Source organism: Microbacterium sp. W1-4-2, from assembly GCF_058349885.2.
In genome coordinates this window covers 58,689-115,589 of the sequence record NZ_JBYRJC020000001.1, presented here as the reverse complement: position 1 = coordinate 115,589, position 56,901 = coordinate 58,689, and the positions used below count along the sequence as shown (strand labels likewise).

The window sequence follows — 56,901 nt, the reverse complement described above, 5'->3', positions numbered from 1 at the left end:
TTCGGCACGCCGCGGGGGACGAGCATGCGGTACGGCAGCTGGTTGAAGCCGCGCGAGCCGGCCGCCGCGAAGCGGAACTCGACGTCGCCGCGCACGTGCGCCTCGACCGGCCACCCGTTGACGCCGATCGTGTCGGGCATGTCGTGGCACTCCAGCACGTCCTGCTCGGTGAGCTGGTACTCCCCCACGATCCGACGCGTCTCGCGGATGCCGATCTGCGGCGCGAGGTCGACGATGTACGCGTCCTCGAACCCGGGCGTGTGCTCCTTGATGAAGGTGAACGCGTCGACGACCTGGCGGCGCCCCTGGATCTCGCCGTGCGTGAGCTGACGCACGTCGGTGCCGTCGACGGCCGATCCGTCGTCGTTGCTCAGCTGCGTGAGGTTCGAGCGCCATTCCAGCGGATTCCGCTGCGGCCGCACGATCGGCTTCTTGCGCGGGAAGCTGTGCGTACCCGCCGCCTCGGCCTTCTCCATCAGTCGCCGCACCGTGCGCCACGCGGGACCGGCGGCCTCGGCGTCCACGCCGTTGATCCGGAACATGAGCGACGGGTAGAGCAGGTGCTCGGACTTCTCGTACTGCGCGCCCGACCACACCGCGACGTCCGCATCGCCCGAGGCATCGATGAAGAAGCGGCCGCGCACGACGCCGGGACCGGATTTCGACTCGATCACGACGCCGTCGATCGTGCCGTCGTCGCCGGTCACCACGCCCGAGGCCACGGCGTGGAAGAGCAGCTCCGCCCCACCCGACAGCACGAGCTCGTCGGCGACGATCTTGTACGCCGAGATGTCGAACGCCTGTGCCATGATCCGGTCGTCGATCGACAGGTGCGGGGCGCTGAGCCCGTCGATGGCCTCGAGCCGGTCCAGCAGCTCGTCCGTGTACCCGCGCACCACCCGCACGTCCTCGCCGTGCACCCGTGCGTGCAGGCCGCAGAAGGTCGACAGCCCGCCCATCGTGCCCGCCCCGCCGAGAAAGCCGTACCGCTCGACCAGCAGGGTCGAGCGTCCGGATCGGGATGCCGCGGCCGCGGCCATGATGCCTGCCGGGCCGCCGCCGATCACGACCACCTCGTACTCGCCGATGACGGGCACATCGCGTGCCGGCAGATGAACCGTGCTCATGCCGAGGTCTCCGTTCCGGCGAGTTCCGCCAGGTCGTCGTGCGTGTCGTGGATGTCGCGGCCGTCGTGGCGATCGCACGCTCCGCAGGCGCGACAGCCGAGCACGGCACCGCACGACAGCGGCTGCACGAGCTCGCGGTACTGGTCGAGATATCCGCCGGCGGCGTCGGGCTCGGCGCTGCGGACGTAACGGGTCCGAGCGGCCAGCTCGTCCTCCGGTACGAGCAGGTCGAGACTGCCGGTGGCCAGATCGATGTCGATCACGTCGCCGTCGTGCACCCGCCCGAGCGGCCCGTCGTCGACCCCCTCGGGCGAGACCTCGCCGACCGTGATGCCCTGGTTGACCAGTCCGCTGAACTGGCCGTCGGTCACGAAGGCGACCTTGTCGGCCAGGCCGCGGGCGTTCAGCGCGAAGATGAACGCAGAGGTGAACCCGAGAGCGGGCCCGCCGACGGCGCCGATGCCGCGGATCACCGCCACGTCGCCCGGCCGCAGGGTGCCGTCCGAGATGCCGGCGATCGCCTGCTCCCGGTTGTCGAACACGCGCGCGGGGCCGGTGAACCGCTTCGGTCCGGGGTCCGGCACGGGGCGCTTCGCCACGCCGCCGCCCGGGGCCAGCGTCCCGCGCAGCACGACGATCGCGGGGTCGGTGCTGTACGGATCGTCGAGCGATCGGATGACATCCCCGTCCGCGGGGATCGCGGCATCCGCGTTCTCTCGGACCGTCCTGCCGGTCACCGTGAGCTCCTCGCCGTCCAGCAGCGGCAGCAGTTCGCGCAGGATCGTCGCCGCGCCGCCGGCGTCTTCGAACTGCTCGGTGAGCGTCGTTCCGTTCGGGCGCACCGAGCACAGCACGGGCGTCTCGCGCCCGAGCGTGCGGTAGGCCTCCCAGACGTCGATGTCGACCCCGGCCTCGACCGCGACCGCCTGCAGGTGCTTGATCGTGGTGGTCGAGCCGCCCACGGCGAGCATCGCGCGCACGGCGTTGCGGATCGCACCCGCGGTGATGATGTCGCGGGGGCGGATGTCGTCGTGGATCATCGCGACCAGCGCGGCGGCCGATCTGCGGACGTTGTCCCACATGCGGGCGCTGTTCGCGCGGACCGGTGCCGCCCCCGGGACGGCCATGCCGATGGCCTCGGCGGCGATGTGCATCGAGTTCGCGGTCGCGAGCCCCGCGCACACGCCGGGGCCGAGGATGGCGTCGTCGGCCATCTGCTGCAGGTGATCGGTGGGCTCCTTCGTCACGGCCGCCATCGCCGCGTGCAAGAAGATCTCCTCGACGTCGGCCTCGCGGCCCTCGGCCAGCCCGCTGTGCTGATACCCGCACGGGATGATCACCGTCGGCACGTTGAGCCGGCCGGCGGCCATCAGGTGCGCCGGGGTGGTCTTGTCGCACGAGCTGAGCGCGATGATCGCGTCGAGCTGAGCGCCCTCGACGGCGACCTCGACGTCGTTGACCATCAGGTCGCGCGCCGAGAGGATGTAACTGCCCCCGCGCCCGGCGCTCGTGATGAAGTCGGACGGCGCCGCCGTGCGGATCTCGAACGGCAGCACCCCGAGCGCTCGCAGTTCGGCCCTCAGCACCGGCACGATGTCGTCCAGGTGCGCGTAGCACGCCGCGAGATCCGACGAGCTGTTCACGATGGCCACTTTGGGCTTGGCCAGCTCGTCGGCCGAGATCCCCAGGGGGCGCCATTCTGCGCGCCGCGCGATGCCCAGCGCCGATGCCGGCGAGAAGTTGCTGCGCAAGTCGACCATGTGTTCTTCCTCACTGCGGTGGGATGCCGCGGCACTGTGCTTCGGTTCAGGCTGTGTGCCGGCACCCGCCGGCGCGTTCGATGATCGTCACGGTGCCGGTGTCGCCGTCGACGCGGACGATGTCGCCCGTGCGGATCGTCGTCACCGGGTCCGGGTCGGCGGCGATCACGGTGGGCACCCGGGTCACGATCGCGCCCAGCGCGGCCTTGGTGGTCATGACGCTGATCACCATCGCGGCAGGCGCTGTGTCCATCAACCGGGTGGCCTGAAAGTGGCCCGACCACCCCGACGAGCCCTTCGCGCTCGGAAACACGAGCACCTTGCCGGTGAAGCACTGACCGACCAGCTCGTGCCGGCGCTCGACGATCGTGCCGTTGGACGAGTCGATGCCGCCCCACCCCGAGATGCCCTCGCCGGTCACGAGCGCCTCGGCTTCGACGACGCCGGGAACGATGCCGCGCCCGTGCATCACGACATCCACGCCGCCCACGACATCCACGCCGCCCGCCCGCTCCGCCGCGCTCATGCCGCCGCCAGCTCTCCGCGCCAGCGTCCCGTCAGGGCCGCCGCGATGCACTCGTCGAGCGTGCCGAACCACGCCTCGATGCCGAGGATCGCCGGCAGGTAGTGCGCCTGTTTGGCCGAGTCGGTGGCGAACACGCGCGTGCCGGCCGGCGCGGTGCGCGACATCGCCGGGCACGAGTCGGTGAGCAGGTGCCCGCCGGCGGCCTCGATCACCGCGGTGTAGCCGTTGCGGTCGGCGACCGAGCGCAGGGCGCGCGGGGTCATGATCCACAGTTCCGTGCCCGTGTTCAGACGCTTGCCGTCGAGCATCCGGGCGATGTCGGCGAGCTGGGTCAGCGATGCGTGCGGGCAGCCGAGCAGGATGAAGTCGACGTCTTCGCCGGAGCCCTGCGAGTTCAGCGCGTCATACGCCGCACGTCGCTCGGCGGGGCCGTACGAGATCGCCTCGGGGACGCGCCGGCCGCCGAACGCGGCCTCGAGCGTGGGCGCCTCGGGCGTGATGCCGGGGATGTGGTACAGCTCGACGCCGCCCGAGGTGGCGGTGGCCGCGCCGAAGTGCTTGAGCTCGTCGAGGATCGGCTGCCCCAGCATGCCGCTGACCGCCGGCCGCTCCTCCTGCACCTGCTCGCCGACGAAATAGCCGAACAGTCCCCAGTCCTGCATGGACTCGACCGGCGTCTCGGCCCGCACGTGCCGGGTGGCGTACCGGTTCTCGGGCAGGTGGTTGCCCCAGTAGGGGATCTTGCCGGTGAGGCCTGCGGCGCCGGTGGATGCCGCGCCCTCGCAGTTCGTGCGGGCACCGAGCACAGAGTTGCAATAGACCACGGCCGAGGACTCCATCCAGGCGCAGTGCTCGCCGCGCACGGGCAGGTTGCCCACCTGGTACGGCGTGCAGGTGGCCAGGACGTTCACCCCGCGCTCGCTGAAGAAGGACTCCGCGTCGTCCTGCAGCTCGATGTTGCGCTGGGGGTATGACGAGAGGCCTGAGATCTCGCCGCCGAACCCGTGCTGCAGCTGGCACATCGGCACCTTCATGCGCGGGATCTCGATGTCGTCGTCGCAGTCGAGATTGATCACGGCGTAGGACTTCGCCCAGCCGCCCTCGGCGAACAGCTTCGCCTTGGCCGGCGACGGTTGCGTCATCGTGCCGGCGACATTGCGCGTCTCGCACAACCGATCGGCCCCGAGCGCGTCGCCGTAGCGGATCAGCAGATCCATGGCCGCGGCGACCGCGTCGCCCTCGGCCCCGTCGCGCATGCGCTTCTCTTCGTCGGTGAGCTGCATCGTCCCTTCCCCTCTCCGTGCGGATCAGTGCGACGCGGGCAGGATCACGCGGTCCACGCTCACCGCCGTGGGCTCCAGCGCCGAGGACATGAGCGCCTCCATCACCGGCACCGGCACCAGGCACTCCGCGCACGCGCCGTCGGTCGCCTCGATCGTGACGACGATCTCGGCCGGGCCCGACGGCTCCCAGCCGAGCAGGTATCCGTCGGCGCGCATCATGTCGCGAAAGCCCTGCAGGGCCGCATCGACGGCGGCCGCGTCGACGGCGCCGGTCTCGCTCGCACCCATGTCAGGCACCCACCTTCGACATCGAGTACGGCGTTGCGCGCGGCGGGTTGAGCGTGAACACCTCGACCACCGACGAGACGCCCGCGTTGTTCGCGCCTGCGACCATCACCTGGATGGACGTGGGGTGGCTGACCAGCCGCACCGTGTCGGGGGTGTCGGTGGCGCTCGCCGTGTCGGGCATCGAGTCAGGATGCCCCGACGGCAGCCGCCAGCGGGTCTTGTGCGACAGCGCATCCTTGCCCGCGGCGACCAGGTCGTCGCGCGAGCGCACGACGCGCTGGTAGACGGCCTGGCGCACGTCGTCCTTGCTCCACCCCGCGGCGGCGAAGAGCTCGGCGTGCTCGGGCACGAGCACCAGCAGCGCGCTGGTGTACTCGTGGATCAGGGCGCCGGTGCGCCGGACGCTGTCGGCGAAGTCCTCGACGAGCTGCTCCGGCCGCATCGAGTGGCGGGCCTCGATGTGCATCACCGACCGGATGACGAACGCCGTCACGACGCTGTCCGACGCGGCGTATCCGTTCTCGACGTGGAATGGATCCCATGGGCTCTGCTCTTCGTTCTCGCCGATGCAGGCGGAGTACTTCGCGGGTGTGCCCTGCGTGGCCTGGTCGAGCCGGTGCGGCTGCAGACCGAACACGTTGATGCAGCCGAGGCGGATGGCACGGCCGATCGTCGCGTTGGCCCGGAAGCCCGACCCGTAGATGTTGCCCTCGTAGTTCAGGCCGATCTCGTTGCGGACGGGTCCGTTCACCACGAGGAACGGGGCGGTGCCGGTGGTGCTCTGCCAGATGCCGCGGCGCGGGTGGGGCTCCTGCGCGATCGCCTCCCACGCCGCGATGACGACGGGCAGGTACTCCGGCCGGCAGCCGGCGAGCGCGGCGTTGATCGCCGCGAGTCGCACGGTCATCGACCGGTTCAGGTGCGGGATGTGGAACAGCACCTCGTCCGGGTCGCGGTCCGTTGCCGCCAGAAAGGGCACGAGCGAGCCGGCGGTGACCGGCACGACCGGCAGGCCGTCGGTCCACCCCTTGCTCTCGTAGTACTCCATCGCGTCCTGCAGCTGGTCGGCGTCGACCACGGGCTCGTGGGTCAGGGTCGTGGCATCCATCTCAGTCCTCCACTCCGAGCACGCGCAGCACCGACGGCAGCACCGTCATCGCCCGTTCGTGGATCTGTGCTGAATCGAGGCTCGCCAGCGGATGCTGCACGGCGCAGAACTCGTAGCCGGGAAAGCCCTGCACCCGGGCCATGGCCCGGCCCGACGGGTAGAAGGAGTCGGAGGTGATGGCGGCGGTGGGCACGCCGGCGCGTTCGAGAAGGATGCCGTCGGCCACGGTGGCCGCGCTGCATGAGCCGCAGTCGCCCACACCGGTGATGACGACGTCGACCTCGTCGGCGATCCGGTCGATCAACTCCTGGGCGGCAGGCGTTCCGAAGTAGTCCTTCGTGTATACGCGCGTGCCGGCGATCCCGTGTGCCCGTGCGAGCTCGTCGCCGAGCTCGCCGAGGACGGCGGTCGCATTGGCCTTCGTGTTGTCGAGCAGTCCCACGGTGAGCCCGCGCAGCGACGCGGGGCGGGGGGCGAGCGTGCTCTCTGTGTCGCGCTCGTCCATCCCGGTGGGGTCGAGCAAGAGTTCTACTGTCATGGTGTTCCACTCCTCGAACAGGGCGTGACGACCTTGTCTGGAATCGAGGCTGTCATCGCCCGGGAGCGGATTCACCCGGGTTTTCAGAGAACGGAACACAATGTTCCGCAGGTTCGGACCGGGCCGGGCGGCGGGTGCGCTCAGACGGTGTGGCCCTCGTGCACGACGGCACGCAGGGCCTTCGACAGCCGGGCGGCGGTCATCCGCACGAGCCCGATCTGTGCCATCTCGTCGACGCGCGGGTCCGAGTACGCCAGCGAGAGCGCGGCGATGGTGTCGCCGCCGGGGCCTGCGACGGGGGCGGCGACGGTGCAGTACACCTCGCTGATCTGCCGGTCGCTGACCGCGTAGCCCACGCGCGTCACGTGGTCGAGGATCGCCTCGAGCTCGGTGCGCTCGGTGGGCGTGCGGCTCGTGAAGCGCTCGAGCGGACCGCTGAGCACCTGTTCGCGCACGTCGGTCGGCCCGTAGGCGAGCAGCACCTGACCGACGGCGGTCGCGTGCAGCGGGGAGCGCCCGCCGACGACGGGTTTGCGCACTGGGCGCAGTCCCGGCTGGAACCGTTCGACCGTCACGATCTCCAGTCCCTGCCGGATGGCGAGGTGCGTGGCGAACCCGGTGGTCTCGAACAGGTCCTGCATGTACGGGCGGGCGATGCGCTGCAGGCTCGTGGGGTACGGCGCGACGCTCGCGACCTCCCACAGCCGCAGGCCGATGGAGTACCGGCCGTCGGCCGACTTCTCCAGCGCACCCCACTTGGTGAACTGCTGGACGATGCGAAAGCAGGTGGCCACCGGCAGGCCGGTGCGTCGGCTGATGTCCGAGAGAGTCTGGCGCTCGCGCCGATTCTGGAATGTGCTCAGCACCAGCAGGGCGCGATCGATGACCGACTTGGGCAGTCCATGCTGGTCGACGGCATCCGTGTGCCGCTCGTCGCACTCAGCTTCATCGCTCACCCGTCCATTATCGGCGACCGTCTGCAGCACGATTACGCCAGCGCTTCCTCACGGAGGGCATACACAGACTCGTGCCACGGGATGATGAATCGCTTGGCCTCACTCACGATGAGATACAGCAGCAGTCCCAGCACCGACAGCAGCAGGATCAGGGCGAACGTGCGCGCGGCCTCGAGCGAGTTCATCGCACTGACGACCATGGCGCCCAGGCCCGTGCTGCCGCCGAGGAATTCGCCGACGATCGCTCCGGTGGTGGCCAGGGTGATGGCCACCTCCATGCCCGCGAACAGGTACGGCAGCAGGCTGCGCATCTCGAGCTGCGTGAACGTCTGCGCCCGGGTGGCACTGAGGCTGTGCATCACCTCGCGCTGACCGCGTTCGACCGAGCGCACGCCCAGCAGCACGTTGAGCATGACGGGGAAGAACGCGAGGATCGCGGCGAGCACGATCTTCGAGGTCATGCCGAACCCGAACCAGATCACGAACAGCGGCACGAAGGCGACCTTCGGCGCCACCTGGGCGATGACGATGAGCGGCCGGGTGCTGACTTCGAGCCAGGGGATCTTGCCGAGCACGACGCCCATCACGACGCCGACCAGCACGCCGACCACGAAGCCGATCAGCACCTCGACGACCGTCACTCCGGCCTGCACCCACGTGGCGCTCTCGCCGAGCAGCTCGAGCAGCGACGCACCGACCTCCAGCGGGGACGGCATGATGAGCGGGTTGACCTTGAAGGCGGTCACGCCGATCTGCCACGACGCGATGATCAGGATCACGAGGCCAGGCGTCACGATCCACGGCAGCAGCTTCATTGTGCGCGAGCGAGGCATCTCATTCCTCCTGGTCGAGGTCGCGACGCAGCGACCGGACGATGTCGTTGAATTCGGGGGCGGTCTGCAGTTCGACGTCGCGCGGTTTGGCGAAGTCGATCGGGATGATCTGTCGGATCCGTCCGGGTCGCGGCGTCATATGCACGACACGGTCGGCCAGGAACACCGCCTCGGGGATGTCGTGGGTGACGAAGACCACGGTCGAGTGCGTCTCGATCACGATGCGCTGCAGCTCGAGGTTCATGCGCTCGCGCGTCAGCGCGTCCAGCGCGCCGAACGGCTCGTCCATGAGCAGGACGTCGGGCTCGGTGCTGAGGGCACGGGCGATGGCCGCGCGCTGGCGCATGCCGCCCGACAGCTCCCGAGGGTATGAGCGTTCGAAGCCCTGCAGCCCGACGAGCGAGGCCAGCTCCGCGGCACGGGCCCGCCGCTCCGCCTTGCGCACGCCGCGCAGCTTGAGGGGCAGGGCGATGTTGTCGACCACCGAGAACCAGGGGAACAGGTTGCTCTCCTGAAAGACGAACCCGAGGTTGGCCAGCGCCGAGCCGTCCACGCGACCGTCGTGCCACAGCTGCCGGCCGTCGACGACGATGGATCCCTGCGTCGGTGCGAGCAGACCGCCCATCATCCGCAGCAGAGTGGTCTTGCCGCAGCCGGACCGACCGACCAGCGTGAGGAACTCCCCGCGCTTGATCTCCAGGTCGACACCCGACACGGCGTGCGTGACGCCGGAGCGCGTCGTGAAGTCGCGACCTACTCCGCGGATCTGCAGGCGGACATCGACATCGACGGCCGCGGCATCCTCTCTCTTCTGTGCAAGTGCTTGGTCGTTCATCGTGGACCCCTCCTGGAGTCGTGGCAGGCGCTCGCCCGGTCATCGTCGCCGACAGAGCGAGCGCCGCACCACATCGTCAGTTGGCGGGAAGGTACTTGTCGGTCATCCAGGCGCTCGGGTCCTGGCCGCCCTTGACCAGACCTGCCTGAGCATAGGCGTCGTACGCCTTCTTCCACAGGGCGTCATCGTTCTGGAGCGGCTTGAGCGCGCCGTTCTGGTCGACCCAGATGCCGGTCGAGTACTCCTTGAGCGCGGTCTGGGCCACCTCGGCGTCGTCGAGGGCGGGGAACGACCAGTTCGACTTGAGCGTCTTGATGATGTTCGCGAAGTTGTTCGGCGCGTCGGCCACAATGGCGTTCACCGAGTCCTGGATCGCCGCGAGCACCGCCTTGACCTCGTCGGCCTTCGCCGGGTCGTCGAGCGTCGACTTCGTGGCGATCCACACCTGGTTGGCAGGGGCGTCGGTCAGGCCTGCGGGCGAGACCGTCATGTCCTTGTTCTGCGCGCCGATGCCGATGGCGGTGTCGAGGCTGGCGATGTACCCGTCGAGCGTGCCGCGGCGCACGAGCTCGATGGTGGCTGCGCTCACGGGCGTGGCCTGGCGGGTGACCTTGTCTTTGGGGACCCCGGCCGACTGCAGCGCGAGGTTCAGCGTCTTCTCGCTGGTGCCGCCGATCGAGCCCATGCCGATCGTCGTGCCGGCGAGGTCCTTCGCCGTCTGCAGCGGCTTCTTGTCGCTCGAGACCATGCGCAGGCTCGAGGCATACGTCATGGTGCCCGTGGCCATGAGCGGCTGCCCCTTCTCCATGTTCGGCATCACGTCCGTGGAGTCGACGCGGGTCATGAGGGCGGCACCGCCGACGACCGCCTGCATCGCGGCGGGCGCTCCCTGCACGGGCTGCAGCGTGACGTTCAGTCCGTGCTTCTCGAAGAGCCCGGCCGCCTTCGCGTACATCTCGGGCGTGAAGGTGAGCGACTCCAGCGGCAGGAACGTCGTGATCGTGACATCCTTGGGCGCCGAGCTGCCGCCTTCGCTCCCGGACGATGGACTGGCCGCACATCCGCTGAGGGCGAGTGCTCCGGCGGCGAGCAGGGCCGCTCCGGGCCGGGCCATGCGCTTCCACCAGCGGGTTGAGATTCGATCCTGATTCGTCATTCCTGGCTCCTTCGACGGGAAAACAACGTGCGGCCAGACCTCTGTGTCGGGCTGTTGGGGACGGGGACGGGAAGGCCGCGCTCTTTGATCTTGCTGGCGCCCGTCGCCGGGTTCGAGCGTCTTTCCAACGAATGGAATGCCCGTTGCACCTCTCTCCGGCCGACGCGGTCCGCCGGGCTGCGCGCGGCGCCCATCGAGCCGCTCGCCGGGCAGTCCGCGGCGGGCCGAGCCGGGCTCAGTGGCGGCCGGCAGCCCCGGTTCTCTCAGGGGGCCGCCAGTATGCTGATGCGGTGACCGACGGAACTCCCGAACCCCCCGACGAGGCGCACATCCCGGCCGGCGACCGATCGTCGAAGTTTCCCGATTTCTCCGAGCCGATCGATTGGGCACCCGTCCCCGAGAACAGGCCGCCCGACGCGCTGGCCTATCCGTCGCGCCCGCACCGCCGCACACAGGAGTCCGGGTCGCACAGCGGCCGCTCGTCGCATCACAGGCGCCGGCACAGCCGTCGCCGTCGTCGGCGCTGGCCGTGGATCACGGCCCTGTCGGTCGTCGTCGTGCTGCTCGGCGTGGTCGGCGGCGTCGTCGCCGTGTTCGCGTCGCAAGCGCTGTCGGTGAAGGACGACCTTCTGTCAGCGAAGTCCGTGCTGCAGGCCATCCCCGCTGCGGTGAAGAAGGGCGACACGGCGAAGGTCGATGCCTCGGCGCAGAAGGTCTTGAACCTGACGAAGCGCGCGGACCAAACGGTGCAGGGGCCGCTGTGGGACCTCGCCGCGAAGGTCCCCGTCGTCGACCGGAACGTGGTCGCCGTGCGCAAGGCTGCCGAGGCCACGAATATCCTCGCGGTCGGCGCGCTGCCGCCGGGCGTGAAGCTGATGAGCACGCTCGACCTGAAGAAGATCGCCCTGAAGGGCGGTGGCGTCGATCTCGCACCCATCCGCAAGGCCGGCGAGACACTGCCGGCGATCACAGCCGCCTTCGACAGGGCGCAGCAGCATCTGCACGGGATCGACCGGTCGAAGCTCCTGCCGGCGGTCGATGACGCGATCGGATCGTTGTTCACGATCATGGATGACGCCGCGCCCGCGCTCAAGGACATCCAGCATTACCTGCCGACGATCCTGAATGTGCTCGGCGGCAACGGCAAGCGCACGTACATGATCATGTTCCAGAACAACGCCGAGTCGCGCAGCGGGGGCGGCCTCCCGGCGTCGACGGCGATCGTCGAGGTCGACAACGGTCATGTGAGGCTCGTCGGCCAGACGGCGAGCGGCGGCTTCCCCATCGGCAAGGTCCTCGTCGACCTCCCCGAAAAGACCATGAAGCTCTATCCGCCGGATACGTTCACAGCGTTCGGCAACTTCACCCGCACGCCGAACTTCCCGACCGCGGCCAAGGCGTACGCCGAGCTCTGGCACACGAATCGTGGGGGAAAACTCGATGGCGTCTTCACGGTCGATCCCATCGTCCTCTCGCATGTGCTCAAGGTGACCGGTCCGGTGACGACGGCCACCGGTGAGAAGCTCAGCAGCTCCAACGTGGTGAAGGCTGTCCTCCACGACGTTTACCTGAAGTACAGCAACGCTCAGCAGACGCTGTTCTTCGCCGACGTCGCAGCACGAGTGTTCGCGAAGGTGGCCTCGGGTAAATGGGATCCCGTCGCGATGCTCGACCAGCTGAAGAAGTCGGTCGACGAGCGGCGTCTGCATCTGTGGTTCCCGCGCAAGGCCGAGCAGGCCATGGTCGCCGACCTGGGCCTGGACGGCGCACTGCCCACGACGAACAAGAAGACCACCCAGGTCGGGATCTACCTCAACGATTACGCGGCCAGCAAGCTCGAGTACTTCATGAAGAGCAAAGTGAACGTGACCTGCAATCCTGCGGGCCGCACAGTCACCACCTCGATCACCGTCACGAACAACGTGCCCGCGACGGGGGTTGCGAGTTACCAACTCGGGGTGCGAAACGGTCGCTACGGCGTTCCCCGCGACACCTTCATCCTCGATGTCATGTACTTTGCGGCGGCGGGCGGGAAGATCACCGGTCTCAATCCCGCCCATGGCGACAGCGAGCTCGGCGCTCGTTCCGGCGTCGAGAACGGGCATGCCGCCAAGGCGATCCGCGTGTTCGTGAAGCGCGGGCAGACCCGCACGTTCTCGTTCACGTCCACTCTGCCCAAAGGCACCCTGGGCCCCCTGTCAGTCGGCTACACGCCCACTGCGACGGACACGCCCGTGTCCATCGCGAAGTCGTGCGGGGCGATCACCGGCGGATGACAAGCGCATCCGGGAATCACGCTACTGATGCAGGAGTTCGCGTAGGCGAGAGGACAAGACTGGACCGAGATAGCGCACGAACGGGACCGTGAGGTGACCCTCGTCCCGGTAGACGAGCAGGTTTCCAATCACCACCGGACACATGGTCTCACCGCAGATGAAGTCCTCGAGAGAGATGTACGACGCTCCCGCGCCCGCTGCTGCCTGCTTTTCCGCGTCCGCCAGTTGCGAATCAACCGCCCGCTGCCGTGGTTCCACACACTCATGCAGTTCGCGTGGATGAGCAGAGACGCACATCGGCGGCGATACCTGGAAACGCGGGGTGTCCGCTATGACGAGCACCTGACTGCCTGCAGCCACAAGCCGACCCACCGTGGTTTCAAGCCCCTTGCGCCAGGCAACGACTTTGTCCGCCGGACTAACGCCGTCAAGCTCGTAAGACGATGCATTTGATATAACGACCAGATCGGGCGGGTGTTTGACCAGACGCTCGAGGACGGCGCTGCGCCAAGTGTCGCATCGTTCGTCCGGTACGTTGTTCACCACGACCGTGACATCGACCGAGGGACAACTCGACTTGGTCTGGGTCTCGAGCCGGACCTGCTCATCGTCCGACGCAAAAGCCGCCAGAGCAGGTTGCCATTGGGCCGAATGGGAATCGCCGAACAGTACGATCCTCACTGGGCCGTCGGGGTTCCCATAGAAGCATGGGTGTGGCGTGGTTGCTACCGGCGGGAGATGACAACCATCGCGGTACACGTCCGAGACGGAGGCCGCCGCGTCTTCGAGCGCAGGGTTGAGGTTCGACGGCGCAACCGCGCTCGTGGACGGCAGCACGATCGGAGTCGAGGGCGGGTCTGCGACCGGCGGTCCCAGCGTTCCCTCCCTCGATGCTGCCCATACCGACGTCATGCTGAGGCACAGGACCAGCGTGATGGCTGCAGCGAGCGCGGCCATCAACGACCATCGAGGGCGTCGGCCATTGAGGTGTCGCGAACGTCGCACAGGATCCTCGATCAATCGGAAGATCAACCAGGCGAGAAGCGTCGCTGCCACAAAACCGATGAGGAACTTCGTCCGGATGTTGAGCGGGTGCTGCTCCCCCGCCCAGGCCTGCGAGAGCACCAGCAGCGGCCAATGCACCAGATATAGAGAGAACGAAATCGACCCGAAAAACTGAAGGGGCCGGATACTGAGCCATGCCGATGGGCCCCAGCGAGTGTCAGTCTGACCGAAATACAGCACTGCGGCGGTCGCGAGAACCGGCATTGCGGCAGCTGCACCCGGGAACGGCGTCGTCGCATCCAAGAGCAGCGCACTGGCGCACACGGCTCCAAGCCCCAACCACCCACCCACTGCGGCGATCGATGCCGGAGTGCGGTGCGGTCGAAGTACAACAAGTGCACCCACGACAGCTCCCACGAGCAGTTCCCACGCGCGGCTCGGCAGTAGGAAGAATGCCAAGGGCTCGTTGAGGTAGGTCGTGGCCACGCCCAGAAAGAAGCTCGCCCCCACGAGCAGGAGAATCATGCCGATCAGTGCGACCGCTCGACGGCGAGCGATCATGGCAAGCACCAGCAGGACTAGTGGCCACAGTAGGTAGAACTGCTCCTCGATGCCAAGCGACCAATAGTGTTGGAAGACCGATGGGGAATGATCTGCCAAGTAATCCGTTTCCCGCGCGGCGAACACGACATTGGGCACCATGAGCACGGATGCAATCGCGTCCCCCACCACCCGCGGGAATGCGATCGTTGGATAGACCAACACCGACGCGACGGTGGTTGCCACCACGACTGTCAGGGAAGCAGGAAGGATGCGTCGAGCCCTCCGAGCGTAGAAGTCACCGAAATCAATGCGCCCACGTTGGAAGACCGATTCGAGCAGATGACTCGAAATGAGGAAGCCCGAGATGACGAAGAAGATGTCCACGCCGACGTAGCCGCCCCTCACGCCGGGGATTCCGACATGGTAGAGGACGACGATAATCACTGCGATCGCACGGAGACCTTGGATGTCTGCGCGAATCGGCCGCGAGCGCGCCGGCGCACTGCCCGGCGTCCGATGCCCGGCATGGGGTGTAGCGTCGCCCGTGGAGGCGACGCTACGACCGAACATCTGCCACGGATGCAGCGCGGCTGGATTGAAGTGCACTCTCGATGACGGCCAGCGTCCGCTGTCCCTGCTCCATGGTGACGACGTCGCTGGGCTTGCCCAGCACCGCATCGCGGAACGCTTCGTGCTCTACGCGAAGCGGCTCACGCTTGGGGAAAGCGTACCGAGTGACATCACCTTCTGAGACGCCGCGGAAGGCCGTGACCGACTCCCATTCCAGGGGAACCGTGCCGTTGGCATAGAACGTGAGATCCCCCGTGGACGTGTCGGCGACGAATGCTCCACGCTCACCCGTGACCACTGTCACGCGTTCCTTCATCGGGCTGAGCCAATTGACGAGGTGGTTGACGATGACACCGGACTCGAGACGTCCGGTGATGGCGATCATGTCCTCATGCTGGCGGCCACTCTTGAACGCAGTCTGCCCGAAGACATACTCGTAATCACTCTGAGCGACCCAGGATGTCAGGTCGACATCGTGAGAGGCCAGATCCTTCGCGACACCGACATCGGCGATCCGCGAAGGGAACGGTCCCTGCCGCCGCGTCTGAATCTGGTAAACGGTGCCCAGTTCACCGGCCGCGAGCCGTCGACGCAGTTCTTGCAGAGCGGGGTTGAACCGCTCGATGTGGCCCACGGCACCGACCAGTCCGGCGTCGGCGAAGGCTTCCACCATCCGCTGTCCCGCGTCCAGGCTGTGGGCGATGGGCTTTTCGACGAGGGTGTGCACACCGGCGGCAGCGAGCTTCAGAGCCGCGGCCTCATGGAACTGTGTGGGTACGGCCACGACGGCGACGTCGATGCCCACGTCGATGAGCGCATCGACATCCGGCAGGATGGGAAGAGCGCCGCGAACATTGTGCGGGTCGCCTCCAGGATCCGCGATCGCGACGAGGTCGACGCCGTCCACCTCGCGAATCACTCGCGCGTGGTGGCGCCCCATCATTCCTACTCCGAGAAGGCCAGCGCGCAACGTCATCACGCGCCTGCCTTTGCAACGGCATTGACGGCCTGGACGATCCGCTCCAAGTCGCTCTGGCTCAGCGACGGGTGCACGGGGAGCGAGATCACCTCCCGAGCAGCGCTCTCTGTCTGCGGCAAGTCCACTCCGGGCGCGTAGGGCGCCAACGACGGCAGCCGGTGGTTCGGGATCGGATAGTACACTCCGCTGCCGATCTGGTACTCGTCACGCAGGGCCCGCACGAACCCGTCCCGGTCATCCGGCACTCGGACCGTGTACTGGTGATAGACGTGCACTGCTCCTGCTGCAACCGGGGGGACGACGACACCGCGCAGGTGTTCGTCGAGAAAGGCGGCGTTATTCTGCCGTGCGACGGTCCACGCATCCACTTTGGTCAACTGAACGCGGCCTATCGCGGCGTGAATGTCGGTCATGCGCGCGTTGAAGCCGATCACTTCGTTTTCGTACTGCCGCTCCATTCCCTGGTTCCTCAGCAACCGCGCGGTGCGCGCGATCACTTCGTCGGCGGCCGAGATCATGCCTCCTTCGCCGCTCGTCATGTTCTTCGTCGGATAGAGCGAGAACATCGCGAACGTGCCGAACGTACCGACAGGGCGACCATCGAGGGAGGCACCGTGTGCTTGCGCCGCATCCTCGTACAACGCGATCCCATGAGCGTCCGCGATTGACTGCAACTCGCGCATGCGCGCCGGGTGCCCGTAAAGGTGCACGGGCATGATGCCCTTCGTCCGGCTGGTGACCGCGGCTTCGACGGCTTCGGGGTCAAGGGTGAACGTGTCGGGCTCGATGTCGACGAACACCGGAGTCCCACCCGTGAGGGCCACGGAGTTGCCCGTGGCGGCGAAAGTGAAGGACGGGACGATGACCTCGTCCCCGGGTCCGACGCCTGCCGCCAGCAGGCCGAGATGCAGGCCTGCCGTGCCCGAGTTCACCGCGACAGTAGGCCGCCCCTGTACGAAGTGTGCCGCGAATTCCGTTTCGAACGCGGCGACCTCGGGCCCCTGAGCCACCATCCCGCTGCGCAGCACTCGGTCGACCGCCTCACGCTCCTCGGCGCCGATGATGGGCTTTGCTGGTGAGATGAACTCGGTCACGCGTCTTCCTCCATAAGTTCGCCGTCGATCTCCGTATATCGTGCTCCGGTCACCGGGCACTCCCAGCTGCCGTCGTCGGCTTCGACCAGGCGGTGACCTGCGGTCCCCACCCAGCCGATCCGACGCGCGGGAACACCGGCGACAAGAGCGAACGGGGACACGTCCTTGACCACGACGGCGCCCGCGGCCACCATCGCCCAGGCGCCGATACGCACGGGCGCGACGCACGTCGCGCCCGCGCCGATCGACGCCCCCCGTTCGACCGTGACGCCGACGGATTCCCAGTCGTGCGCATTCTTGAGAGTGCCATCAGCGTTGATGGCACGCGGATGCACGTCGTTGGTCAAGACGACGGCCGGACCGACGAAGACCCCCTCGGCCAGCATGGCGGGCTCGTAGACCAGTGCATAGTTCTGCACCTTGCAGTTGTCACCCATCACGACGCCGGTGCCGATGTAGGCGCCTCGGCCCACGATACAGTTGCGCCCGAGGACAGCGTGTTCGCGCACCTGCGCGAGATGCCAGATCGAGCTGCCGTCGCCGATCGTGGCGTCTGCGGACACGTCTGCTGATTCTTGGATCCGGGGGGCGGCGTCAGTCATCGGCCGCACCACACTCAACACGCACTGCCGACGACCATTCGCGGGGTTCCTCGCCAACGATCTGCATCGGTGGCGTTGCGGCCGTCGACGAGCAGGCGGATTCCGGGAAGCTGCTCCGGTCCCAGTTCGCGATACTCGGAGTGGTCCGTCTGTAGGATCGCCAATTCCACCGGGTCCCCGAGTACGTGAGGTTCGAACCCCATCGCGCGCAACTCGGCATCGGTGTACATCGGATCGTGCACGGTGACGACAGCGCCCCGCGAGCGCAGCGCGTCAACGGCAGGGAAGACTCCCGAGAAGGCCGTCTCCTTGACGCCACCGCGATACGCCGCCCCGAGCACGACAGAGCGCAGTCCGTCGAGCGAGCCGAGGATGCTCTCCGCCTGCGCGACGAGACGCTCAGGCATCGACGCATTGAGGAGTCGAGCCGTGCGGACGATATCAGCGTCCGGATCGGTCGACAGATACAGACGAGGGTAGACCGGGATGCAGTGCCCTCCCACGGCGATGCCCGGCCGGTGAATATGGCTGTAAGGCTGGGAGTTGCAGGCTTCGATCACCTTGTAGACGTCGATCCCGTGGGATGCGGCGAACAGCCCGAACTGGTTGGCGAGCCCGATGTTGACATCGCGGTAGGTCGTCTCGGCGAGCTTCGCCATCTCCGATGCCTCCGTCGTGCCCAGATCCCAGACACCGTTCGGACGGGTCAGGTCAGGGCGTTCGTCGAACTGCAGTACCGCTTCGTAGAATTCGCGTGCCCGACGGGTGCCTTCCGACGACAGCGCACCGATCAGCTTCGGATACTTGCGAAGGTCTTCGAACACCCGGCCGGTCAGCACCCGCTCCGGGGAGTAGACCAGGTGGAAATCGACGCCCTCTGTCAGACCCGATCCCGCCTCGAGCATGGGCTTCCAGCGGGTTCGCGTGGTCCCGACTGGCAGCGTCGTCTCGTACGAAACGAGTGTGCCGGGCGTCAGATGCTCGGCCAGCGATCGAGTTGCCGCGTCCATGTATTGGAAGTCCGGCTCCCAGGTTTCGTCGTCCACGAACACTGGAGCAACCAGCACCACGGCATCCGCCTGCGGAATCGCCTCGGCATAATCCGTCGTCGCACGGAGCCGGCCTGAAGGGATCAGCTCGGACAGCTTCTCCTCCAGGTGCGCCTCCCCGGGAAACGGCTCACTCCCCCTGTTGATGGTGTCGACTGCCCTCTGATTGACGTCCACACCGACCACCTCATGACCGGAGGAAGCGAACTGGACGGCGAGGGGGAGCCCGATCTTTCCGAGGGCCACAACGGCGATACGCATGAGGTCCAGTCTATTTAGACCGGAGCAGCGGCTCGGATCAGTTCGGTCACGACGCGCTCGGCGGCGTGGCCGTCACCGTATGGCTCCTCGCTGGTCTCCGCCGGGCGGGGTCGGGTCACGGCGGCTGCGATCTCCTCGGTCGTGTTGGCAAGCACGTTCCACCCGAGGCCGATCGTCTCCACCCACTCCGTCTCGGTGCGCACCGTCGTGCACGGCACCCGTAACAGGAACGCCTCCTTCTGCAGCCCGCCCGAGTCCGTCACCACGCCAGCGCTCGACTGCGCCGCCGCGATCAGATCCGGATATGCCAACGGAGCGTGGGCAATCAGTGATCCCCGGGCCAGCTCGATGTCATGCGCGGCCGCCTTCGCCACCACCCGCGGGTGCGCCAGCAGGACCACCGGCTTGTCCAGCCCCGCGAGCCCGGCCACGACCTCGGAGAGACGCGCAGGGTCATCGGTGTTCTCGGCTCGGTGGATGGTCGCGACATAGTAGCCGCCAGGCTCCAGTGCCAGCTCCTCCGCAAGAGCGGATGGACGGCCTGCGACCTCATCGCGCACGTCGAACAGCACATCCGTCATCACGTCGCCCACGAGCACGGTGCGCGACTCCAACCCCTCGGTCGCGAGGTGCGCAACCGCGACCTGGGTGGGTGCCAGCAACAGATCCGCCGCGTGATCGGTCATCACGCGGTTGTGCTCCTCAGGCATCCGGCGGTTGAAGCTCCGAAGCCCCGCCTCCAGATGCGCGACCGGAATGTGCATCTTCACCGCGCTCAGCGCCGCCGCCACCGTCGAGTTCGTGTCTCCGTACGCCAACACCCAATCCGGCCGGTGCTCATCGAACACGGCGTCCAATGCCGCGAGCATCGCCCCCGTCTGAACGCCGTGCGAGCCACTTCCCACTCCCAGATGCACGTCCGGAGGAGCGATGCTCAGATCCTCGAAGAACACATCCGAAAGCATCGGATCATAGTGCTGCCCCGTATGCACGATCACGTGCTCCGCGCCACCGGCCTTCACCGCAGCATGAATAGGGGCAAGCTTCACGAACTGCGGTCGTGCGCCCACCACGCTGACGATCTTCACAGGACACCAGTGTAAGGCGCCTTCGGTTCCGCCACCGTATGGGTCATACGTCCGCCGAGACCACGCGTCGCTCCCGCCTCACGACCAGCCGCCCGATCTAACGCATTAGGCCGAGATCCCGCAGAAGCGAGAGAATTGCATCAATCGAGCGTTTCAGCCCGGCCGCGTTCGCCGCGGGCGAGGGGATGGTCGTTGCTTGACGCACCGGCTCTGCGCCGTAGAAGCCAAGTCTCTGTGCATCACTTCGATGTTGAATTGCAGCGCCCTCATCAACCGTCGGAATAGTCGCGCTCGCCCAGTCGTTTCCGCCACCATCAAGGACGACATTCTTCGATGAAGGTGGCAGGTTCAGACCACGGTCATTAACGTGCGTCGCCTTCTTCGACACGCGCACGATCGTGGTGTTAGATATAGTCACCCTGTTGTTGAGCGAATGAAGCTGTACTGCCATGCACGTCGGCTGGCCATCTGACCAAACGTCTACAACCGTGTTTCCCGTCGCCTTCGCTCCGTAATTGTCGTGATTGAAATCTATCCCCGAGTACCCCGGCCTGATTATTGTGTTATCGCTAACGGACACACCAGCCGTGCAATAAAGCTGAAGGGCCGCGCCATTCGACGAGCTCTCCGTCCCATAATCGCTGATTATGTTGCCCGATACGCGCCCTGTCGCAAGTTCGCGTGCGGCACCAACGCTGTCAACCGCTCCTGCGAACACGATCCCCCTTTCTGCCGTGCCGTCCGTCCTCCCGAAACTCACGGCATTATCGACCACGATGCAATTCAGCGGAGCGTAAACCGTACCGGATGGGCCGCCTGGCTCTCCCCTGGAGCCGAGCACTGCGATACCTCTCAACGCCCGATACACAGCGTTGCCGCGGAATGTGATGTTCTCTCCCGCGTGCGTATCCAGCCCTTCCCAGTTCGGCACACCATCGACAGTGACTCCTTCAACGGTGATGTCCCTCGAGCGGGGTGACACGGTTACGATGCTTCCTGACGTCTGCCGACTGATAGCAATACCGTATGAGTTCACAAATCCCGATGGTTGCAGAATGTCCCGAATTACCCCTCGCTGGACGACCCCGTTGATTGCCGACAACAACAGAACTCCGGCGTATGCGCAACGGCTGATATCCACGTCAGCGATGACGAAGCCATAGACATGCTCCAGATGGATGCCACACATTGAAAACTCCCGGATGTGTGGCCGGAGAATCTGAAGACCGACAATAGGCTTGTTCGCTCGGGCGGCTCCTCGTATGCCGTTTCCCTTGCCCGACGAGTCTCCACCGGTTCCACTCAGCATCGGGTCTTCTATTCGGATGTAGTCTGATGCGATCACGACGGCCGCAATATCCGCGGAAGTAACGCTGATCTCCCCCGCTTCTCGAAAGCGCAGTGTGACAGGCTTATCTACGACGAACTCCACGTCTCTGGTGTGAGGTGTGGCGATCTCAAGCAGGCCTCTCGGCGGTGTCGCTGCAAGCGCCGCCTCCAGCGAGTCATACTCCGAATCGCGAACGATCCCCTCGATCTCAGGACCGGCTGACTCGTTTTGAGGCATCGTGAAGCGATCCATGGCAAGGGCGGACAGCCCTGACAATCCCGCCACTCCGATCACGGCTCGCCGCGAGAGTGGCGCCGATTGGCTGTTGATCGCCGAGTTCTCTGCTCTCTTGGGCGCCATCACGCACCTGCGGAATCGATGAGGGGGCTTGATTGAACGGGTCTCTTGCTGCGCCAAGCCAGGCCGATTCTGGGCGCTGCCTTCCCTTGTTGGGCCTCCCACACCTCGAGGGCATCGCACTGTGCGCTCATCCCGGGACCATGGCTTCGCAAGGATCGTGAGTTCGACGTCATCCTGCATGGGCCACTACCGGTTCCAAACTCGGAGTGGTCGGCGGCGACAGCCGAAGCAGCCCAAGCCTCTTCTGACGGCGCCGAACGCCTACTAGGGTTCAGTTCGCGTCGGTGGTCAGCCACACCTTTCACCCTAACGGCGGATGCATGCCATCGCCGGTGACAGAAGCCGACGACGCCCCTCGGTGCGGTCTCCTCTGCGCGCCCAAATACCATTGCCCGGTGCGGGCGGCCCGCTTCGCGCACAGGCGGACCTGTTCGCGCGCGGTAGCATATCCAGGATGGAGGAGCGAACGGCGAACGCCCAGCGCCTGCGCGCGGTGAACGCCCAGCGCCTGCGCGCGGTACTGACCCTGGTCGGATTCCCCGTGGCCGTCGCCTTGTATTCGCTGATCATCCATGATGTCTACGCGGGCCTCGTTGCACCGTCCTTCTCCTATCTCGGCAATCGCTATGCCACCCCCGATTCAGGGGCCATGATCATCGCATGGGCCATGGCGTCCATTGTCGTGTTGACACTGCCACGGACGTTGCACCGACCATCGTCGATCATGCTCTGGATCCTCTACGTAGTCACTGTGGCACCTGCGATCCTGATGGCTCCGTACACGTCGTACCTCAGCGCCTCGTATGCGACGCTCACTGGTGCAGTTATCGGAGGCACCTTCATGGTCGTTGCCTTCGCGCAGAGAGGCGAGCGGAAGCCGCTGCGATTGAGCGTGTCTCCGACGACTCTGTGGATCGTCATTGCGCTGTTCTCGTGCACTACCTACATCCTGCTGATGGTGTCCACGGGCCTGAGCTTCAAGTTCCTCAGCATCCTCGACGTGTACAACGTGCGCGCCGAATACGCCGATGAAGCCTCATCCATCGGCCTTCTCGGCTATCTGGTGTCACCGCAGGCGAACATCGTGAACCCGCTGATCGCCGCCCGTGGAGTCGTCAAGCGGAGCTGGCTTCTCGTTGCGACCGCGATCGCGGGGCAGCTGATCCTCTACTCGACGACAGGCTTTAAGCATGTCCTCTTCGCGATCCTTGCGTGGCTGATCATCGTCCTCGTTCTGCGGCGACGTGGCACCCAGACCCCCGGCATCGCCCTTCTCGCTGGAGCCGGTGGACTGATGCTTCTGGCCGCAGCCATCGATGCGATCAGTGATTCGAATCTGATGACATCGCTGTTCTCGCGTCGCTTCATCTTTGCGCCCGGTGTGCTCACCTCGGCCTTTGTCAGATACTTCACCGACAACCCGCAGGCCCACCTCGGACACTCCATCCTGCGAGGGTTCGTTGACTATCCGTACGCGTTGCCACCCCCCTTCCGAGTCGGACTCTGGATGGCGGGCAGCCCGGAGCTCGCGGCGAATGCGAACCTCTTCGCGGACGGGTACTCGAACTTCGGCTGGCTCGGGATCATAGGCGCGGGGTTCATTCTCCTCGTGTACCTGCGTATCCTCGACCGCGCTGCAACGGGGTTGCCGATCGTAGTCAGCGCCATGATCGTGGTCATCCCCTCGATCGTCCTATCGAACACCTCGATCCTCACAGCCATGTTCACACACGGTCTTGTTGCCGGAGTTGTCCTCCTGGCGCTGGTGCCACGAGATACACCAATCGACGAGCTTGGCCGGGTGAAGCGACCTGCCGCGGGTCAGGCCCGTTCCGCACGCCGCGCGACGCTGACGCAGAGGAGCAGCAGCACGAGATAGAGGATCACCTGCGTAGTTGTCAGTAGTACAAGGGCGACAGCTAGGGAAGCGCCAAGCAGCGCCGGCATGACGACACTGACGACCGTGAGGACCGTCCGAGAGATATCCCAGGTGAGTTGCATTGACTGGCGTTCCAGTACAAGCAGGGCGCGGGAGATCGGTGACACTGCGAGCTGAAGAACGTAGAACGCGACGACGATCTGCGCGAACATCCCCGCTTTCGACCATTCCTCGCCGAACACCCATCCGAACAAGGGCGGTGCGAAGACTGCGATGATGACTCCGGGCAGCAGCCCGAGCAGGAACAGACGCATGGAGATCCGCATGATAAATCCGGTCAGCTGGTTCGATCGCGCCCGTACCAGCGCTGAGAACGTGCCCTCGAAATACTGGCTCACGGCGTCGGTGACCATGCCGATCGGTGTCGCCAGGACTCGCACGGTCAGCGCGTACAACCCCGCCTCTACCGTGCCGAAGAAGGCGACGATGAGTACAGGCGGCAGTTGCAGCCCGAGGACATTGAGCATCCGCGACCAAGTCGCCACCAGCGGAAAGCGCCGGTAGCGCCTCGCTACGACCGCAACCCGAGTCGCTGATTGCCTCCAGGCTCCGCTGAGCGCCTTCCACGGCGCAATCCCGACTACCGCGGCCGCTCGCCCGACGCCCATTCCCGAGAGCAGCCCGATCGGCCCCGCTCCGATAAGGCCAAGCACCACGCTGGAGATCGCCTGGGACAGTCCCAGTGCGACGTTACGCCCGGCGAGGAGATCGAATCGTCGAGCGCGCACAAGCCATGAGGAAAGCAACGAGAACATACCCATCACGACGACAGTCGCCGGAAGTAGCCACCACAGGCGCGCGAAGACCGCAGTTCCAAACACGCTATCCAAGCTTGGGCCGGCAAAGGCCGCGATGACCGCGAGCGCGAGACCGATCACGATGACAGTGGCTGCCCCGAGCAGAAGGACGGACCGTGCTTGCTGATCGGCGCGTGGAACAACAACCGCGCGTTCCCAGCTGAGGGTCGCGATGCTCCCCATCACCGTGGCGATAGCGGTGAACACAGTCAGCGCCGCAAAATCCTCTGGCGAGTACAGCCGGGTGAGCACTGGCGAGACTGCGAGGAGCACTCCCTGACCGGCAAGGGTACCCATGAGTATCCGACTTGCTCCGTGACGGATGATCCTGGAGAGCCATCCCGAGCCACGTTGTTCATCACTCATGGTCTGCCGACAACGGCGACGAGCGCCGGTAGGCGTCGACCAGATTCTGCCCCTCTGGACTCCAATTCAACGTCGTCAATGCCAACTCACGTGCGTTCCGGGAGTGCTCGGCGAGCAACTGAGGGTTAGACGCATAAAGTCTCAACGCTTCCGCCACGTCGCTCGGTGAGTCATGTTGGATCAGCTGACCGCACGCGTGTTCCTGCACAATCGTCCGCCAGAGCGGAAAATCGGACGCGATAACTGGAACCCCGGCCGCGAAATACTCGAACATCTTCGTTGGAAGGGAGTCTCGGTGGGCGGGGTTGTCCTGAAACACCACGAGCCCAACACGGCTGGCGAGAATCAGGTCGCGTGCCTCGTCGGGCGGAATCTGCCCGACGTAGTCAACCCGATCCCATCCAGCTTGCTCAGCAAGCATCTTCATGAGCGCCGGCGCCCCGACGCCTGCCAGGTTCAATCTCCAGCCTTCCGGCATGCTCTCCTCGGCAAGAGCATTGACCATCACCACGGCGCCACGCTCCGCTGACATCCCTCCGACATACACGACCTTTGCCGGCCTGTCGTTGATGCTCTTGACGACTGCTGCTGCCTCCTGGTCGCGCAGAGGCGGGTAGTTGTGAACCACCACAACGTTCCTATTCGGGGCGCGGTCAGCGATGGTTTCAGTTGCTGCGATGACCAAATTGCACAGTCTCACGATCTGCAGTAGACCCTTTGCAAGGATACTCATCACCCTCGCCGTAGTCGGGGAGAGATACGACTTGTTCAAGACCTGACTAGGTAGATCTTCATGCGCGTCGAAGATCACAGTACGCCGCATGAGGCGAAGGACTGGAATGTATGGAATGAGTTCTGGATCGTGAAGATGAACGATCTTCGCACCGGAACGAATTGCCAGGGAGATTGCCTGCATGCTCGAAAAGAGCATGCGCCTGAGCCTGCTTCGACGAGGGATCTTTATCACGCTGATTCGTGATGGCGGGCCGGGAACCGGCGTATCAACTGCTATGAGGCTGACATCGAACCCCGCATCCGCCAGCGATTGACATTCCCGATAATGGATTCGGTTGTCGGTATAAGGATGCGCGGACGAGACATGGATCACGGAATCGGGTCGATTGAGTTTGGGCATCATCTCGTCTTTCGGCTCGCCGTCAGTTCAGAGTCGAGCAGTTCGGTGAGGGATTCGGCCAAGGCCGCACCGAGCGCTTCATACGTGTAATGTTGTCTGACAAATTCCGCCCCACGCGCACCCATTTCCCGACGTTGCTCCGCCGTCAGTCCGCTCATCCGGCGAATCGCTTCCGCAAGCATGAATGGATCACCGGCAGGAACGTGGATCCCCGCGTTCGCTTCGGCGATCGGATTATTGACGGCGTTGGACGCGATGATTGTTGGTCGACCTGAAACCATGTAGTCATAGAGCTTGTTCAGGGAGATCCCGAACCGATAGACTGGAAGGTCCTCAATGTTCACGACGAGCGCGTCCGCTTCACGGGCACGTGCAACAACTTCTGTCCTCGGGATTCGGCGTTCGAACACGATATGATCGGCTGACCGTAGATTCTTCGCTTGTTTCCGGAGTGCTTCCTTCTGCGACCCGTCTCCAACAAGACGAAGTTGCAGCCTTCGCGATCCGGCGATGTCCTTGGAAGCCCGGTCGAAGGCATCGATCAACCCTTCGAGCCCGTTGGCATTGCCGTGGGAACCCAGATACATAATCGTGAATTCATCGATCTCGGGTCGAGGGGGATCGACCTCATCATCCGGAAAATCCACACCGTTAGACACCCAACAGAACGGCGTCGTGTGCAGCCCCATCTCGTCGAGGTAGTCGCGGACGCCGGGCAAAGGTGACAGTACGAGCGCGGCTCTTTCACACAAGTACCGCGAAAACCGCTTCATCACGCGTGCAAGGAGGCTTCGCTCGCTCATCCTGCCGAGGTCGACCAGAGACTCTGGCCAGATGTCACGGATCTCGAACACGAACGGCACATGATGCCGCCGCGCGAGTCGGAGCGCGGACCATGCGGCAAGCAAGTGAACTGTGCTGCCCACGACGACGTCCGGCACAGGAACACCGCGCGTGGTTCGCGGCGCGAGAAGCTTGGCAGCAAAGGTCACCATGTTCCGCAGCCGTGCGACTCCGCCGTTGTAGGCGGGCGCTTTCACCATCACATACGGAATACCCTCATCGACTCCGATGCGGCGCGCCGAAGCGTCCACCAGGTGCTGGTCACCCGAAGGGTGCGTGGTGCTGGCGAGGAAAAGGACGGGCCGCCAGCCCCGAGCAGACAACTCTTGGGATAGCCGGAAATGCCTCGCTCCGGCCCCATCGCGCGAGGGAATGGTCGTGTAATGGTTGATGATCCACACCACTCGATCGGGCTCGATGCTCATGTATCTCCCAGCGTGGAATCGAACTCGTCTCTCAGGATTCCAAGATGCACAAGATCCCAGTACCGATCACGTCGCCACACGTGCTGTCGTGACGTGCCTTCGACCTGCCAGCCGCACTTGTCTCGATAAACACCGAGCGAAGCCTCGTTGAACGCCAGCACCTGCGCGTACAGGCGGTTGAGCCCCACATCATGGAAAGCGAAAGCCGTCACGAGCCGAATCGCGCGCGTGCCGTAGCCATGCCCACGGACGTCTTCACCCCCACCGATCTTGATGGCCGACATCGCTGTTCGGTTGCGCCAGTCGATGTCCCAGAGTCCGGTCAGCCCGATCTTTCGACCATCAGTCAGTTCAATTAGGAATCGTCGAGCACGGTCCGATTCCACGCCTCGGTCGAACCACCGCTCCTGTCCGTCGAGCGACAATGGCCAATCCCACCCGACGACGTTCCCCCGTACCTCAGGGTCGTTGGCTAAGTCTCGCAGGAACGATAGGTCCGTGCGCTCGAGTGGGCGAAGCGAGATCGTGCCGTCAGTCAGCATCATGTTCACCTTTCACGGGGTCCGGGCCCAAGTCGTCTACCTCTGCAGCCGTCTGATCGCTTCGCACACCAGCTCCACGGAACACCCGCCCAATCGTCAATAGCATTATCCGCATATCGGTACACGGGCCAATCCTTTCGATATAACGCAAGTCTGTTTCGATCCGGACCGACCAGGGCGCCTCGTTCCGATGAAGCACCTGCGCCAGACCGGTGAGACCCTGCGGAACGAGGACCCGCCCGGCTTGCCGTGGCGTATAACGCGCGTACTGACTTGGCAACGCGGGTCGTGGACCAACGATGGAAATCTCTCCCTTGAGGATGTTGAAGAGTTGTGGTAGCTCGTCCAAGCTTGTACGGCGCAGAAACGCACCTAGCGGCGGAATCAAATTCAGTTCAGGGGGCATGTAGCCCCCTCCCCGCTGCTCAGCATCGTTAACCATCGTGCGGAACTTGTGGATGGAGAATATTCGGCCGTATTGGCCGACCCGTTGTTGACTGAACAAGACCGGCGACCCCATCCGCGTTCGCACTGCGATAGCTATCACCGCAAGCACCGGCGACAAGACGACAATGGCCACCGCAGCAAAGACACGATCTCCGATGCCCCTAAGGCGCAGGTAAACCGCAGCTGTTGTCCTCATGCGACCACCCGATACGCCGGGAAGAACGAAGACGCCCGAAGCTCAGCGGGCGACGCCCCCAACTCATGCGCACGCTTGATGGTCAGGGCCTCGTAGGTGTCTGGCTGAACGACGAGGCGCCCGACGAAGAAGGGGAGCACGCGCCCCCCGAAAGATGCCTTGAACTTGAAGAGGCCGTCTGCCCGAGAAGTGCCCCCTCCGAGGTGGAGGCGCGTAAATCCGTGTTCTGCGGCCCATTTCATCGCAGTCCAGATAAGGAGGTTGTTGGCCCCGCTCTTGGCAGCCCCCAGGAACGACCCGGAGAGGTGGTAGTGGACCGCTTCTTTGTCGATAAGCAGAAGCGTGGCTGCTACGACCGTGCCGTCACCGTCAACCACTTCTACGAGGCGCATCTGTACATCATCGGCTTGAGCCAACGTGTCGTAGTACGCATCCCCGTGTCGATGCGCACTTGTCGCGTTCACACGGTTCATGGCCGTCTCGTACACCCGTCGAAATCCGCTGCTCGCCCCCAATTGCAGAGGCTTCTCCACGATCACTCTGCCTCGAAGGCCTTCGCGTTCCGCTTTGCGTATTGCCGTGCGGGATCGTCCGTGCATACCCGTCCACATCACCGTCACGTCCCCGAGATCGACAATAACGGTTTCGGAAAGCTCAAGAAGCGTGAGCCCGGGGAGCATATGCATCTGCTCGATGCCGTCGCGATAGGGAGCGAATCGGAGAAAAACAGATACGACGTCCCGCTCGGCGAGGGCATCAAGGGTCTGGCTCCACGCTAGAGCGATTTTGCTTGCCCCCAGACGCGGATCTATGGCTATCCCTGGATAGCCATAAGGCGAGACGGCGTCCAGATGCTCAGTGCCACCGACCTTCGACAGGCACAGCGGCAACCGCCAAAGGCCCGCTTCGTCGCCTATAACATCCCACTGGGCGCCCGTCATCATCGCGGCGGCCTGACCATAACTTTTCGACTGATAGACGCTGAAACCGGTGTCGTTGTCGAACCAGGTGACATTCATCGGGCGAACTCTTCCGCAAATACCTCAGCGACCCGAGAGACATCGGTGGGCCCGTAACGGTGATCGATCGGCACTGAAAGAAGGTCGTTTCGCCAGGTCCGGAGTCCCTCTACCCCGTTGACGCGTGGCCAGTGAATGGCGCAGTACACCTTATGGTGAGCGAGGCGACGTTGAAGGCCCTGGGGATCTTCAACTTTCACGACGAGGTGCGAGGGCACGTCGCCCGTGCGGACTGGCAAAGCGGAAATACCCAACAACTTCAGCCGATCATGCAACACTGCCGCGTTCACCACGCGGCGACGAGCCATCACTTCATACGGAAGCGCCTTGAGCGTCTCCACCGAGCGCCCCGTTGCGCGGAACCGTCGTTCTTCCTTTTCAAGCCTCGCGTTCTCTTCGAGGAATGATGCCCGATAACCCGTGTCCACACCCCGCCGGAGGGCATCGCGTTTCGCGTCCATGGAGTCCCATCGGCGGGAGTCGCTCTCCCGGAGCGCCATCACGGCGTCGATAACCTCTGGATCTCCTTGGATGTACGCGCCGTCTCCTACGGGCAGCAGCTTGCGTAGGCTCGCAAAGACGAAGTCGGAGATCACACCACCAGGGGTGAAAACGCGATGCGTCTCATCTTCAATGACAACCATCCCAAGCGCCGACGCGCGCTCGGCGACCGCCCTGTGTACCGAGTCTGGGCGATGACCGAAATACGCAGACAGCAACAACACAGTTCTCGTCGCGTCACATTCGAGTTCCGCCAACGCGCTTTCGGGCAACCCTAGATCTTCGCGCAACCCCAGGGATCTGACGCGCCATCCGCGCGAGACAAATGGTCCGATCATCGAATCACACAGGAGTCCAGGGACCAGGAGTCTGTCGCGACCACGCTGGCGCAGCACCTGCTCCATCAGCGCAAGGGCCTGGCGTCCGGTCTCCACATAGGCTGTGGTCCGACCACCAACCTCCCAAGGAGGAACCTGTCCGCCTATGAGCTCGGACTCCGATAGAGACTCGAAATCCGAGCCGACGGAGCCCCCTCCCGGCGAAAAGACGCCCACGCGTTACCGATCCTTCAAGAACCCGCGGATCTCCGCGACGGTCCGATCACGCTGCGCACCCGTCAGCGCCGAGCCGCTCGGCAGTGTCAGCCCCAGTTCGAACAACCGCTCCGACGAGCCGTTGATGACACCGCGGTGCTCCGCGAACACCGGCTGAAGGTGCATCGGCTTCCACAGCGGACGGCTCTCGATGTTCTCCGCGGCGAGCGCGGCGGAGAGCTCGCCCGGCCGCCAGCCGGCGATATCCGGATCCACTAAGACCGAGGTCAGCCATACGTTGTCAGCGTCGTCATCGTCCCCGCCGAAGATCTCCACCCCGTTGACACCGGCGAACACACGCCGATACAGCTCACGCATCTCACGCCGCCGCCCGATCATCTCGTCCAGTCTCGACAGTTGTGCACGACCGAGCGCAGCAAGCAGATTGCTCATCCGGTAGTTGTAGCCGATGTCAGTGTGCTCGTAGTGCAAGACAGGTTGCCGGGCCTGCGTCGCAAGGTAACGGGCATGCTTCGCAACGTCCTCATCGTCGGTCAGCAGCATTCCACCGCCGGACGTGGTCATGATCTTGTTGCCATTGAACGACACGGCTGACGCTCGACCGAAACTCCCCACGGCGCGGCCCAGATGTGTCGCTCCGAGCGACTCGGCAGCGTCGGCAAGCACGGGCACATCGAACTCGCCGGCGATGGCGAGGATATTCGTGTAGTCGACGGCCTTCCCGAGAAGGTCGACGGGCACGACGGCCGCGATGCGTTCACCCGCCGCCCGCAATGACTTCAGAGCGTCGCGCAGAAGGTCGGGATCCATGTTCCCCGTGGTCGGCAGACAGTCCACGAAGTACGGCTCAGCTCCGGTGTAGACGATCGCATTCGCGGTGGCCGCGAACGTCATCGTCGATGTCACGACAACATCACCACATCCAACGCCCAACGCGAGAAGGCCCAGGTGAAGCGCCGCTGTGCCGGAGCTGAGGGCCACGCCGTGGGCCACTCCTACGCGTTCTGTCAGTTCCCGTTCGAAGGCATCCACGTCGGGGCCGAGCGGAGCGATCCACCCGGAACGGATGGCTGCGACGATCGCCTGCTCCTCGTGCTCACCCACGTCAGGCGACGACAGGTAGATTCGGTCGTTCACGGAGCGGTGCCATCAGCCAGGGGTGCCACCGAGAGGACCGACGTGTCATTGGTGCGCGGACTGGCAAACATCCTGGCCTCCCAGCCTGCCTTGTCGAGGCGCTCCGGTGAGATGGAGTCGACTGTCGCGTGCGAGATCTTGGGGTGGAAGGGGCGCGCCGTGTGTTCCGATCGCCCGACGAGATCTTCGTGCAGCTTCTCGCCCACACGGAGCCCGGTGAAGACGATCTCGACGTCTTTCCCCGACATCTCGATCATCCGTTTTGCGACGTCGAGGATGCGCACTGGCTCGCCCATGTCGAGGATCAGCACTTCGCCCTTCCTTCCGATCCCGCCGGCCTGCACGACGAGCTGACATGCCTCGGGAATCGTCATGAAGTACCGGGTCACGTCGGGATGGGTCACCGTCAGGGGTCCACCGGCCTCGATGAGCGAACGGAACGTCGGTAGCATCGACCCGCGACTCCCGATGACGTTTCCGAACCGAACCGACAGGTAGCGACCCTCACCTTCACTCGACGCCCACGCCGTGAGCTTCTCGGCGACGCGCTTCGAATGGCCGAGCACACTGGTCGGGTTCGCAGCCTTGTCAGTGGAGACGTTCACGAACGTGCTGACGTCCACGGTGCGCGCGGCCTGGATCACATTCAATGTGCCGAGAACATTCGTCTTCCATGCTTCGTCCGGGTACTGCTCGAGCATGGGCAGGTGTTTGAGCGCGGCGGCGTGGAACACGACCTCGGGGCGGCGCTCTGCGAAGATCCGCGACAGTGCCTCCCGGTCACGGATGTCGGCCAAGACCACATCTCGAGTGTCAAGCAGGCCATGGCCGGCGGTCCCGAGCTGCGCCTGCTGCAGACCAGTCTCGTCACGATCGAGCATCATGAGCTCGGAGGGGCCGAACTTCACGATCTGGCGGCAGAGTTCGGACCCGATGGAGCCACCCGCCCCGGTGACGAGAACGCGTTTGCCCGTGATGTAGCCGGCAATGGACTCGACATGCGTGTCCACTGCCTGCCGACCGATGAGATCTTCGATCGAGATGTCTCGGAGGTCGGTGACGCGCCTCTTGTTGTCGAGCAGTTCAGCGAAGGGCGGCATGACCTTCACTTTCAAACCGGCATCGTTCGCCGCATCCTGCACCCGGCGCATGAGCTCGGCATCGGCGCGGCCGATCGCGATGACTACGGCCTCGGCTCCGGTCGACTCTGCGGCCTGTGCGAGATCGTCGAGCGTGCCGAGGACACGCACATCACGGATCTGAGCGTTACTCTTCGATGGACTGTCATCGAGGAGTCCGACGATACGGTGGGCCGCCTGTCTCTCTGTGGAGAGCACCCGCACGAGCCGCGAGCCGATGCTGCCTGCGCCATAGACGAGAACGGGCATCGCCGTATTACTCGGGCGGAGACGGCGCTCCCAGGTCAGCCGTCGCAGATACCGCATGCTGAGCATGAGGATGAGGGTGATCGGCGCGGCGATGAACACCGTGGCGCGGGGAATACGGAGGGGCACGGAGAATGCCAGCGCCGGGATGATCAGCAGCAGCCCGGTGACGCCAACAGTTGCCGACAGGGCGCGCACCTCTTCGAAGCTTCCGTACGCATACCGGCCGCGGTACAGCTGGTACAACCAGCCGACCAGCGCCTGTACCGCCCCGGAGAGCACGACCAGGCCAATGAGACTCGGCCACCACACGCGCTCGACGGCGAACTCGTATCGCAGGATCTCTGCGGCTGTGAGACCCACGCCCCACGCCAGCGTATCGAGCCCGATCTGGCCAAGCGCGCGGTGCCGTGAATATGTCGGAGTGTGCGTCAACTCGGTCCGATCCACCGCAAACCCCACCAAGAACCTCAACTCCCAACAGCGACCGCTCAGCCCGTCGTCATTATTCCACACCCTTGCGCGCGGTCTACGCGCACCGCAATGCCACCACGAGACTCTCCGCCGCCCTCCGCGTTGCCCAGGCGACAAAGGAACTCGTGTGGCAGGATTGACGTGTTCATCATCTATCACACCGGTACGCGAAGTGATCGGGGCACGCCCGGAAGGCAGCATGGAGCTCACCGACTACATCCGGATCCTGCGCAAGAACTGGATCCTCATCGCGCTCGTCACGCTGATCGGCATCGGCGCTGCGGCCGTCTACTCGCTGACGCGCACGCCCGAGTTCCAGGCGTCCAGCACCGTCTTCGTCTCCACACAGACCGGCGACACGATCTCCGACCTCCAGCAGGGAAACGCGTTCACCCTCGCACGTGTGAACACGTATACGAACCTTGTCACCACGCCACTCGTCATGGACCCGGTGAGCGAGGATCTCGGCGTTAAGGTCTCCCCTGGGGCGGTGTCGGCTTCCAGCGCAGTGAACACCACGCTGATCACGATTACGGTGACGAATGCCAACCCGAAGACAGCGGCTGAGATCGCGAACGGGTTGAGCGCCAGCCTGTCGAATGCCGTTAAGACGATCGAGTCATCCGGTGGAGGCGATGCGAGCCCGGTCAAGCTCACCACCGTGACAGCCGCTGTGACTCCACGGCTCCCATCCAGCCCGAAAGTCCCGCTCTTCCTCACTCTCGGCCTGCTGCTGGGTCTGGCTGGCGGCATCGGCGTAGCCCTGCTGCGAACGATCCTCGACACCCGCGTCCGCACTCCGCGCGACGTCGAGCAGGTGACCAACGCCCCCGTCATCGGCGCGATCGCGCACGATCCCAAAGTCTCGGAGCGTCCGCTGATCGTGCACGCCGACCCCCTCAGCCCGCTGGCCGAGTCGTTCCGGACGATGCGCACGAACCTGCAGTTCCTCGACATGGGCGGCCGCGCGAGCTTCGTCATCACGTCCAGCCTGGCCGCCGAGGGCAAGTCGACCACGACGATCAACCTCGCGATCGCGCTCGCGGATGCGGGCAAGAGGGTAGCCCTGCTCGACGCGGACCTGCGCAAGCCGAAGGTCGCCGAGTACCTGGGCATCGAGGGCGGCGTCGGACTCACCGACGTACTCATCGGACGCACACGCGTCGGCGATGTCATGCTGCCCTGGGGCGGACGCAGCCTGTACGTCATGCCCGCCGGCCGAATCCCTCCGAACCCGAGCGAACTGCTCGGCAGCGAGCAGATGCGTGCCCTGCTGGGCGTGCTCGAGCGCGACTTCGACGTCGTGTTGTGCGACGCTCCCCCGCTGCTGCCGGTGACGGATGCCGCCATCCTCGCTCACGCGACCAGCGGAGCGATCGTGGTCGTCGCGGCGGGCAGGACGAACCGCCACCAGCTGCACGGGGCACTCGAATCGCTCAACACGATCGGGGCGAAGACCGCGGGCGTGGCACTGACCATGGTCGCCACGCGGGGGCCTGACGCATACTACACGTACGGATACGGCTACCTGAACGAAGAGACGGAGAAAGAGCGCAAGAAGCTCGGCAAGCGCGGTAAGAAGAAGAGCGCGTCCAGCACCGTGGCACAGCGGCGACGCAATGCCTCATCTGCCCCTGCTCCACTTTCTGTGCATCCTCGACCTGCGGCCGCGCAACAGGCGACGACGCAGCAGCAGCTGGCCGCGGCCCAGCAGGCCGCCCAGCGACTCGCCGCACAGCAGCGGGCCGCAGCCGAGCCCGAAGAAGAACGCTCGCCGTTCGACGACCTCATCGACCCGCGGCCCGAGCAGCCGACGCGCGCGGCGTCGCAAGACGGCAGCCGCACGAGGCGCTAGCCGATGGCGCAGTCATCGGGCGGCTCGGGCATCAAAGCCTGGGCGGTGTGGGTCCTCATCGCGGTCGCTGTCGTCGTCGCCGGCCTCGTGGCCGCCGCACTGCTGCGCGATGACACGCCCGCGGCGCCGGATCAACTGCCCGGAATCGGAACGCCCACCGTTGCGCCCGCCTCGCCGACCCCAACGAAGACAGCAGAGACCAAGGCGTCGCCGGCAGCCGACCAGCGCTTCATCATCGCAAGCGCCGACGCCATGTGGCGCGCCACCGCCGGCCTGTGCGGAAAGACCGAACCGCTCGTCGAACGCTCGATCGACGGCGGCCGAACATGGTTCGACATCACGCCGCGATATCGCGGCATCGCCCAGGTGGCGTCACTCGACCCACTGGGAAGAGACGGCGCAGAGATGGTGACCGGTGTCGGCGACGGCTGCAAGCCCACAGGGCTGCGCAGCTTCTCGGCGGGCAAGTACTGGGAACCGGATGCGCGCTCGCTTGACCCGTCCCGGTATCTCGCTCTCGATGATGCCGGCACAGTCGTATCCCCGGGAGACGACTTCGCCGCTCCCTGCGCCGACGCATACGGCCTGCGCGCGACCGGAGCCATCGTCAGCCTCATCTGCGACGGCCGGGCCTATGTTCGCGGCGACGGCGACTGGAAAGAGATGGCGTCGAAGAACGTGGTCGCGCTGGCCGTGGCATCCGGCGACCTCATCGTGGCGCACACAGGCGACCCCGACTGCAAAGGCATCGCCCTGACACGGTATGCCAAAGGTTCGGGCGAAGCCGCCTCAGCTGTGGGCTGTGCATCAGATGCTGCGACGAACGGGCCGGTCGCTATCACGACGACGTCGACCAACACCTACGTGTGGGCCGGCGATGCCGTGACCCGCGTGGCGCGCTGACGCGATCCCGCGCGGCAACGAGGCCGCTACGCCGGCAGCGCGAGGTGCTCGCGCACGACGTCGGCCAGCCGTCCGGCGATCTCGGACGCCACGTCGGCGTCGGACGCCTCGACCATCACGCGCACGAGCGGCTCGGTGCCCGAGGCGCGCAGCAGCACGCGGCCGGTGTCGCCGAGGGATGCCTCGGCTTCGGCGACCGCGGACGCGACGAGCGGGTGCGCGACCTGCGTGCGGTCGACGCCCTTCACGTTGACGAGCACCTGCGGGTACACCGTCATCACCGACGCCAGCTCGGCCAGAGACTTGCCCGTCTCGGCCATGCGCGAGAGCAGATGCAGGCCGGTCAGCAGTCCATCGCCGGTCGTCGCGTACTCGCTCATGATGACGTGGCCCGACTGTTCGCCGCCGAGCGCGAAGCCGCCCTCGTTCATGCGCTCGAGCACGTACCGGTCGCCGACCGCGGTCTGCTCGACGAGGATGCCGTGCGCGGTCATCGCCCGGTGCAGCCCGAGGTTGCTCATCACGGTCGCCACCAACGTGTTCGACACGAGCGCGCCGCGCTCCTTCATCGCCACGGCCAGGATCGCCATGATCTGGTCGCCGTCGACGATGTTGCCCGCGGCATCCACCGCCAGGCATCGGTCGGCGTCGCCGTCGTGCGCGATCCCCACGTCGGCGCCCAGCCGCACGACCTCGGCGGCCAGCTTGTCGATGTGGGTCGAGCCGACGCCGTCGTTGATGTTCACCCCGTCGGGGTCGGCCCCGACCACGGTGACCTGGGCTCCGGCATCCCGGAACGTCTCGGGCGAGACGCCCGATGCGGCGCCGTTCGCGCAGTCGAGCACCACGTGGATGCCCTCGAGCCGGTGCGGCAGCGAGGCCAGCAGGTGCACGACGTAGCGGTCCTCGGCGTCGGCGAACCGGCGGATGCGGCCGACGTCGGCGCCCGTGGGCAGCAGCATCGGGCCGGCCATGGCCTCCTCGATGCGCTGCTCGACGATGTCGGGCAGCTTCACGCCGCCGCGGGCGAAGATCTTGATGCCGTTGTCGGGCGCGGGGTTGTGGGATGCCGAGACCATGACGCCGAAGTCGGCGTCGATCGATCCGATCAAGAACGCGGCGGCAGGTGTCGGGATGACCCCGGCGTCGAGCACGTCCACGCCCGAGGCGGCAAGACCCGCGGCAACGGCCGCCGCCAGGAACTCCCCCGACACACGCGGGTCGCGCGCGACAACCGCCGTGAGGCGTTTGCCGGCGGCGCGGCGCGCGTCGGCGGAACGGCCCTGGCCCAGGACGACGGCGGTCGCCTGGGCCAAGGTCAGGGCGAGATCGGCGGTGAGGGGGCCGTTGGCCAGCCCCCTCACGCCATCGGTGCCGAAAAGCGGCATCGGCCGATCAGCGCTTCGAGTACTGAGGAGCCTTGCGGGCCTTCTTGAGACCTGCCTTCTTGCGCTCCTTGACGCGGGCGTCGCGCGAGAGGTAGCCGGCCTTCTTGAGGGTCGGCCGGTTGTTCTCCGCGTCGATCTCGTTCAGCGCGCGGGCGATGCCCAGGCGCAGGGCACCGGCCTGGCCCGAGTCGCCGCCGCCGTGGATACGCGCGATGACGTCGTAGGCGCCGGTGAGGTTCAGAACTGTGAAGGGGTCGGTGACCAGCTGCTGGTGCAGCTTGTTCGGGAAGTAGTCCTCGAACGTGCGGCCGTTGATGGTGATCGTGCCGCTGCCCGGGATCAGGCGCACGCGGGCGATGGCCTGCTTGCGACGGCCGACGGCCGCGCCCGGAACGCTGAGCACGGGGCGGGGGGCCGCCTCAGCGGCCTGCTCGGCCGCGCTCTCGGTCGAGTAGTTGGTCAGTTCGGTGGAGTCGTTGTTCGCCACGAGATATGTCCTTTGTGTCTGCGGCGCTTACTGGGCGACCTGGTCGAAGGTGTACGTCTTGGGCTGCTGGGCGGCGTGCGGGTGCTCGGCGCCGGCGTAGACCTTCAGCTTCTTCAGCTGCTGGGCGCCCAGGCTGTTCTTGGGGAGCATGCCGCGAACGGCCTTCTCGACCGCGCGGACGGGGTTCTTCTCGAGCAGCTCGGAGTACGAGACCGCCTTGAGCCCGCCCGGGTAGCCCGAGTGGCGGTAGGCCATCTTCTTCTGGAGCTTCTGGCCGGTCAGGGCGACCTTGTCGGCGTTGACGATGACGACGAAGTCGCCGCTGTCGATGTGGTTGGCGAAGGTCGCCTTGTGCTTGCCCCTCAGAAGAGCGGCGGCGTGCGATGCCAGGCGGCCGAGCACGACGTCAGTGGCGTCGATGACCAGCCATTCGCGCTGGACTTCGCCAGCCTTGGGAGTGAAAGTGCGCGTCACAGTAGTGCTGCTTTCTTGATCGAACGGAGAGGTTCGTGAATCCCACTCCGGGGTGGTTCTGCCTTCGCTCGTCAAGCGGGCGAAGCGAGTCGAAACGACGACTCGCAGCGGAACACGCCAGTGGAGGGCTCACGTTCGCGGGCGCCCGCAGTGTGGGCGCACCAATGACAAAGTCTAAGGCATTCGGAAACCACAGCCAAATGCTCGCGCGCCGTGGGCGACGCGAGATGCACTCCGTGGACGGAGCGCACTGCAGAAAGAGGCGCACCACGCAAAGCGGTGCGCCTCCGCAAAGCGGAGGCGCACCGTGCCGGACGGGCCGCTGGCCACGGTCACCGGTTCAGGGCAGCTGGCTGCTCTTGTGGTCGTGGCGCGACTTGTGCATCGGGATGCCGATGGCCGTCGAGACCAGCAGCAGGCCGAGCACGAAGATCAACGACTGCCATCCGTCGACGAAGGGGGCGTAGCCGAAGCAGGCGAACCCAGCCACGAAGAGCACGAAGCAGAGGATGAACATGCTCTCAGGCTACCGCGTCCGCGACGGCGCTGCGACCAACAGGGTGCGTCATGTGCGCGGTGATCAGGATCGGCAGGTGGTCACTGCGACCCTGGGGCAGGGTGCGGATGCGATCGATCTCGAACCCGACCGAGGTTGCGAAGTCGTAGTGCCCGCGGAAGTACCGATATCGCGTGTAGGTGCGCCGGTCGCTGAGTGTCAGTTCATACCCCTGCTCGCGGATCTTCTGGCTGAGATTCTCTTTGAAGACCGGGTAGTTGTAGTCGCCCACCATCAGCGCCGGCAAGCCGGGGCCGATCGCCTCGATCTCGGCGAGTGCCGCCTGGATCTGCGTGCGGCGCAGTGAGTTCAGCGCCGTCAATGGGGCTGCGTGGAATGAGGCCACGACCAGGTCGCGCCCCTGATCGATGTCGTGCAGCCGCACCCCCAACATTCGCTCTTCGGCCGGCTTGAGCACCCGATCGTGCAGCGACTTCTTCACGCCCAGTGAACGCACCTCGAGCGGACGATACATGCTCATGCGAAAGTAGACGGCCAAGCCCAACCGGTTGCGATGAGTGACGTCCGCCAGCCTCAACCCAGCGATCTGACCAGGGATGTCGGCAGTGTCGCACTCCTGCAGACAGAGCAGGTCGGCACCGTACGTGTCGACGAGCGTCTCGAGCTCGGCGGCGGCGCGGTGCTTGCGCAGGTTGTACGAGATGAGCTTCATCCTGCCTTCAGCATAGAGTTGTACGGTCGGTATCGGGTGTGGAGTTGCACCGAACCAACCGCTCGCTTCGCACCGGGGATGCTGCGCGCGCGCCCCCATCTTGGAGACACACGCATGTTCGAGATCCTCACCGTCTGCACGGGCAACATCTGCCGGTCGCCGCTGGCCGAGCTGCTGCTCGCTGACGCCCTAAATGAACTCGGCGTGCAGGTATCAAGCGCCGGCACCGCAGGGCTGGTCGACGCGGTGATGCCCGAGCAGATGCAGGCGATCGCTGTTCGGCTCGGCGTCGACGCCGAAGCAGCTGCCGCGCATCGGTCGCGCGAGCTGACGGCCGACGATCTCGTCACACCCGATCTGATCCTGGGCATGTCCCGTAGCCACCGGCGGAAGATCGCGCGCCTGGCCCCGACCCGTGTGCGTGAGGCCTTCACTCTCCCGGAGTTCGCGAGGCTGGCGTCCGAGCTGACGCATGGCGACGTCCGGCACGCAGCAGACGCTGCGGGTGCGGATGCCTCCGCCCGTGTGCGTGCGGTCTCAGAACTGGTCGCATCGCGCCGGGGGCTGAGCCCCGCGCCGCACGATCTGTCTGACGACGACATCGTCGACCCATACGGCCGATCGACCGAGACGTATGAGGAGTCGACCCGGCAGATCGTGGCGGCGCTCAAGGTCGTCGTCCGTGTGCTGCGCACAGCGCTGACGGCAGCGCCGGAGTGCGGCCCGGCTGAGGCCGACGAACTCATCGGCGAGGCCGCCACGACCACGGCCGCGGCCACGGTGGGTCGGCGCCCCGACGGCCAATCACGGCGGTCGGTGGCAAGCCAGCCAGATGGTCGCCGCGGGTCCAGATCTCCGTCGAGGAGCCGTCACGAGCTTCGACATCGTCGCTGGATACCGTGGCTGGCCGGCATCGGTGGCGCCGTGCTGATCATCGTCGTGGTCGGTGCCGTGCTGCTGAGTTTCGCGTTCTTCAAATAGGCAGATAACGCCCGTGCCGACCTGTCGGGCGCCAAAGCGAAGATTGAGGCACCCACATCCGAGCCGGGCGACACCGGGACCATCGGGTGCGCGATGCGCCGCATCGCGGACCCCCACCCGGCGAAGGGGGCGCTCGGCGACCTGTCGGTGCGATACTCCCCTCCGCGACGAGCACGCTGGTCACAAACGCCGACACCTACGGATCGCTGTTCGGACAGTCACCCGAGCGGCTCTCGGGCGCGGGTTGAAGCCGGGCGCGGGTTCCGGGTTGCCATTTGATGAGAACCATCTAATATTTCTCCATGGGGAATGGTTCGGGGGGACTGGACGGCGATCGCATGTCGATCAACTGGATGATCGTCATGCTGCTCGCCGTCATCGTCTGGCTCGTCGCCGTACCGCTCTGGTTCGCGTCGACGGGCGGCACCTCACCGGGGTGCCCCGGCGGTGAAACGCCGATCACGCACGCGGCCTGCTTCCGCTAGGCGGGTGGCTCGGCATCCCGATGCAAGTCGGCCGTGACCGCTACGGCGTCGCCTAAGGCGGCTAGCGCGAAAGATAGGGATTCCGTCCGATGTGGCGGGAGTGCCTCAGAGCGAAGACTGAGTGGCGAATCTCAGAGGAGACGCCATGTACACCCACCCCGACATCAGCTACCGACTGACCGCCCAAGAACTCGACGACGCCCGCGAAGCCGCCGAACGCGCTCGCTTCGCCCGCGAGAACGCGGGGCAGATCCTGCCCCGGCGGCGGTGGACGGACGTGCTGCGCGGACTGCTCACGTGCAACGGGCACAAGGCCACCGCCGTGCGCCGCGGACGCGAGTCCGCACGCGTCGCGCCGCACGCCGAGTGCCCCACGTGCCCGTAGCGCCGGGCGCGGCGGGCCGCGGCATCCCGAACCCCCTCACGGATGCTGCGGCCCACAGCGTCGGAGGTGGCTGGCACCATGAAGGCATGCCCTTTTCTGCGAGCTTCGCCACCTCCGCCGCGATGGTCGGTCGCGACGCCGAGCTCGCGCGCCTGCGGGCGCTGTTCGACCGCGCGCTGACCGGCTCGCCCACGGCGGTCGTCGTCTCGGGCGAGGCGGGCATCGGCAAGTCGCGCCTGCTGCGCGAGTTCGCGAGCCTGGAGGGGGATGCCGCAGACATCGTCACCGGTCGCAACGTCGACCTCGGCACGTCCGCGACGCCCTACGGGGCGATCCTCGGGCTGCTGCGCGGGCTGACCACCGCGCGCGGCGGCGCCGACGTCTGGCGCGCCGCGGGGCCCGGACGCGCGGCGCTGCTGCGGCTGCTGCCCGAGCTGGCCGACCAGGCCGAGCCCGGGACCGACGTGACCGCCGATTCGCAGACCCCCGAGCGCATGCGCGAGGCGTTCGTCACGCTCGTCGAGACACTCGCGGGCGAACGCCCCATCGTGCTGATCGTCGAAGACATCCAGTGGGCCGACGAGGGCACGCTGCACCTGCTGTCGTTCCTGCTGACCGTGGCGACGCACGGGCGTCTGCTGGTCGTGTTCACCTGGCGCACCGAGCAGGTGCGGCTGCGCGACCCGGTGCGCCTGTTCGTGCGCGAGGCGGCGCGCGCCGGCATGCTCGAGCAGATCGTGCTCGAGCGACTCGAGCCCGACGCGGCGCGGCAGCTGTCGATCGCGCTGATGGGCGACGATCGCGACGATGACGCGCTCGAGCAGCTGACGACGCGGGCCGACGGGGTGCCGCTGTTCGCCGAAGAGCTGTCGCGGCAGTGCCTCACGTCGGGCCCGCTGCCCGAGACGCTGCGCGACACGCTGCTGGGCGGGTACGGCATGCTCAGCGACGACGCTGCCCACGTCGCACGCGTCGCGTCGATCGCCGGTGAGCCGCCCGGCCACGAGGTGCTGTCGATCGTGTCGGGGTACGACGTGGCGAGATTGGATGCCGCGCTGCGCGAGGCGATCGACGCCGGCGTGCTGCGGGTCGACGGCGAGGGGCACGCGTTCCGCCACGCACTGCTGCGCGACGCCGTGCGCGACGAGCTGCTGCCCGGCGAGCGGGTACGCCTGCACCGCGCGTACGCCGAGCACCTGCAGACCGTGCTCGACTCCGACCCGCGCGTGCAGGTGCACGCCGAACTCGCCCACCATTGGCGCGGTGCGCACGACCAGCGCCGGGCGCTCGTCTCGGCCGTCGCCGCGATGCAGGCGGCCAAGGCGCGGTACGCGTTCGGCACGGCGGCCCGGTTCGGCGAGATCGCGCTCGAGCTGTGGGACCAGGTGCCCGACCCCGACGCGGCCGCCGGCGCCGACCGGCTCAGCCTCACATTGCGCGTGGCGTCGATTCTGCGCAACGCCGGGCGCAGCGACCGCGCATTGGCGATGGTCGGCGCGGCACTGGAAGACGAGTCGGCCGCCGACGATCCGCCACTGCACGCCAAGCTGCTGCGCGATAAGGCGCAGTATCTCGTGAACCTCGGCCGCCCGGGCGCGGCCGAGCTGCTGGTCGAGGCACTGCACGTGCTCGACGAGAACGACATCCACGACGACCATCTGCGCGCGGTGGTGCTCAACCACCTCGCCGGCCGGCGGATGGTGGCCGGCTTCATCGACGACGCGATCGCCGCGGCCGATGAGGCGTGGGACCATGCGCTGCGCGCCGACGACCAGGCGCAGATGTCGGTCGCCCGCAACATGCGCGGGGCCAGCCGCGTGCACAAGGGCGAGGTTCAGGCCGGGCTCGAAGACTTCGCGACCGCCAGGCGGCACGCGAGCGACCCGTCGGCGGCGCTGCGATACTTCGTCAACTACTCCGACACGCTGACGCTGCTCGGGTGGTACAGCGACGCGCTCGCCCTGGCCGAAGAGGGGCTTGAGCGCGCCCGCGCGTCGGGCGTTGAGCGCACCTCGGGGTCGATGCTCATGCAGAACATGGTCGAGCCGCTGATGGAGCTGGGCGACATCGCCCGCGCCGACGCCGTGCTCGCCCGCGGCTTCGACCACCGCACGTTCCCCGTCGTGCGGGCGTACCTGACGGCCTCGCGCGTGCGTGCGATGGCCTGGCACGGCCGGCACCGCGACGCCGAGGCACTGCTGCGCGAGCAGCGGCCGGTCATCGAAGTCGCCGCCAAGTCCGAGCGCCAGGTCTGGTACGGGCTGATCGACATGGAGGTCTCGGTCGCCGAGGCCGCCGACGACCCCGCAGCCGCTCTCGACGCGGTGCAGCGCATGCTCGACGACACCGGGCCGGTGACCCTGCATGCGGCGCGCATCCTGCTGCAGGCGTCGGCCGACGTCGCCGGGTTGCGCGCGCTCGGCTCACGCACCGATCCGAACGGCATCGTCGGGCGGATCGAGCACGCCTGGGACGCCATGCCCGACGCCTGGCGCAGCCCGGCATGGACGACGATCCTGCGCGCCCTGCTGCACCCCGGCAGTGCCGAGCTGCGCGATGCCGTCGCGGCCGCCGACGCCGGGGACGCGCCCACCACGTTCCGCGTCGTCACGCGACTCGAGCTGGCCCGGTTCCTGGCCGCCGAGCGCGACCGCAGTGGGGCCGCGACCGTGCTCGCCGAGGCGACGGACCTTGCTCGCGACCTCGACCACCAGCAGCTGCAGAGCTGGGTCTCGACGTTCGGCGCGCGTGCCGGCCTCGGGCCCGGGTCAGGCGTCGGCGCGGCCGATGGCCGCGGGGCCGGAGCCGCGGGCGCACGCCAGATCGCCGCCGCCGGGTTCACCGCGCGCGAGGCGCAGGTGCTCGAGCTGCTCGCCGAGGGCCTGAGCAACCGCCAGATCGCCGAGCGGCTCGTGATCAGCATCAAGACCGTGAGCGTGCACGTCTCGGCGATCCTGCGCAAGCTGGGCGTGGCATCCCGCACCGAAGCCGCACTCGCGGCGCGCCAGGCCGCCCTCGACGCCCAGCCCGTCGGCTGATCTCGCGCTGACGTGGCTAGCCGCTCTACGAAGACTCATGACGCGGCCTTCCCAAGCCGCCGTCATAATGAGGCCGCTCTGAAGACCAGAACGCCTAGATCAAAGCGATCGTCGCGGGTTGCGGCGCGCCAGGACATCGGCGCTGTCACCCTGCGATCCGCATCGACCTCCTGCCCACGGTGCCCGTGCGCGCTGATTCCAGCGCTGACTCCCGCTCAGCAGAGTCGGCCGGCGGGAACGCCGCACGCACGAACGCGCCGTAGCCTTCGGGCGTCAGGTGTTCGAGCAGCTCAGCGTTGACGACCTTGTCCCGCTGCGGGCGGATATCCCCTCGAGCAGTTCGATGACCATCGCTGACGTCGGCATGACGTCTCGGAACACCAGCAGGGCATCACCCACGACGGCCGACGTCGCGATGCCGGCCTCTCGAGCAACGGCGAGCTCGACGCGCTCGTCGGTTCGGCTGATTCTCGCGGCGATGCTCACGAGATCGTCACTCACGTGATCCACAACACGGTCCGCAATCAGCAGCTGCCGCCAGGACGGCACTCTGTCCAATGCAGCGACCCTCGCTTGCACGAGCTCCGGATAGAACGTCGAGGCGGGCAGGTCGGACATGTCATGCTCCCGCAGGAATCCCTTCACCAGCACGCTGAAATCCGATTCGATCCCCGACGCCTCGGCCGCCAACCGCGCTGCCAGGTCATACTCTCCACGACGGGCGGCGTAGCTCACGAGCACGGCCAGGCTGCTGTGCAGCGTCTGACTGCCAGCCACGCCGGTTCGTGAACGACGATGAACATTCAGACCGGGCCCGATGCCGTACCGACTCAGGCTGCGATACCGTCCCCGCGGGCCCGTTCGTCAGCAGCTACGTGTCCCGCGCGATCGTGGAAGAGGCGCAGGGCCACGATCCGCTGCTCGTTCTGGACGGAGGTCGCGAGCGGCCGGCGCCCAGCGGCGAGTCGCCAGCCCCGCATGCCGCATCGTCCGCCGCCGGGCAGCGGAGACCGTGATCGCGCGGCCGGGGACCCGATGTCCAGAAGTGCCCCATCAGCCGCCGCGAAGCGGCATAACGGGACGGCGATCGAGCCTGCCGACGGCGTCGACCGGTCAGGAGACGGGCGGCACCCCGTCCACCCGCCGGGGGAGCGCCGCGTCGCGGAACGCCTGCGGCAGGAGCCCTTCGGGGAAGTTCTGGTACGAGACCGGACGCAGGAAGCGGTCTATGGCCAGGGTGCCGACCGACGTGGCACGCCCGTCGGACGTGGCCGGGAAGGGCCCCCCGTGCACCATCGCGTCGGTGACCTCGACGCCCGTCGGCCACTGGTTGACGATGATCCGGCCGGCCAGTCGCTCGAGCAGCGGCAGCAGGCCGCTCGCGAACCGCAGATCGACGTACCCGTCGGTCATGCGCAGGGTCGCCGTCAGCTGACCGCCGAGCGCGGACAGCGCGCGGGTCAGTTCGTCCTCGCTCGCGTACGAGACGATCAGGGCGGCGGCACCGAAGACCTCCTCGTGCATCTCGTGGCTCGCCGCGAAGGCGGCCGCGTCTACACGAAGCAAGACCGGCGCCGGCGCGTTCGCTTCCGTGCCCGCGGCTCCCTCGGCGATGACCTGGGCCCCTGCGGCGAGCAGACGCTCCACGCCCGAACGGTAGGCGGCGCAGATCCCTTCGGTGAGCATCGTCTGCCCGGCGATCTGCTCGATCGCGGCGGCCGTCTCGCGCGCGAAACGCTCCCCCGCCTCCCCCGCCGGAACGAACACGAGCCCTGGGTTGGTGCAGAACTGGCCGGAGCCGAGGGTCAGCGACGTCGCGAATCCGGTCGCCTCGCCCGCGGCGTCCCGCTCGATCGCGGCGGCGGTGACGATCACCGGATTGATGCTCGACATCTCGGCGTACACCGGGACGGGCACCGGGCGAGCCGCCGCCGTCGCCATGAGCGCCGTGCCGGCGGCCTGCGACCCGGTGAACGCGATCGCGGCGATCGCCGGATGCGCAGCAAGCTGCTGGCCGACATCCCGACCGGAGCCGAAGAGCAGCGAGAACACGCCCGCGGGCATGCCGGTGCGCTCGGCGGCCCGCACGATCGCCCGGCCGGCGAGCTCGGCGGTCCCGGCGTGCGCCGAGTGCCCCTTTACGATCACCGGGCATCCGGCGGCGAGCGCCGACGCGGTGTCGCCGCCGGCGGTCGAGAACGCCAGCGGGAAGTTGCTCGCGCCGAAAACGGCGACCGGTCCGAGCGGGATGCGCCGCAGCCGCAGATCGGGCCGCGGGGCGGGCGCCCGTCTGGGCTGCGCGGTGTCGTGGCGCAGCTCCTGGAAAGCGCCGAGCCGCACCTCGCGGGCGAACAGACGCAGCTGCCCGCTGGTGCGCGACACTTCGCCGTCGAGGCGGCCGTGGGTCAGGCCGGTCTCGGCGCTCGCCCGTGCGACGAGCTGCTCCCGCGCGCCGTCGAGCTCGTCGGCGGTCGCGTCGAGGAACGCCGCCCGCTGTTCGAGGTCGATCGCCCGGTATTCGTCGAAGCAGGATGCCGCGGCCCGCGCCGCGCGGTCGACGTCGTCGGGCCCGACGAGCCCGAACTCGGGCTCCAGCGTGGTGCCGGTGCGCGGGTCGACGGGGCGGTGCCGTCCGGCGGTCCCGTGCACGGACACCCCCGCGATGATCGAATCGCCGGTGACGGCCTCGGTGATCGTGTCGCTCATGATGCGAGCCATCCTCCATCCACATTCATCAACGTCCCGCTCACGTAGCGGGACGAATCGGCCAGCAGGTACACGCACGCGTTGCCGACGTCGCTCGCATCGCCGAGCCTGCGCATCGGGATGCGCCCCATGATGCGCGCGTTGTCGGCCGGGTTCGCCAGCAGCGCCTCGGTCATCTCGGTCGCAAAGTAGCCCGGCCCCACGACGTTGGCCCGAATGCCGTGGGCCGACCATTCGGTGGAGAAGGCGCGGGCCATGCCCACCAGCCCCGTCTTCGAGACCACGTACGGCGAGATGCCCGGCAGCCCGATGCTCGAGTTGAGCGACCCGATGAACACGTGCGAGCCGGTGCGCTGCTCGCCGATCTGGCGACGCGCGATCGCGGTGCTGAGGAAATACGGGGCGTGCAGGTTCACCGCCTGGACGGAGAGGAACTCGTCGACGGTCACGTCGACGGCGGGCTTGCGCAGCTGCACCCCGGCGGCGTGCACGACGCCGTCGATGGGGGCTGCGGCGCTCAGCTTGTCGACGAGCGCCTCGATCGCCCCCAGGTCCGAGACATCCGCCCCATGCGCTCGGGCCGTCCCGCCGGTCTCGCCAATCGCCGCCGCGGCGGCCGACGCCTGGTCGGCGTTGCGGGCGATGATCGTCACGGTCGCGCCGGCGCGGGCCGCCGCCTCGGAGATGGCGAGGCCGAGGCCCCTGCTGCCGCCGGTCACGACGACATGACGCCCGGCGAGGCTGAAGACGGAGGGGATGTCGGTCACTGGTCGGCTCCGGGTTCTTTGTGCGAGGGCTCGGCGGGAGAGGTGAGGATGACCGCCGCGGCGGTGACCCGGCTGATGTGCTCTGCGGCGAGCACTCGGGCGTGGTCCGCGTCGCCCTGCGCGATGGCCTCGGCGATGCGCTGATGCTCGACGTACGTGTTCTTGCGCTCGGGCGCGTAGCCGGCGCCCGAGGCGTACGTCGCCGAAAGGATCTCGTTGAACGAGGACGTGGTGTGGATGAAGAAGGGATTGCGCGTCGCGCGCGCGACGGCCAGGTGGAAGCCGAGGTCGGCGTCGATCTGGGCGAGGAGGTCGGCCTGCCCGGCGGGCTTGCGGTCGGGGCCGATGAGCTCGACGAGCTCGCCCAGCCGCGCGATGTCGTCGTCGCTCCGACGCTGCGCCGCATGCGCGGTCATGTCCGGCTCCATGCTCCCGCGCATCTCCATGAGCTGTGCGAAGGTGCCCCCACCCAGACGCAGGATGAGTGCGACCTGGCGCGACAGGTTCCGCTCGTCGAACTGGGCCACTGTCATCCCTCGACGGGGACGGATGTCGACCACCCCGCGCGCGATCAGGGCGCGGCTCGCCTCGCGGACGACCGTGCGGCTCACGTCGAAGATCTCGCTGAGCTCGGGCTCGGTGGGCAGTTTGTCGCCCGGCCTGAGATCCCGATCGAGAACCCACTGCAGGAGAGCGTCGGCCACCTGTTCGGACAACGGCCGACGGTCCGCGCTCTGCAAGGTCGGTGCAGTCATGACCCCTCCTTCGCCCACCGGATCACGCGACCCGGCAGCGCAACGTGTCGCCGCGCAGCGCTCGGCCGGCTTCCTCGCTGGCCAGGCGCTGCAGGTTGTCGAGCGACGCCTCGTCATAGAATGCCGCATGCGGCGTCAACACGAGCCGCTCCACCGACCGGAGCGGTGAATCCGCCGGAAGCGGTTCGGGGCGGGTCACGTCCAGCAGCGCACCGCCGAGCCGCCCCGCGCCGAGCGCGTCGGCGAGCGCGGCTTCGTCGATCAGGCCGCCGCGCGCCGTGTTCACGATGACCGCGTCCAACGGCATCCGTCCCAGGAAGCCGGCATCGATCACCCCGTCGGTCTCGGGCGTGAGCGGGGCGTGCACGCTCAGCGCCGTCGAGCGGGTGGCCAGCCCTTCCAGGTCGACGTGCTCGACGCCTGCGGCGACGAGGACCCGGGGCGGGCAGAACGGGTCGTGCGCGACAAACCGCACGCCGAACGGCGCCAGGCGACGGTGCACCGCCTGCGCGATCCGCCCGAAGCCGAGGAACCCGACGGTGTGGTCGCGCAGGCTCCGCACCGGCCCGAGCCCGGTGGGGCTCACCCAGCCGTGCGTGCGGATCGCGTGGTCGTATGCGCCGATCCGGCGCATGAGGGCGAGCAGACCCGCCGAGGCGTGGTCGGCCACGGTCTCGATGCCGTAGTCCGGCACGTTCGCGACTTGGATGCCGCGGGCCTTCGCCGCCGCCAGATCCACGTTGTCGACGCCGACGCCGTAACGTATCACCGTGCTCCCCGGCTTCATGACCGACAGCACCGTGCTGGTGAAGGGGGCGAAGTTCACGAACGCGACGTCCACGTCGGCGACGGCATCCACCGTCTCGCCCTCGGAGCGGCACGCAAACTCGGCGAACTGCGCGTCGTGGGCACGGGCGACGTGCTGCTCATGACGCGTGTCGGCGAATGCGTGGTCGGTGACGACGACACGAGCGCTCACGGAAACTCCTTCGTTCGGACGATGCCTGTGCGGCGAAAAGCGATACGGGCGGCGGGCTGCCGCGCGGCCCGCGAGTCTCTGCCGCAACGGGCCGAACTGGGGCTTCCCGACTCGATGATCGTATCATAGTATGATTGCGGCACCGGGGCCCGAAACCCTCAACCACGCACCGTGGCGCAGCCTTGTCACCCAACGAAGGGAACAATCGTGGAGATCACGAAACCGAAGACCCGCAAGACCCTCATCGCCTCGGCCGTGCTGGCCGTCCTCGGCAGCGTCGCCCTCGTGACCTCCGGATGCGCAGGTCAAGATCCGACGGCGGCTGCGCAGGGCGGCGACCACGCGGTCAACGTGGGCATCTTCGTAGACAACGCGTTCGGCGACGGCGACTTCTTCGATCAGGCCGCCCAGGCCGAGAAGCCCCTGAAGAACGACTTCCACGCCACCGTGCACACGTATGAGGGGCAGCTGCAGGCGCAGAACTTCGGACCGCTCATGCAGGATGCCGCAGACGCGAACGACATCGTCTTCGTGCTCGGCTTCGAGGCGATCGACGCGATGAACGAGGCGGCCGCCGCCAACCCCGACACCCAGTTCGTGTTCATCGACGGCGACGCCGGCAGCAAGGACGTCGTCTCCGCCGTGTTCAACACGCAGGAGGGCTGCTTCATGGCCGGCGCCCTCGCCGCCACCGTCGACGCCGCCCATCATGCGACGACCGCCGGCTTCATCGGCGGGGTGAACGCACCCGTCGTGAAGAACTGCGAGTCGGGCTACACCCAGGGCGTGGCGCACGTCGACGCGAAGCAGAAGGTCGCGTCGCAGTACGTCGGCAGCTTCGTCGACCCCGGCAAGGGCTCGGAGATCGCCACGGCGCTCGCGCGTACCCGGGGCGCCTACAGCATGTTCGCGTACGCGGGCCTCTCCGGCTCGGGCGCATTCGACGCCGCCAAGTCGGGCCTGGGCATCGCGCCGATCGGCGTGGTCGCCGACAAGTCCCCCCTCGCCCCCGGCAAGACCCCCGGCAGCCTCATCATGGGCGTCGACAAGGTGATCCTCGACATCACGACGCAGTACACCGCGAAGAAGCTGCACAACGGCAAGGTCCTCGAATACGGCTTCGCCGACGGCGGCTGGGACATGAGCTACGACGACACGCTGCTCAGCGCCGACCAGCTCGCCGCCCTGAAGGAGCTCAAGGCCGCCCTCATCTCGGGAGACGTCAAGGTCCATGAGTGATCGCACGATGACCGCGACGCCGCTGCTCTCGCTGGAGGACATCACCAAGCGGTTCGGCGAGGTCGTGGCGAACGAGGGCGTGGATCTCACCCTCCATGCGGGCGAGATCCACGCGCTGGTCGGCGAGAACGGCGCCGGCAAGACGACGCTCATGCGCGTGCTGTTCGGGATGTACCGCGCCGACGAGGGGAGCATCCGGCTGGATGGCGAGAAGATCGAGTTCCGCCGGCCGATGGACGCCATCCGCGCCGGGATCGGGATGGTGCACCAGCACTTCATGCTCGTGCCCTCGTTCACGGTGGCCGAGAACGTCCTCCTCGGGTCCGAGCCGCAGCGCGGCGGGCTCTACACGCGCGCCGCCGCGGCTGCGGCGATCGCCCCAGTCGCCGCCAAGCTCGGCGTCGAGGTCGCCCCGGATGCCGTGGTCGGCAGCCTCAGCGTCGCGACCCAGCAGAAGCTCGAGATCATGAAAGTGCTGTACCGCGGTGCGCGCATCATCATCCTCGACGAGCCCACCGCCGTCCTCACTCCGGCCGAGACCGTGGAGCTGTTCGACCTGCTCCGCCGCCTGGCCGCCGAGGAGGGCACGGCGATCGTGTTCATCTCGCACAAGCTGCGTGAGGTGTTCGAGATCGCCGACCGCATCACGGTGCTCCGTCAGGGGCGCACCGTGCGCACGGCCCTGGCGTCGGAGACCACGAGCGAGGACGTCGTGGCGGCGATGACCGGCCGGAGCGATGTGAACCTGGGCCGCGTCGAGCGCGCGCATCGCATCGGCGATGCGGCGGCGGTGACCGTCTCACAGCTGTGCACCGAGCCCACCGCGCACGACGCCGCCCTCGTGGACGTCGAGTTCACGATCCGACCGGGAGAGATCGTCGGCATCGCCGGCGTCGAGGGGAACGGACAGACCGCCCTCGTGGAGGCCCTCGTCGGCACCCTCGCCGCGACGAGCGGCAGCATCCTGCTCGGCGACCGCGAGCTGCGCTCCGCGACGATCGCGCAGCGGCGGGATGCCGGGGTCTCGTTCGTGCCCGAGGACCGGCAGCGCGAAGGCGTGCCGATGGGCGGGTCGGTGCTGGAGGGCCTCGCCGCCGGCCGCATCCGCCGCGTCCCCGCGCGCGGATGGTGGCGCCGGGCGCTCGGCTCATCCACACGGGACTGGGCGCGCGACATGGTCGCGCATCACCGCATCCGCACCGCGTCGATCGACACGACGTGCGCGCACCTCTCCGGCGGCAACCAGCAGAAGATCGTGGTCGCTCGCGAGCTCGCCGAGGACCCGCGGCTGCTGGTGCTCGCCCAGCCCACCCGCGGGGTGGACCTCGGCGCGATCGACGCCATCTACGGAGAGATCGTCACCGCAGCCGCCGGCGGCTGCGCCGTGCTCCTGGTCTCGGCGGACCTCGACGAGCTGCTGCGGCTGAGCGACCGGGTGCTCGTCATGTTCGACGGCCGCATCGTGTCGGAAGAGGTCACCACCGAGACGTCGCGCGAACAGCTCGGCGTGCACATGGTCGGCCTGGGAAGTGAGGAGAAGCTGTGACCACGACGACCGCCGTGCTGCTGCAGCAGTCGAAGCGTGCCACCGCGCACACCGTCCGCACCCTGATCAACGGCGTGTTCGTGCTCGCCGTCGCGGTGATCGCAGCCATCGTGCTGATCCAGTCACAGGGCTACCTGCCGATCCCGACGATGACGCTCGGGTTCGAGTACTCCCTCGGCTCCCCCACCGCGATCGCCCGCACGTTCGCGTGGGCGCTGCCGCTCGTGGTCGCCGCACTCGGGGTCTCGCTCGCGTTCCGGTCCGGGATGTTCAATCTCGGCGCCGAGGGGCAGGTCTACGCCGGCGCGATGGCCGCGGCCCTGATCGGCGTGTACGTCGGCCCGATGTTCGCGCCCGCGCACCTGTTGCTGTGCACACTCGCCGCCGGTGTCGTCGGCGGGCTTCTGGCCGGGGCACTGGGCTGGCTCCGGGCCAAATGGCGCGTCGACGAGGTCGTCTCGACCCTGTTGTCGAACTACATCGTGATCCTTTTCTGCACGTACCTCGTGACCGGGCCGCTGCGCGACCCGTCGCGGCAGAGCGGAACGACCCCGCGCGTGCACGACACGGCGATGTTCGCCGAGATCGTCCCGCGCACCGGACTGACCTGGGGTGCGATCGTCGTCGTGGTGGTGGGCCTTTTCACGTGGTGGCTCAGCGAGCGCAGCGTTACCGGGTACCGCTGGCGGATGACCGGCGACGCGCCCGGCTTCGCCGCGGCCGTCGGGATCGACACAGCACGCTCGCAGATCCGCTCCATGGTCCTCAGCGGCGCGCTCGTAGCCATCGCCGGATCGCTCCTGGTGACGGCATCCCAGGGCCGCTACTGGACCGAGATCGGCTCCGGCATCGGCTGGGACGCCGTGATGATCGCCCTGATCGCACGCGCCCGGCCCGTCCCGACGATCATCTGGGTCGGCGTCTACGCGATCATGCGCTCGACGGCCCGCGGCATCGAGCAGGTGACGACCGTCCCCTCCGAGCTGTCGTCGGTCCTCATCGCCATCATCATCATCGCCGCCGCGGCGCGCGCGGGCCTGTTCGCCCGCGTGACGAATCTGCTGCGCCGCGCACGCACCTCGAAGGAGTCATGAGCATGGACGTCCTGGACGCATTCCTCTCCTCCGGCATCCGGTTCACGACGCCGATCCTGCTCGCAGGCCTCGGCTGCCTGCCCACCGACTGGACGAAGGACCTCAACGTCGGGCTGGAGGGCGCGATGCTCTTCGGCGCGTTCCTCGGCGTCGCGATCGGCCTGGCCACCGGCAGCGCGGGTCTCGCCGTCGTGCTGACCCTGGTGCTGGGCGCGATCGCGGGTGCGCTGTTCGGCATCCTCGTCGCGGTGCTGCGGGTGAACGTGTTCGTCGCCGGGATCGTGCTGAACATCTTCGCCGCCGGCGCCACGGTGTACCTGCTGCGCAGCATCTACGGCGTCAAGGGCACGCTGAGCGACCCACACATGCCATCACTTGGCACGATCACGATCCCCGGGATCGATGGCATCCCGATCATCGGCGCCATCCTCTCCGGGCAGACGATCCTGACCTATCTCAGCTGGCTGCTCGTGATCGGGATGATCGTCGCGTCGCGCTTCACGGTCATCGCCCGGCGCCTGAAGGCGGCCGGCGAGCACCCCGAGGCGCTGGCCACCGCCGGCGGCAACGTGACCGCGATGCGCGTGATCGCGCAGATGTGGTGCTTCAGCCTGTGCGCCCTCGCCGGCGTGCAGCTGAGCCTCGGCCAGCTGTCGCTGTTCACCGAGGGGATGACGAGCGGCCTTGGCTTCGTCGCGCTCGCCGCCGTGATCTTCGCGCGCGGCCGCACCGGGCTGCTCACGCTCATGTGCGTGCTGTTCGGGCTCGCCACGGCGACCTCGATCCTCGTCGACGAGTCGGTCATGCCGCCGCAGTTCGCGCAGATGCTCCCGTACGTCGTGGCGTTCGTCGGGCTCATCGTCCTCGCGCGGACCTCCAAGTCCGGCGGCCTGCGCATCGCGACCCCGAAGTTCGAGGAGCACTGAGATGACCCGCACGCCCACTCCCGCCGATGCCGAGGTGTTCGCCGCGGCCCGCGACGCGCTGCGCGCACACCACCACCCGCAGATCCACCAGGTGGCCGCGGCCGTGCGCACCGCCGACGGAGGCATCCACGTCGGACTCCACCTCGGGTCGCGACGCATCAACATCTGCGCCGAGTCGTCCGCGATCGCGAACGCCGTGATGTCGGGTGCCGGGGCAATCACGACGATGGCTGCGGTGTGCCGCAACGACGCCGGCGAGGTCGTCGTGACGAACCCATGCGGTGTCTGCCGCGAGCTGATGGGCACCTACGCGCCCGAGGCCGACGTGATGGTCGACGACCGCGGCGCGACCGTCATGGTGCGCTCCGCCGAGCTGATGCCGCAGCGCTGGATGTTCCCCGCCGAGAACGATTGGACCCCCGATGACCCGACCATTGCGTGACGACCGGGCGACAGCATCCGTCGCTCCCCCCACGATCACCGACGTGTGCCTCATCGCGCACAACATCGACGCCAGCGTCGACTTCTACACGAACAAGCTCGGATTCACCCGCCGCAGCGTGATGCCGGGATTCGTCGACTTCCAGGGCCCCGGGCTGATCCTGGCGCTGTGGGATGCCGCGGCGCTGGAGAGCACCACCGGCGTCCCCGGACGCCGTACGGACGAGCCCGGGCGCGGCGTCATGCTCGCGTGCGAGCTCGACTCCCCCGCCGAGATCGACCGTGTCTACGCCGAGTACTCGGCCCGGGGCGTCCGGTTCCACTCCGAGCCGCGCGACTACCCGTGGAACGCCCGGTGCGTGTACTTCGACGGGCCGAACGGCGAGTTCTGGGAGTTCTTCGCCTGGTACGAGGGCGGCGAGCCCGGGATCGTCGACGAGACCACGACCCCCGACACCGACGACCGACAGGAGCGATGACCATGACCCGATGGCTGCCGACGACCGAACTGCTGCCCGCCGAGCCCGGCGGGCTGCACGTGGGGCGCGTGCACGACCCCGAGCAGGGCGGCCCCGTGCTCGTGCTGCTGGCCGGTGACGTCCTCGTCGACATTACCGACCTCGGCCCGACGAGCTCCGTGCTGTTCGCCCGCCCGTCGCTGGTCGCCGACCTCCGCGCCGCGCTCAGCGACGCCTCGCGGCGCCGCTGGTCGCTGCAAGACGCCCTCGACGCCGACCCGCTCTCGCCGCGCCACGACCGGATGCGGCTGCTCAGCCCCATCGACCTGCAGGCGATCAAGGCGGCCGGCGTGACGTTCGTTGAGTCGATGCTGGAGCGCGTGATTGAGGAGCGCGCGAAGGGCGATCCGGCCCGTGCCGCCGACATCCGTACGGTCCTCGTCGACACGATCGGCGGAGCGATCTCGACGATCGAGCCGGGGTCGCCTGCCGCCGCGCGCGTCAAGGAGCTCCTCCAGCAGGAGGGACTGTGGTCGCAGTACCTTGAGGTGGGCATCGGCCCCGACCCCGAGATATTTTCGAAGGCGCCGGTGCTGTCCTCGGTTGGCGCCGGGGCCGCGATCGGCGTGCACCGCGACTCGACGTGGAACAACCCCGAGCCTGAGGTCGTGCTCGTCGTCGACGCCGAGGGCGTCGCGCGGGGTGCGACCCTCGGCAATGACGTGAACCTCCGCGACTTCGAAGGGCGCAGCGCGCTGCTTCTGACCGAGGCGAAGGACAACAACGCGTCGTGCGCGATCGGGCCCTTCATCCGGGTCTTCGACGAGACCTTCACGATGGACACGGTGCGGGGCATGGAGGTCCGGCTGCGCGTCGAGGGGACGGACGGCTTCGCCCTCGACGGGTACAGCTCGATGCGCAACATCAGCCGCGACCCCGAGCGCCTCATCGAGCACACGTGGGGCGACCACCACCAGTACCCGGACGGGTTCGTGCTGTTCACCGGGACCCTGTTCGCCCCCACGCAGGACCGTCATGCGCCCGGCGCCGGCTTCACCCACGAGCTGGGCGACGTCGTCACGATCTCAAACCCGCACCTCGGCGCGCTCGTCAACGTCGTCACGCACGCGCAAACCGCGCCGCGCTGGACGTTCGGGATCTGGGACCTCATCACGAACCTGCGCGAGCGCGGCCTCGTCTAGACGCACCCGAGAACCCGAGAGAAGGAGTCACCAATGTACCGAGTGGTCAACCCCGCCACCGGCGACGCGATCGCCGAGTACCCCACCGTCACCGATGAGCAGCTCGACCGCGAGGCCGACACCGCTGCAGCCGCATTCCCGGCATGGCGCGCCCGAAGCATCCCGGAACGCGCTGAGATTGCACGGCGCGTCGCCGACGTGTTCGAGCGGCGCACCGACGAGCTGCTGGCGACGAT

General features: G+C 67.1%; 53 protein-coding genes (2 of these 53 running past the window's edge). 16 read left to right on the top strand and 37 right to left on the bottom strand.

Translation table 11 applies throughout. The features are described from left to right. The 11 genes from AC3RX0_RS00585 to AC3RX0_RS00535 all read right to left on the bottom strand — a co-directional run. Nucleotides 1-1,127: the 5' portion of an FAD-dependent oxidoreductase gene (locus AC3RX0_RS00585; RefSeq protein ID WP_491504002.1), read on the bottom strand. The gene continues 229 nt to the left of window position 1, outside the view; only the first 1,127 of its 1,356 coding nucleotides appear in the window; its start codon is at nt 1,125-1,127; its stop codon lies off the left edge, out of view. Continuing rightward, a complete protein-coding gene (locus tag AC3RX0_RS00580) occupies nt 1,124-2,887 on the bottom strand; it encodes a dihydroxy-acid dehydratase domain-containing protein (protein ID WP_491504001.1) in 1,764 nt (587 codons plus the stop codon). The genes AC3RX0_RS00585 and AC3RX0_RS00580 overlap by 4 nt, the downstream gene beginning before the upstream one ends. 46 nt (nt 2,888-2,933) lie before the next feature. After that, on the bottom strand, nt 2,934-3,413 hold the full coding sequence (locus AC3RX0_RS00575) for an aconitase X swivel domain-containing protein (protein ID WP_491504000.1): 480 nt from the start codon (nt 3,411-3,413) through the stop codon (nt 2,934-2,936). Continuing rightward, the gene (locus AC3RX0_RS00570) at nt 3,410-4,696 is read right to left on the bottom strand and encodes an aconitase X (protein ID WP_491503999.1); all 1,287 of its coding nucleotides are present in this window, start codon (nt 4,694-4,696) and stop codon (nt 3,410-3,412) included. The genes AC3RX0_RS00575 and AC3RX0_RS00570 overlap by 4 nt, the downstream gene beginning before the upstream one ends. A gap of 24 nt (nt 4,697-4,720) precedes the next feature. Then, the gene (locus AC3RX0_RS00565; RefSeq protein WP_491503998.1) at nt 4,721-4,984 is read right to left on the bottom strand and encodes a hypothetical protein; all 264 of its coding nucleotides are present in this window, start codon (nt 4,982-4,984) and stop codon (nt 4,721-4,723) included. 1 nt (nt 4,985) lies between these two features. Beyond that, the gene (locus tag AC3RX0_RS00560) at nt 4,986-6,092 is read right to left on the bottom strand and encodes a hypothetical protein (RefSeq protein WP_491503997.1); all 1,107 of its coding nucleotides are present in this window, start codon (nt 6,090-6,092) and stop codon (nt 4,986-4,988) included. 1 nt (nt 6,093) lies between these two features. Beyond that, nucleotides 6,094-6,630, bottom strand: coding sequence for a UGSC family (seleno)protein (locus AC3RX0_RS00555; RefSeq protein WP_491503996.1), 537 nt, complete (start codon nt 6,628-6,630; stop codon nt 6,094-6,096). Nucleotides 6,631-6,770: 140 nt separating this feature from the next. Beyond that, the gene (locus AC3RX0_RS00550; RefSeq protein ID WP_491503995.1) at nt 6,771-7,586 is read right to left on the bottom strand and encodes an IclR family transcriptional regulator; all 816 of its coding nucleotides are present in this window, start codon (nt 7,584-7,586) and stop codon (nt 6,771-6,773) included. 32 nt (nt 7,587-7,618) lie between these two features. Further along, nucleotides 7,619-8,419 carry an ABC transporter permease gene (locus AC3RX0_RS00545; RefSeq protein WP_491503994.1) on the bottom strand — a complete coding sequence of 267 codons (801 nt, stop codon included), beginning with the start codon at nt 8,417-8,419 and terminating at the stop codon, nt 7,619-7,621. A 1-nt stretch (nt 8,420) separates the two neighbouring features. Further along, the gene (locus AC3RX0_RS00540) at nt 8,421-9,254 is read right to left on the bottom strand and encodes an ABC transporter ATP-binding protein (RefSeq protein WP_491503993.1); all 834 of its coding nucleotides are present in this window, start codon (nt 9,252-9,254) and stop codon (nt 8,421-8,423) included. Nucleotides 9,255-9,330: 76 nt separating this feature from the next. Beyond that, entirely contained in the window at nt 9,331-10,410 is a 1,080-nt protein-coding gene (locus AC3RX0_RS00535) for an ABC transporter substrate-binding protein (protein WP_498165822.1), read from the bottom strand. Here AC3RX0_RS00535 and AC3RX0_RS00530 point away from each other — a divergent pair. After that, nucleotides 10,386-12,686, top strand: coding sequence for a DUF4012 domain-containing protein (locus AC3RX0_RS00530; protein WP_498165820.1), 2,301 nt, complete (start codon nt 10,386-10,388; stop codon nt 12,684-12,686). The two genes, AC3RX0_RS00535 and AC3RX0_RS00530, sit on opposite strands and share 25 nt — an antisense overlap. A 21-nt stretch (nt 12,687-12,707) precedes the next feature. On the opposite strand, the gene AC3RX0_RS00525 is transcribed toward AC3RX0_RS00530, so the two are convergent. The 7 genes from AC3RX0_RS00525 to AC3RX0_RS00495 form a co-directional block, all read right to left on the bottom strand. Continuing rightward, nucleotides 12,708-14,840, bottom strand: coding sequence for an acyltransferase family protein (locus AC3RX0_RS00525; protein WP_491503990.1), 2,133 nt, complete (start codon nt 14,838-14,840; stop codon nt 12,708-12,710). Continuing rightward, the gene (locus AC3RX0_RS00520) at nt 14,791-15,783 is read right to left on the bottom strand and encodes a Gfo/Idh/MocA family oxidoreductase (protein ID WP_491503989.1); all 993 of its coding nucleotides are present in this window, start codon (nt 15,781-15,783) and stop codon (nt 14,791-14,793) included. The genes AC3RX0_RS00525 and AC3RX0_RS00520 overlap by 50 nt, the downstream gene beginning before the upstream one ends. Next, the gene (locus AC3RX0_RS00515; RefSeq protein ID WP_491503988.1) at nt 15,780-16,877 is read right to left on the bottom strand and encodes a DegT/DnrJ/EryC1/StrS family aminotransferase; all 1,098 of its coding nucleotides are present in this window, start codon (nt 16,875-16,877) and stop codon (nt 15,780-15,782) included. Before AC3RX0_RS00515 ends, AC3RX0_RS00520 begins: the two co-directional genes overlap by 4 nt. Further along, entirely contained in the window at nt 16,874-17,479 is a 606-nt protein-coding gene (locus AC3RX0_RS00510) for an acyltransferase (protein WP_491505341.1), read from the bottom strand. The genes AC3RX0_RS00515 and AC3RX0_RS00510 overlap by 4 nt, the downstream gene beginning before the upstream one ends. A 14-nt stretch (nt 17,480-17,493) precedes the next feature. Further along, nucleotides 17,494-18,789, bottom strand: a complete 1,296-nt coding sequence (locus AC3RX0_RS00505) for a nucleotide sugar dehydrogenase (RefSeq protein WP_491503987.1) — start codon at nt 18,787-18,789, stop codon at nt 17,494-17,496. 14 nt (nt 18,790-18,803) lie between these two features. Continuing rightward, entirely contained in the window at nt 18,804-19,877 is a 1,074-nt protein-coding gene (gene wecB / locus AC3RX0_RS00500) for a non-hydrolyzing UDP-N-acetylglucosamine 2-epimerase (RefSeq protein WP_491503986.1), read from the bottom strand. Nucleotides 19,878-19,974: 97 nt separating this feature from the next. After that, a complete protein-coding gene (locus AC3RX0_RS00495; protein WP_498165817.1) occupies nt 19,975-21,567 on the bottom strand; it encodes a right-handed parallel beta-helix repeat-containing protein in 1,593 nt (530 codons plus the stop codon). Between the two features lie 454 nt (nt 21,568-22,021). Between AC3RX0_RS00495 and AC3RX0_RS00490 the strand changes: the two genes are divergently transcribed. Beyond that, the gene (locus AC3RX0_RS00490) at nt 22,022-23,446 is read left to right on the top strand and encodes an O-antigen polymerase (protein WP_491503984.1); all 1,425 of its coding nucleotides are present in this window, start codon (nt 22,022-22,024) and stop codon (nt 23,444-23,446) included. Here the strand turns inward: AC3RX0_RS00490 and AC3RX0_RS00485 are convergent. From AC3RX0_RS00485 to AC3RX0_RS00445, 9 genes are all read right to left on the bottom strand, one after another. Then, nucleotides 23,389-24,600 (bottom strand): lipopolysaccharide biosynthesis protein, encoded by a 1,212-nt coding sequence (locus tag AC3RX0_RS00485; RefSeq protein ID WP_491503983.1) that lies wholly within the window; start codon nt 24,598-24,600, stop codon nt 23,389-23,391. The genes AC3RX0_RS00490 and AC3RX0_RS00485 overlap by 58 nt on opposite strands. A gap of 61 nt (nt 24,601-24,661) precedes the next feature. Continuing rightward, nucleotides 24,662-25,807, bottom strand: coding sequence for a glycosyltransferase (locus AC3RX0_RS00480; protein WP_491503982.1), 1,146 nt, complete (start codon nt 25,805-25,807; stop codon nt 24,662-24,664). Beyond that, on the bottom strand, nt 25,804-27,072 hold the full coding sequence (locus AC3RX0_RS00475; protein ID WP_491503981.1) for a glycosyltransferase family 4 protein: 1,269 nt from the start codon (nt 27,070-27,072) through the stop codon (nt 25,804-25,806). The genes AC3RX0_RS00480 and AC3RX0_RS00475 overlap by 4 nt, the downstream gene beginning before the upstream one ends. Continuing rightward, on the bottom strand, nt 27,069-27,617 hold the full coding sequence (locus tag AC3RX0_RS00470; protein ID WP_491503980.1) for a GNAT family N-acetyltransferase: 549 nt from the start codon (nt 27,615-27,617) through the stop codon (nt 27,069-27,071). Before AC3RX0_RS00470 ends, AC3RX0_RS00475 begins: the two co-directional genes overlap by 4 nt. Next, entirely contained in the window at nt 27,604-28,257 is a 654-nt protein-coding gene (locus AC3RX0_RS00465) for a sugar transferase (protein ID WP_491503979.1), read from the bottom strand. The genes AC3RX0_RS00470 and AC3RX0_RS00465 overlap by 14 nt, the downstream gene beginning before the upstream one ends. Then, complete coding sequence (locus tag AC3RX0_RS00460; protein WP_491503978.1) at nt 28,254-29,276, bottom strand: GNAT family N-acetyltransferase; 1,023 nt, start codon at nt 29,274-29,276, stop codon at nt 28,254-28,256. The genes AC3RX0_RS00465 and AC3RX0_RS00460 overlap by 4 nt, the downstream gene beginning before the upstream one ends. Continuing rightward, nucleotides 29,273-30,331, bottom strand: a complete 1,059-nt coding sequence (locus tag AC3RX0_RS00455; RefSeq protein ID WP_491503977.1) for a hypothetical protein — start codon at nt 30,329-30,331, stop codon at nt 29,273-29,275. Before AC3RX0_RS00455 ends, AC3RX0_RS00460 begins: the two co-directional genes overlap by 4 nt. A gap of 3 nt (nt 30,332-30,334) precedes the next feature. After that, nucleotides 30,335-31,468, bottom strand: coding sequence for a DegT/DnrJ/EryC1/StrS family aminotransferase (locus tag AC3RX0_RS00450; RefSeq protein ID WP_491503976.1), 1,134 nt, complete (start codon nt 31,466-31,468; stop codon nt 30,335-30,337). Beyond that, nucleotides 31,465-33,216: a polysaccharide biosynthesis protein gene (locus AC3RX0_RS00445; protein ID WP_498165815.1), complete on the bottom strand. Its 1,752-nt coding sequence runs from the start codon at nt 33,214-33,216 to the stop codon at nt 31,465-31,467. The genes AC3RX0_RS00450 and AC3RX0_RS00445 overlap by 4 nt, the downstream gene beginning before the upstream one ends. Before the next feature lie 310 nt (nt 33,217-33,526). On the opposite strand from AC3RX0_RS00445, the gene AC3RX0_RS00440 reads away from it, so the two are divergent. Both AC3RX0_RS00440 and AC3RX0_RS00435 read left to right on the top strand, forming a co-directional pair. Then, entirely contained in the window at nt 33,527-35,182 is a 1,656-nt protein-coding gene (locus AC3RX0_RS00440) for a tyrosine-protein kinase domain-containing protein (protein ID WP_491503974.1), read from the top strand. Between the two features lie 87 nt (nt 35,183-35,269). Further along, nucleotides 35,270-36,085: a hypothetical protein gene (locus tag AC3RX0_RS00435; protein ID WP_491503973.1), complete on the top strand. Its 816-nt coding sequence runs from the start codon at nt 35,270-35,272 to the stop codon at nt 36,083-36,085. Between the two features lie 26 nt (nt 36,086-36,111). Here AC3RX0_RS00435 and glmM read toward each other — a convergent pair whose 3' ends face one another. The 5 genes from glmM to AC3RX0_RS00410 all read right to left on the bottom strand — a co-directional run bounded on the left by glmM (nt 36,112) and on the right by AC3RX0_RS00410 (nt 39,663). Then, complete coding sequence (gene glmM / locus AC3RX0_RS00430; protein WP_491503972.1) at nt 36,112-37,473, bottom strand: phosphoglucosamine mutase; 1,362 nt, start codon at nt 37,471-37,473, stop codon at nt 36,112-36,114. A gap of 7 nt (nt 37,474-37,480) precedes the next feature. After that, nucleotides 37,481-37,960 carry a 30S ribosomal protein S9 gene (rpsI, locus tag AC3RX0_RS00425; RefSeq protein WP_491503971.1) on the bottom strand — a complete coding sequence of 160 codons (480 nt, stop codon included), beginning with the start codon at nt 37,958-37,960 and terminating at the stop codon, nt 37,481-37,483. A gap of 27 nt (nt 37,961-37,987) precedes the next feature. Beyond that, nucleotides 37,988-38,434: a 50S ribosomal protein L13 gene (gene rplM, locus AC3RX0_RS00420; protein WP_491503970.1), complete on the bottom strand. Its 447-nt coding sequence runs from the start codon at nt 38,432-38,434 to the stop codon at nt 37,988-37,990. A gap of 340 nt (nt 38,435-38,774) precedes the next feature. Further along, nucleotides 38,775-38,951, bottom strand: a complete 177-nt coding sequence (locus AC3RX0_RS00415) for a hypothetical protein (RefSeq protein WP_491503969.1) — start codon at nt 38,949-38,951, stop codon at nt 38,775-38,777. A gap of 4 nt (nt 38,952-38,955) precedes the next feature. Further along, the gene (locus AC3RX0_RS00410; protein ID WP_491503968.1) at nt 38,956-39,663 is read right to left on the bottom strand and encodes an endonuclease/exonuclease/phosphatase family protein; all 708 of its coding nucleotides are present in this window, start codon (nt 39,661-39,663) and stop codon (nt 38,956-38,958) included. A gap of 78 nt (nt 39,664-39,741) precedes the next feature. On the opposite strand from AC3RX0_RS00410, the gene AC3RX0_RS00405 reads away from it, so the two are divergent. The 4 genes from AC3RX0_RS00405 to AC3RX0_RS00390 all read left to right on the top strand — a co-directional run bounded on the left by AC3RX0_RS00405 (nt 39,742) and on the right by AC3RX0_RS00390 (nt 44,552). Continuing rightward, nucleotides 39,742-40,644, top strand: a complete 903-nt coding sequence (locus AC3RX0_RS00405; protein ID WP_491505340.1) for an arsenate reductase/protein-tyrosine-phosphatase family protein — start codon at nt 39,742-39,744, stop codon at nt 40,642-40,644. A 302-nt stretch (nt 40,645-40,946) separates the two neighbouring features. Beyond that, nucleotides 40,947-41,129 (top strand): hypothetical protein, encoded by a 183-nt coding sequence (locus AC3RX0_RS00400; RefSeq protein WP_491503967.1) that lies wholly within the window; start codon nt 40,947-40,949, stop codon nt 41,127-41,129. Between the two features lie 145 nt (nt 41,130-41,274). Beyond that, nucleotides 41,275-41,514 (top strand): hypothetical protein, encoded by a 240-nt coding sequence (locus tag AC3RX0_RS00395; protein ID WP_491503966.1) that lies wholly within the window; start codon nt 41,275-41,277, stop codon nt 41,512-41,514. An 86-nt stretch (nt 41,515-41,600) separates the two neighbouring features. After that, nucleotides 41,601-44,552 (top strand): ATP-binding protein, encoded by a 2,952-nt coding sequence (locus AC3RX0_RS00390; RefSeq protein ID WP_491503965.1) that lies wholly within the window; start codon nt 41,601-41,603, stop codon nt 44,550-44,552. A gap of 273 nt (nt 44,553-44,825) precedes the next feature. On the opposite strand, the gene AC3RX0_RS00385 is transcribed toward AC3RX0_RS00390, so the two are convergent. From AC3RX0_RS00385 to AC3RX0_RS00365, 5 genes are all read right to left on the bottom strand, one after another. Further along, nucleotides 44,826-45,329, bottom strand: a complete 504-nt coding sequence (locus AC3RX0_RS00385; protein ID WP_491503964.1) for a hypothetical protein — start codon at nt 45,327-45,329, stop codon at nt 44,826-44,828. Nucleotides 45,330-45,665: 336 nt separating this feature from the next. Further along, a complete protein-coding gene (locus AC3RX0_RS00380; protein ID WP_491503963.1) occupies nt 45,666-47,258 on the bottom strand; it encodes an aldehyde dehydrogenase (NADP(+)) in 1,593 nt (530 codons plus the stop codon). Continuing rightward, nucleotides 47,255-48,025 (bottom strand): SDR family NAD(P)-dependent oxidoreductase, encoded by a 771-nt coding sequence (locus AC3RX0_RS00375; RefSeq protein ID WP_491503962.1) that lies wholly within the window; start codon nt 48,023-48,025, stop codon nt 47,255-47,257. The genes AC3RX0_RS00380 and AC3RX0_RS00375 overlap by 4 nt, the downstream gene beginning before the upstream one ends. Next, nucleotides 48,022-48,780: a FadR/GntR family transcriptional regulator gene (locus AC3RX0_RS00370; RefSeq protein WP_491503961.1), complete on the bottom strand. Its 759-nt coding sequence runs from the start codon at nt 48,778-48,780 to the stop codon at nt 48,022-48,024. Before AC3RX0_RS00370 ends, AC3RX0_RS00375 begins: the two co-directional genes overlap by 4 nt. Before the next feature lie 22 nt (nt 48,781-48,802). Beyond that, nucleotides 48,803-49,759 carry a C-terminal binding protein gene (locus AC3RX0_RS00365; protein ID WP_491503960.1) on the bottom strand — a complete coding sequence of 319 codons (957 nt, stop codon included), beginning with the start codon at nt 49,757-49,759 and terminating at the stop codon, nt 48,803-48,805. 207 nt (nt 49,760-49,966) lie between these two features. Between AC3RX0_RS00365 and AC3RX0_RS00360 the strand changes: the two genes are divergently transcribed. The 8 genes in view from AC3RX0_RS00360 to AC3RX0_RS00325 are tightly spaced (at most 33 nt apart) and all read left to right on the top strand, a layout consistent with a single transcriptional unit that may run on beyond the window. Next, nucleotides 49,967-50,998: a BMP family lipoprotein gene (locus AC3RX0_RS00360; RefSeq protein ID WP_491503959.1), complete on the top strand. Its 1,032-nt coding sequence runs from the start codon at nt 49,967-49,969 to the stop codon at nt 50,996-50,998. Continuing rightward, entirely contained in the window at nt 50,991-52,544 is a 1,554-nt protein-coding gene (locus AC3RX0_RS00355; RefSeq protein ID WP_491503958.1) for an ABC transporter ATP-binding protein, read from the top strand. The genes AC3RX0_RS00360 and AC3RX0_RS00355 overlap by 8 nt, the downstream gene beginning before the upstream one ends. Then, nucleotides 52,541-53,638 (top strand): ABC transporter permease, encoded by a 1,098-nt coding sequence (locus AC3RX0_RS00350; RefSeq protein ID WP_491503957.1) that lies wholly within the window; start codon nt 52,541-52,543, stop codon nt 53,636-53,638. The genes AC3RX0_RS00355 and AC3RX0_RS00350 overlap by 4 nt, the downstream gene beginning before the upstream one ends. Continuing rightward, nucleotides 53,635-54,564, top strand: coding sequence for an ABC transporter permease (locus AC3RX0_RS00345; protein ID WP_491503956.1), 930 nt, complete (start codon nt 53,635-53,637; stop codon nt 54,562-54,564). Before AC3RX0_RS00350 ends, AC3RX0_RS00345 begins: the two co-directional genes overlap by 4 nt. A gap of 1 nt (nt 54,565) precedes the next feature. Continuing rightward, complete coding sequence (locus AC3RX0_RS00340; protein WP_491503955.1) at nt 54,566-55,006, top strand: cytidine/deoxycytidylate deaminase family protein; 441 nt, start codon at nt 54,566-54,568, stop codon at nt 55,004-55,006. Beyond that, entirely contained in the window at nt 54,987-55,484 is a 498-nt protein-coding gene (locus AC3RX0_RS00335; RefSeq protein ID WP_491503954.1) for a VOC family protein, read from the top strand. The genes AC3RX0_RS00340 and AC3RX0_RS00335 overlap by 20 nt, the downstream gene beginning before the upstream one ends. Beyond that, entirely contained in the window at nt 55,481-56,665 is a 1,185-nt protein-coding gene (locus AC3RX0_RS00330; RefSeq protein WP_498165812.1) for a fumarylacetoacetate hydrolase family protein, read from the top strand. The genes AC3RX0_RS00335 and AC3RX0_RS00330 overlap by 4 nt, the downstream gene beginning before the upstream one ends. Before the next feature lie 33 nt (nt 56,666-56,698). Further along, a protein-coding gene (locus AC3RX0_RS00325) for an NAD-dependent succinate-semialdehyde dehydrogenase (RefSeq protein ID WP_491503952.1) crosses the window boundary here: on the top strand, nt 56,699-56,901 show its 5' portion. The gene runs 1,156 nt beyond the window's last position; only the first 203 of its 1,359 coding nucleotides appear in the window; its start codon is at nt 56,699-56,701; the stop codon falls past the right edge of the window.

What these genes read in the sequence shown, in the direction of transcription:
- AC3RX0_RS00470 (WP_491503980.1), bottom strand. Translation starts at nt 27,617, where the DNA reads ATGATGCTGACTGACGGCACGATCTCGCTTCGCCCACTCGAGCGCACG.
- AC3RX0_RS00545 (WP_491503994.1), bottom strand. Translation starts at nt 8,419, where the DNA reads ATGCCTCGCTCGCGCACAATGAAGCTGCTGCCGTGGATCGTGACGCCT.
- AC3RX0_RS00575 (WP_491504000.1), bottom strand. Translation starts at nt 3,413, where the DNA reads ATGAGCGCGGCGGAGCGGGCGGGCGGCGTGGATGTCGTGGGCGGCGTG.
- glmM (WP_491503972.1), bottom strand. Translation starts at nt 37,473, where the DNA reads ATGCCGCTTTTCGGCACCGATGGCGTGAGGGGGCTGGCCAACGGCCCC.
- AC3RX0_RS00400 (WP_491503967.1), top strand. Translation starts at nt 40,947, where the DNA reads ATGGGGAATGGTTCGGGGGGACTGGACGGCGATCGCATGTCGATCAAC.
- AC3RX0_RS00395 (WP_491503966.1), top strand. Translation starts at nt 41,275, where the DNA reads ATGTACACCCACCCCGACATCAGCTACCGACTGACCGCCCAAGAACTC.
- AC3RX0_RS00410 (WP_491503968.1), bottom strand. Translation starts at nt 39,663, where the DNA reads ATGAAGCTCATCTCGTACAACCTGCGCAAGCACCGCGCCGCCGCCGAG.
- AC3RX0_RS00370 (WP_491503961.1), bottom strand. Translation starts at nt 48,780, where the DNA reads ATGACTGCACCGACCTTGCAGAGCGCGGACCGTCGGCCGTTGTCCGAA.
- AC3RX0_RS00335 (WP_491503954.1), top strand. Translation starts at nt 54,987, where the DNA reads ATGACCCGACCATTGCGTGACGACCGGGCGACAGCATCCGTCGCTCCC.
- AC3RX0_RS00390 (WP_491503965.1), top strand. Translation starts at nt 41,601, where the DNA reads ATGCCCTTTTCTGCGAGCTTCGCCACCTCCGCCGCGATGGTCGGTCGC.
- AC3RX0_RS00465 (WP_491503979.1), bottom strand. Translation starts at nt 28,257, where the DNA reads ATGAGGACAACAGCTGCGGTTTACCTGCGCCTTAGGGGCATCGGAGAT.
- AC3RX0_RS00565 (WP_491503998.1), bottom strand. Translation starts at nt 4,984, where the DNA reads ATGGGTGCGAGCGAGACCGGCGCCGTCGACGCGGCCGCCGTCGATGCG.
- AC3RX0_RS00495 (WP_498165817.1), bottom strand. Translation starts at nt 21,567, where the DNA reads ATGGCGCCCAAGAGAGCAGAGAACTCGGCGATCAACAGCCAATCGGCG.
- AC3RX0_RS00405 (WP_491505340.1), top strand. Translation starts at nt 39,742, where the DNA reads ATGCTGCGCGCGCGCCCCCATCTTGGAGACACACGCATGTTCGAGATC.
- AC3RX0_RS00380 (WP_491503963.1), bottom strand. Translation starts at nt 47,258, where the DNA reads ATGAGCGACACGATCACCGAGGCCGTCACCGGCGATTCGATCATCGCG.
- AC3RX0_RS00555 (WP_491503996.1), bottom strand. Translation starts at nt 6,630, where the DNA reads ATGACAGTAGAACTCTTGCTCGACCCCACCGGGATGGACGAGCGCGAC.
- AC3RX0_RS00510 (WP_491505341.1), bottom strand. Translation starts at nt 17,479, where the DNA reads ATGACTGACGCCGCCCCCCGGATCCAAGAATCAGCAGACGTGTCCGCA.
- AC3RX0_RS00415 (WP_491503969.1), bottom strand. Translation starts at nt 38,951, where the DNA reads ATGTTCATCCTCTGCTTCGTGCTCTTCGTGGCTGGGTTCGCCTGCTTC.
- AC3RX0_RS00580 (WP_491504001.1), bottom strand. Translation starts at nt 2,887, where the DNA reads ATGGTCGACTTGCGCAGCAACTTCTCGCCGGCATCGGCGCTGGGCATC.
- AC3RX0_RS00345 (WP_491503956.1), top strand. Translation starts at nt 53,635, where the DNA reads ATGAGCATGGACGTCCTGGACGCATTCCTCTCCTCCGGCATCCGGTTC.
- AC3RX0_RS00505 (WP_491503987.1), bottom strand. Translation starts at nt 18,789, where the DNA reads ATGCGTATCGCCGTTGTGGCCCTCGGAAAGATCGGGCTCCCCCTCGCC.
- AC3RX0_RS00540 (WP_491503993.1), bottom strand. Translation starts at nt 9,254, where the DNA reads ATGAACGACCAAGCACTTGCACAGAAGAGAGAGGATGCCGCGGCCGTC.
- AC3RX0_RS00570 (WP_491503999.1), bottom strand. Translation starts at nt 4,696, where the DNA reads ATGCAGCTCACCGACGAAGAGAAGCGCATGCGCGACGGGGCCGAGGGC.
- AC3RX0_RS00460 (WP_491503978.1), bottom strand. Translation starts at nt 29,276, where the DNA reads ATGAATGTCACCTGGTTCGACAACGACACCGGTTTCAGCGTCTATCAG.
- AC3RX0_RS00355 (WP_491503958.1), top strand. Translation starts at nt 50,991, where the DNA reads ATGAGTGATCGCACGATGACCGCGACGCCGCTGCTCTCGCTGGAGGAC.
- AC3RX0_RS00480 (WP_491503982.1), bottom strand. Translation starts at nt 25,807, where the DNA reads ATGATGCCCAAACTCAATCGACCCGATTCCGTGATCCATGTCTCGTCC.
- AC3RX0_RS00440 (WP_491503974.1), top strand. Translation starts at nt 33,527, where the DNA reads ATGGAGCTCACCGACTACATCCGGATCCTGCGCAAGAACTGGATCCTC.
- AC3RX0_RS00475 (WP_491503981.1), bottom strand. Translation starts at nt 27,072, where the DNA reads ATGAGCATCGAGCCCGATCGAGTGGTGTGGATCATCAACCATTACACG.
- AC3RX0_RS00560 (WP_491503997.1), bottom strand. Translation starts at nt 6,092, where the DNA reads ATGGATGCCACGACCCTGACCCACGAGCCCGTGGTCGACGCCGACCAG.
- AC3RX0_RS00330 (WP_498165812.1), top strand. Translation starts at nt 55,481, where the DNA reads ATGACCATGACCCGATGGCTGCCGACGACCGAACTGCTGCCCGCCGAG.
- AC3RX0_RS00490 (WP_491503984.1), top strand. Translation starts at nt 22,022, where the DNA reads ATGGAGGAGCGAACGGCGAACGCCCAGCGCCTGCGCGCGGTGAACGCC.
- AC3RX0_RS00535 (WP_498165822.1), bottom strand. Translation starts at nt 10,410, where the DNA reads ATGACGAATCAGGATCGAATCTCAACCCGCTGGTGGAAGCGCATGGCC.
- AC3RX0_RS00340 (WP_491503955.1), top strand. Translation starts at nt 54,566, where the DNA reads ATGACCCGCACGCCCACTCCCGCCGATGCCGAGGTGTTCGCCGCGGCC.
- AC3RX0_RS00485 (WP_491503983.1), bottom strand. Translation starts at nt 24,600, where the DNA reads ATGGGTACCCTTGCCGGTCAGGGAGTGCTCCTCGCAGTCTCGCCAGTG.